This is a genomic window from Micromonospora sp. NPDC049257 (assembly GCF_040678915.1).
GTDB lineage: Bacteria > Actinomycetota > Actinomycetes > Mycobacteriales > Micromonosporaceae > Micromonospora > Micromonospora antibiotica.
The window spans coordinates 1-55,370 of the sequence record NZ_JBFAQU010000024.1; the positions used below are offsets into that span (position 1 = coordinate 1).

A 55,370-nucleotide genomic window follows, 5' to 3' on the forward strand; every position below is an offset into this window, starting at 1 on the left:
TAAATCATAATTGGCACTGGCTTATCAAGCACCCTGTTGAGTTCTCAAAGAACAACCACACACCACCCGAAAGCCCCGACCAACAGGACCCCCGAACTGGGGTATCTCATCCACCATGACCAGCGCTCCAGCGCCAGGCACTTTTACTACGTTACCCGGTGGTATCCGCCGTGTCAAATCGCTCTGTCACGATCAACACCACATCAACCACAATTCCACACACCACGAAACCCCGGCTCACACCGGAAACCCCGCGATTGTCGACAAGCCGGCCGCTGCGGTCTCCCGCACGCTCGCCCGGTGCCCTGCCGGCGTCAAACACTACCCGGTCGGTTTCGCCTCACCAAATCGACCCCCCGGGCCGATCCGGGCACCGCCCGGTCCGCGCCTCGCAGGAGCAACCCCACGAAGTCGGAACCTCACACCGCGCTCCGGCCTTCGAGGCATTCACCCCGGTTCGTCCGTTCCGCGCTGGCAGAGAGAAAGTTACGCGTCCGCCGAGTTGATCGTCAAATCCGGCGGACGCGTCGCACGTCACACCCGGCCGTCAGGGGCGCAGCTCGACCCCGGCGAAGGAGCGCTTGCCCCGACGCAGCACCAGGTAACGGCCGTGCAGCAGGTCGACCGGGTCGACGGTGGCGTCGACGTCGGTGACCCGGGTGTTGTTCACGTACGCACCGCCCTCGGTGATCACCCGACGGGCCTCCTTGAGCCCGCCGACCAGCCCCGCGTCGCGCAGCAACCCGGCCACGTCGGGCAGCTCACCGGTGAGCTGCACCAGGCCGGCCTCGCTCAGCGCCGCACGCAGCGTCTCCGGGGCGAGGTCGTCCAGCGAGCCCCGACCGAAGAGCGCCTGGCTGGCGGCGACGGCCTGCCGGGTCTCCTCCGCGCCGTGGACCAGGGTGGTGAGTTCCTCGGCGAGGGCACGTTGGGCGCTGCGGGCCGCCGGGCGTTCCGCCGTCTCCTTCTCCAGCGCCTCCAGCTCCTCGCGGGAGCGGAAGCTGAAGTACCGCAGGTAGCGGGTGACGTCCCGGTCGTCGGCGTTGACCCAGAACTGGTAGAAGGCGTACGGGCTGGTCATCTCCGGATCGAGCCAGACCGCGCCGCCCTCGGTCTTGCCGAACTTGGTGCCGTCCGAGCGGGTGACCAGCGGGGTGGTGAAGGCCTGCACCGGGCCGGCACCGCGGCGACGCACGTAGTCGACACCGGCGGTGATGTTGCCCCACTGGTCCGAGCCGCCGTACTGGAGCTGGCAGCCGTGCCGTCGGTGCAGCTCGAAGAAGTCGTTGGCCTGGAGGAGCTGGTAGCTGAACTCGGTGAAGCTGATGCCGGTCTCCAGCCGGGCCCGCACCACCTCACGGGCGAGCATCTTGTTGACCGGGAAGTGCTTGCCGACGTCGCGCAGGAACTCGACCACCGACATCTCGCCGGTCCACTCCAGGTTGTTGACCAGTTGCGCCGCGTTCTCCCCGGTGTACGACACGAAGGGCGCGAGCTGGTCGCGGATGCGCTGCACCCAACCGGCCACCACCTCGGGCGGGTTGAGGGTACGCTCGGCGCTCTCCTTCGGGTCGCCGATCTGGCCGGTGGCGCCGCCCACCAGCAGCAGCGGGCGGTGCCCGGCGAGTTGGAGCCGGCGGGCGGTGGTGACCTGCATCAGGTGGCCGACGTGGAGGCTGGGCGCGGTCGGGTCGAAGCCCACATAGAAGGTGGCCGCCCCGCCGTCGAGCAGCGCACGCAGTTCGTCGGGGCCGGTGGAGTCCTGGATCAGGCCGCGCCACCGCAGGTCGTCGGTCAGGGAGTCCCGCCCGTGCGGGAGGTTGCTGTCGGTCACGGTCACCGATTCTCCCCCATTGCCGACCTGGGGCCGTACCGGGTTTGCCGGCCCGCGGCGCGGCTAGGCTGGCCGGGCCGGTGCGACGAGGAGGAAAGCCGTGGAAATCCCGGAGATGACGGATGGTCTGGTCGGCCTGCTGGGGCTGACGTTCGACGAGGCCAGCGGCGACCGGGTGGTGATCCGCTGGAAGGTGCGGCCGGAGCTGCACCAGCCCGCCGGCATCATGCACGGCGGCGTCTACTGCACGGTGGTGGAGACCGTCGGCAGCGTGGGCGGCACGCTGTGGCTCGGCGACCGGGGCAGCGTGGTCGGGGTGTCCAACCAGACGGACTTCCTGCGGGCGGTACGCGAGGGTGAGCTGGTCGCGGTCGGCACCCCGGTGCACCGGGGACGCAGCCAGCAGCTCTGGCAGGTGGAGATCACCGACGCCGAGGGCCGGTTGGTCTCCCGGGGCCAGGTCCGGTTGCAGAACCTCACCCGGGACTGACGCCGCGACGCCCTGGCCCGGCTGCTCCCCCGCCTGGCCCTCCGCCCGGGCGACCGGCGGGACGTGCGGGCCGGGCGAGAAGGGCGACCGGCGGGACGTGCGGGCCGGGCGAGAAGGGCGACCGGCGGGACGTGCGGGCCGGGCGAGAAGGGCGACCAGCGGGACGTCCGGGCCGGGTAGGGCGAGCAGGGCGACCAGCGGGCATCGGGCGTCGGGCATCGGGCATCGGGCATCGGGGGCAGGTGACCCGGGAAGCCTGACCGGTTTGCCGGATGCGGTGCCTCCTGCGCCGATATCGTCGCCTCGATGACCGCCGCCGATCCCGTCCCCCCGTGAGGGCGCTCCCGGGTGCCACAACCGCGTCCCCGCGTCGGCCGGCCCGCGTGAAGCTCCTCGCCGCCACCCTCGGGGTGCTGTCGGCCATCGGCGGCTTCGTCGACATCGGCGACCTGGTGGCGGCGAGCCAGGCGGGGGCCCGGTTCGGCATGGGCCACGCCTGGGTGCTGGTGCTCGGGGTGGTCGGCATCTGCGCGTACGCGGAAATGGCCGGCCGGATCGCGGCGGTCAGCGGGCGGGCGGTGTTCGACCTGGTCCGCGAACGCCTGGGTCCCCGTATCGCGCTGCTCAACCTGGCGGCGTCCTACCTGGTCACGGTGCTGACCCTGGCCGCCGAGCTGGGCGGGGTGGCGTTGGCCCTGCAGTTGGCCTCCCGGGTGAGTTACCTGCTGTGGGTGCCGGTCGCGGCGTTCGCCGTGTGGCTGGTGCTGTGGCGGATGCGCTTCCAGCTGATGGAGCGGGTGTTCGGGCTGGCCGGGCTGACCCTGCTGGTGTTCGCCCTGGCGCTGTTCTGGTTGCCGACCGACTGGGCGGCGCTCGGCCACGGTGCCCTGCACCCCGGGACGGCCGGCCAGGGCTGGGGTGCGTACTGGTTCGTGGCGGTGGCGTTGTTCGCCTCCACCGTCAGCCCGTACGAGGTGTTCTTCTTCTCCTCCGGCGGGGTGGAGGAGAACTGGAGCACCGCCGATCTGGCCGATGCCCGGTCGAGCGTCCTGATCGGCTTCCCGGTCGGCGGGCTGCTGGCGTTGTCGCTGGTCGCCACCGCCACCGTGGTCTTCCACCCGGGCGGGGTGTCGCTGTCGACCCTCGACCAGGTCGCCCGACCGGTGGTGCTGGCGTTCGGCGGGGTGGGGCTGGCGGTCGCCGCGCTGGCGTTCTTCGCGGTGACCTTCGGGGCCGCGCTGGAGACCGGGCTGTCGGCGGCGTACGCGGCGGCGCAGTACTTCGGGTGGCAGTGGGGCAAGCGGGTCAGTCCCCGGGAGGCCGCCCGGTTCCACAGCGTGCTGCTGGTCAGCGTGCTGGCCGCGACGCTGCTGCTGTCCACCACCGTCGACCCGGTGCGGTTGACCGAGTACATGCTGGTGGCCAGCGCGGTGGTGCTGCCGTTGACGTACCTGCCGATCCTGGTCGTCGCCAACGACCGCACCTACCTGGGTGACGACGTGAACGGGCCGTGGCTCAACCTGCTCGGTGCGGTGTTCCTGCTGGTCATCGTGGCGGCGTCGGTGGCCGCGATCCCGTTGGCCGTCGGGACGGGGATGGGACGGTGAGGGTCCAGCTCGCCCGGCAACTGCTCGACCGGCAGATCGTCGACGCCGACGGGCTGCTGCTGGGCAAGGTCGACGACGTCGGGTTCGCATTCGACGCGCAGGGCGTGCCCTACGTGGCGTACCTGCTGACCGGGCAGGGGGCGCTCGGGCAGCGGATCGGCGGGCGGATGGGGCGGTTGCTGGTGGCGCTGGCCGACCGGTTCACCGAGGGGGCGTCGACGCCGCTGCGCATCCCGTTCGATCAGGTCGCCCGGATCGACAGCGCGGTCCGGCTGCGGGCCCGCGCCGACGAGCTGCCCCGCCCGCCGGTGGAGACCTGGCTGCGGCGGCACCTGATCGACCGGATACCGGGCGCCGGCCGTGCGAGCGGGTGAACTGCTCGGCCGCACCGCGTACGACCTGCACGGGCGGCGGTTGGGGCGGGTGGTGGACGTGGTGGTGCGGGGTGGTTTCCCGGACGGCCGGCTCCGGCTCACCGACGTGCTGGTGACCGCCCACTGGTGGAGCCGGATGTGGGGCCGGCTGATCGGGGCGCAGCGGCACCCGTCCGGCCCCTGGCTGATCCGGGTGAGCGCGCGGGCGTTGAGCCGGGACACCCGCCAGTTCCCCGCCGACCAGATCCAGCTGCTGCCCCCGGTGCCGGGCTTCCCGTTCGGGACGCCACCCCGGTCGGGTTGACAGCCCGGCGGGCCGGGGGCAGGCCGGACGGCACGGGACCGTGCTATCCGGCGCAGCGAGCCGGCAGGGCGGACGCGCGCAACGCCGCGGCCAGCCACTCGTACGGGAACCGCTCCGGTGGGTCGTCGTTCACGGTGGCGACCAACTCCATGTACCTGTCGAACGGTCCCTCCGCCGGCATGCGGTCCCACTCCGCGCCGGCCAGCATCCGGTCGGCCGCCTGGATCCGGAACTCGGGCGTGTCCGGCAGCCCGGGGCTGTCCGGCGTCGCGAAGATGCCTGTCAACCACCCGATCCACTGGTCGGCGATCCCCCTGCCCCGGGGCGAGTCCGGCGGTACCCGCTCGCGCGCCGCGTCCAGCACCGGTTGGCCGATCGCCGCGCCCGTCTCCAGCGTGTCCAGCATCGGCGGCGAACTCATCAGCGGCCCGGCCCCGGTGGTGCACGCCTGGTGCAGCTCATGGCGTACGGCCTGCCGGACCTCGGGGTCCCGGACCAGCTCGGCCAGCTCGATCCACGCCTCCAGCTGCGCCGCGGTGGGTTGTTCGGGCAGCTCGGGCCGGGCCGCCCGCCACCAGTCGACCATCCGCTGCGGTGGCTCCCACCCGGTGGAGACCTCGGCCCAGAACTCGTCGATCAGCCGGTCGCGTTCCTCGTCCGGCATGCCGACCAGCTTGTGCATCAGCGTGACCTGCTCGGCGGTGGAGTCCTGGCGCAGGAGGGCCGACAGCACCGCGCGACGGCTGCGCAGCCGTGTCTCCTGCCGGGCCAGCAGGGCGAGGTGGGTGGTCGCCAACTCGCGCAGGGTCGCCTCGCCGGCCAGCACCCGCCGGATCTCGTCCAGGCCGGCGTCGAGTTCCCGCAGCGTCCGGACCAGTTCCAGTCGGGCGATGGCCGACACGTCGTACAGGCGGTGGCCGGCCGGGGTGGTGGCGTCCGGCGTGACGACACCGGCGTCCGCGTAGTACCGGACGGCGCTGACGCTCAGGCCGGTCCGCCGGGCGACATCCCCGATGGCGTACAGCTCGTTCATGTTCACGACCACCACTATGCGATCTCCAGCGGCTTGAGATGCAAGCCCCACGTCGTCGTGGCGTCAGGCGTGGGCTTCGTCGTGGACGGGTTCCTGCTCGTCGGTGGCGGACGTGGTCGGGGCGTGGTGCAGCCGGATCTGGGAGATGGCGCGCTGGTCGACGCCGGTGACGGTCATCTCCCACCCGTCGATGGTGACGCTCTCCCCCGCGACGGTGGGGATGTGCCCGAGGCAGGACAGCACCATCCCGGCGACGGTGGTGTAGTCACCGGCCGGCCGGTTGGGCACCTCGACGCCGATGTCGGTCAGGTCGTGCACGGGGAAGGTGCCGGGCATCACCAGCGACCCGTCGGCCTCGGTGCGTACCGAGCGGACGTCCCGGTCGGTCTCGTCGTAGATCTCCCCGACGATCTCCTCCAGGATGTCCTCCAGGGTGACGATCCCGTCGACCGCGCCCCGCTCGTCGACCACCAGGGCGATGTGCTGCCGTTCCGCCTTGAACTGGCGCAGCGCGTCCACCACCGGCAGCGAGTCGGGCAGCAGCATCGGCGGTCGGGCGCAGTCGTCGACCGGCCGGTCGTCCGGCACCCCCACCAGGTCCCGCAGGTGGATCACGCCGACCGCGTCGTCCAGGCCGCCGTGGCGCACCACCGGGGCCCGGGAGTGGCCGGTGGCGGCCAGCAGCAGCCGGGCGGCCTCCGCGGTGGTCCCGCTGTCGAGCGTGAAGACCTGCAACCGGGGTACGAGCACCGCGCGCAGCTGCCGGTCGGCGATCTCCACCGCACCGGCGATGATGGTGCGCTGTTCCTTGGTGAAACCGTGGTTGCCGGCGACGATGTCGCGCAGCTCGTCCGGGCCGATCTCGTCGGGCTGCTGCTTGGGGTCCACCCCGGCGAACCGGACCACCAGGTCGCTGGTGGCACCGAGCAGCCACACCGCCGGCCGGGTGAAGCTGGAAAGGATGTCCAGCGGGCGGGCTACCAGCAGCGCCCACCGTTCGGCGCGCTGCATCGCGATCCGCTTGGGGGCAAGCTCACCGAAGACCAGGGTGACGAAGGTCAGCACCAGGGTCACCAGCACGATCGCCACCGTCTCGGCGGCGCCGCCGACGAAACCGAGCAGCGGGACGAGCGGCTTGGCCAGGGAGACCGCTGCGGCGGCCGAGGCCAGGAACCCGGCCAGGGTGATACCGATCTGGATGGTGGCGAGGAAGCGGTTCGGGTCCTTGGCGAGCCGGGCGAGCACCCGGCCGGCCCGACTGGTGCGTTCCAACCGCTGCACCTGGCTGTCCCGCAGCGACACCAGGGCCATCTCGCTGCCCGCGAAGATCGCGTTGAGCACCACCAAGACTCCGACCAGGGCCAACTGGCTCCAGTAGCTCTGCACGCCCGGCACTCTCCCTCAGGCGGGGGGCGTCGGCGACGGGCCGACGCCGCCGGGCGGAGGACCCGCCCGGCGTAGCCCAGTCTGTGCCCAACCGCGCGGTCGGCGAACCCTCCCCACGGCCATCGTCGGTGACCGGATGCGGCCCGCACGGCGGTCCGGCCCGGTCCGGCCGTCGGGGGACCCGACGCGAGCCCGACGGCCGGCCTGGCCCCACCGGCTGCGGCCCAGCGGCCGGCCTGGCTGCGACCGGCCGTCCGCTGACCGCCGCCGGAGGCCGACGGTCGGTGCGCTGCCCGGCGGTCGGGGGTCAGCGCCGACCGGCGGCCGGGGCCAGGTCGAGGACGTACGCGTCGCCGTCGGGGCGGAAGCCGAGCCGGTGGTAGTAGGGGGCGACCATGCCGGGTGGGCTGACCACCCGGCGGAAACCCCGGTCGGTGAACAGGCTGCTGCGGCGGTAGACGAACTCGCCGGGGGTGAAGTCCCGGAAGCGGCGGGTCACGTAGTCCAGGTCGATCTGGGCGGTCCCGTCCGCCTCGGCGTGCGACAGCACCACCCCGACCACCTCGTCGTCGCGTACCACCAGGAAGGCCGACCGGTCGGCGTCGGCCGGGGGTGGGCGGAAGTCGGGGTTGAACCGGGCGATGTCGGCGGCGTGCACCCGCAGCGTGTGGGCCAGGAACTGGTCGCCGACGCCCACCTCGACCACCTGGTAGGCGCGGTCGTCGTGCCGGGTGGCAAGCATCGACCGCAGGTACCACACGTTGATCGCGGTGAGCACCACGTTGAGGCCGACCATCGGCCAGACCTGCACGGCGGCGTTGTAGCCGATCAGGATCAGGCAGCCGACCAGGTTGAGGGCGCGCAGGCGCAGGATGCGGGTCTGCAACAGGGACCAGACCAGCAGCGCGGAGCCGGCCCAGCCGACGAGTTCGAGCCAGTTCACCCCGCGAGACTAGTGCCCGCCCTGGTCAGCGGGGACGGCGGGCAGCTCCAGCAGCCATTCCTCGACCTCGACGCCCCGGCCGTCGGCGTACCCCGAGTCCTCGCCGACGACCACGAAGCCGCACTTGCGCAGCACCGCCAGGGAGGCCCGGTTGTCCTTCGCGGCGCGGGCCCGCACCGGCCGCTGCGGCACCTCGCGCAGCAGGGCGGACAGCGCGGCGGTGGCGTGGCCGCGCCCCCACCGGCGCGAGTCGATCCAGTAGCTGACCTCGGTGTGCTCGTCCACCGGGAAGGCCGCCACGTGCCCGACCACCGCGCCGTCGACGACCACGGTGCGGTTGACGACCCGGGGGTCGGCGCGGATGCGGGCCCAGTGCGCGTCGAACACCGCCCGATCGGTCGGGTCGGCCGGGCCGAACGCCGCCATCCAGGCCGCCTCCGGGTCCTGCTCGTGGGCGAAGAAGTGCGGGAGGTCGTCGTCGCACACGGGCCGCAGGGACAGCTCGTCGGTCATCGCCGGAGGATACGCACCGGCACCGACAACCTCGGGACCTGTGGCCCGGTCGGCGTACCGTCCGGCCCTGCCGGCCGCCCCCCGACCGTTGCTACCAACGAAGGGACAGGTCCGACCGGCGAGTGGAGTGGAGGGCCGGGGCCATGACCAGGTACGTCTACGACTTCATCGAGGGTGATCGCAGCAGAGCCGACCTGCTCGGCGGTAAGGGTGCCAACCTCGGCGAGATGACCCGGCTCGGGTTGCCGGTGCCGCCGGGCTTCACGGTCAGCACCGACGCCTGCCGGGCGTACCTGAACACCGGGTCGCCGCCGGACGGCCTGTTCGAGGAGATCAACGCCCATCTGCGGGAGGTCGAGGCCCGGCTGGGCCGGCGGCTCGGCGACCGGCACGACCCGCTGCTGCTCGCCGTGCGCTCCGGCGGCCGGTACTCGATGCCGGGGATGATGGAGACGATCCTGGACATCGGGCTCAACGACGCCACCGTGGCGGGCCTGGCCGCCCGTGCCGATGACGCCCGCTTCGCCTGGGACTCCTACCGGCGGTTGATCCAGATGTTCGCCCGCACCGTGCACGGGGTGCCGGCGGACGAGTTCGACCGGGAGCTGGCAGCGCTGCGCGCCACCGCAGGCCCGGACGGACCGACCGCCGAGCAGTTGCGCGACCTCGTCGAGACGTACCAGAAGATCTTCCTGCGGCAGACGGGGCACCAGTTCCCCCAGGCGCCGCACGAGCAGTTGTACCTGGCCGTACGGTCGGTGTTCGCGTCGTGGAACTCCGAGCGGGCCCGGCTCTACCGGCGGCAGGAACACATCCCCGACGACCTGGGGACCGCGGTCAACGTGATGGCGATGGTCTTCGGCAACCTCGGCCCGGACTCCGGCACCGGGGTGGCCTTCACCCGCGACCCGGCCACCGGCGCGCCCGGCGTGTACGGCGACTACCTGCCCGACGCGCAGGGCGAGGACGTGGTGGCGGGCATCCGCAACACCGTCGCCCTGCCCGAGTTGGAGCGGATCGACCCGGCCAGCTTCCGGCAGTTGACCGGCATCATGGCGACGCTGGAACGGCACTACCGGGACCTGTGCGACGTCGAGTTCACCATCGAACGCGGCAAGCTGTGGATGTTGCAGACCCGGGTCGGCAAGCGGACCGCCGCCGCCGCTTTCGTGATCGCCGCGCAACTGGTCGACGAGGGGCTGATCACCCTGGACGAGGCGCTGTGCCGGGTGACCGGGGCGCAGTTGGGCCGGCTGATGTTCCCCGCGTTCGACCTGGCCGACGCGCCACCGCCGCTCACCGTCGGGGTGGGCGCGTCGCCGGGTGCGGCGGTGGGCCGGGTGGTGTTCGACTCGGCCGCGGCGACCGCCGCCGACGGGCCGGTGATCCTGGTCCGCCGGGAGACCACCCCGGACGACCTGCCCGGCATGATCGCCGCCGCCGGGGTGCTCACCTCCCGGGGCGGGAAGACCTCGCACGCCGCCGTGGTGGCCCGGGGCATGGGCCGGACCTGCGTCTGTGGCGCGGACGCGCTGCGGATCGACCCGGAGCGCGGCGAGCTCACCGTCGGCGACCGGGTGGTCCGGGCCGGCGAGGTGATCTCGATCGACGGGACCTCCGGCCGGGTCTACCCGGGGGCGGTGCCGGTGCAGCCCTCCCCGGTGGCCCGTTACCTCGCCGGTGAGCTGGCCCCGCAGGCCGATCCGCTGGTCGCGGCGGTGCACCGGCTGCTCGGGCACGCCGACGCGGTGCGCCGGCTCGGCGTGCGGGCCAATGCGGACACCGGTCCGGACGCCCGCCGGGCCCGCGCGCTGGGGGCCACCGGCATCGGCCTGTGCCGTACCGAGCACATGTTCCTCGGTGAACGCCGGGAACTGGTGGAACGGCTGATCCTGGCCGACGGTCCGGACGAGGTGACCGCCGCCCTGGAGGCGTTGCTGCCGTTGCAGCGGGCCGACTTCACCGAACTTCTCGCCGCGATGGACGGCCTGCCGGTGACGATCCGGCTGCTCGACCCGCCGTTGCACGAGTTCCTGCCCCCGTTGCACGAGTTGACCGCACGGGTCGCCCGTGCCGAGGCGACCGGGCGGGACCCGGGACGCGACGGGCGGCTGCTGGCGGCGGTCCGCCGGATGCACGAGGCGAACCCGATGCTGGGGCTGCGCGGGGTGCGGCTCGGGCTGGTGATCCCGGGGCTGTTCGCCATGCAGGTGCGGGCGGTGGCCGAGGCGGCGGCGCAGCGGGTGCGCGACGGGGGTGACCCCCGGCCGGAGATCATGGTGCCGCTGGTGGGTGACGTGCGGGAGTTGGCGGCCGTGCGGGCGGAGACCGACCTGGTCCTCGCCGGGGTGCCCGACGCGCCGGCCATGCCGGTCGGCACGATGATCGAGGTGCCCCGGGCCGCGCTGACCGCCGGTGACATCGCCGCGCAGGCCCGCTTCTTCTCCTTCGGCACCAACGACCTGACCCAGCTGACCTGGGCGTTCTCCCGGGACGACGTGGAGGGCTCGTTCTTCGGCACCTACCTGGAGCGGGGGATCTTCGGGGTGTCGCCGTTCGAGAGCATCGACGCCGCCGGGGTGGGTCGGCTGGTCCGGCTGGCCGTGGCGGAGGGGCGGGCCACCCGCCCGGACCTGACCGTCGGGGTCTGTGGTGAGCACGGCGGCGACCCCGACTCGGTGGCGTTCTTCGCCGACGCCGGCCTGGACTACGTCTCCTGCTCCCCGTACCGGGTGCCGATCGCCCGGCTGGCGGCGGGCCGGGCCGCCGTCGAGACCGCCACCGACACGTCCGACAGCCGCTAGGAGGCAGCGTCATGACCGCGATCTTCAATCCGACCGGGCCCGCCCCGCTGGGGCCGCCGGTGCCCCGTACCCCCGAACCGGCGGTGACACCGACGGTGACGGCGGTCGGGCCGGTGGGGCCGGTGCTGGCCCTGCCCGGCTCGCCGGCCGCCGCGCTGGTGCCGGTGACCCGCGACGGGCGGGCCGTCGGCGCGTTCGTGCTCGCCGACGGGCGGGTCCGCTACCGGGCGCTGCCCGACCCGGACCGGGTGCTCGCCGCCGCGGCCGGGGCCGCCGCCGTCGCCCTGCTCACTGCCGGGGTGGCGGTGGTGGCCCGGCGGCGGCCACCGGCGATCGGCACGGTGACCATGGGGCCGGGCGGCTGGGTCAGCCTGCGCGGCGTGCGGGGGCCCGCGCTGCGCGCGGCGACGCCCCGGCCGTGGTGGGCGCGGCTGCTGCGCGCCCAGCGGCTCGTCGTGCGGCGCTGACCGGCCGCCAGGGGTCTTTGGTCCCGGGCGGGGGTGGTCCTGCGCCTCTGCCCGGGGCGGCCCGCTCCGGCGAGGCTGAGGGTACAGGCGAAACACCCCGGCGACCCAGGCCGCCGGACCCGACCACCGCGGAAGGACCGATCATGACCGGCACCGCACCTCTGCACCCGTGGCGTGGCTTCACCGGCGACGCCTGGCGCGACACCATCGACGTGGCCGCCTTCGTCCGGGACAACCACGAGCCGTACACCGGGGACGCGTCGTTCCTCACCGGGCCCACCTGCCGCACCCTGGAGGTCTGGGGGACGCTGCGGGCGATGTTCGTGCAGGAACGCCAACGCGGCGTGTACGACATCGACGCGGCCACCCCGTCCACCATCACCGCGCACGCCCCCGGGTACATCGACCGGGAGCGGGAGCTGATCGTCGGGTTGCAGACCGACGCGCCGCTGCGCCGGGCCATCATGCCCGCCGGCGGGCTGCGGATGGTGGAGACCGCGTTGAAGGCGTACGGCTACCCCGCCGACCCGCAGGTGCACCGGATCTTCACCACCTACCGCAAGACGCACAACGACGCGGTGTTCGACGCGTACCCGGCCGACGTGCTCGCCGCGCGCCGCTCGCACGTCATCACCGGGCTGCCCGACGCGTACGGGCGGGGACGGATCATCGGCGACTACCGCCGGGTGGCGCTGTACGGGGTGGACCGGCTGGTCGCCGAGCGCAAGGCGCTCAAGGCGGCGCTGGACGACCGGCCGTCGACCGACGAGGTGATCCGGGACCGGGAGGAGCTGGCCGAGCAGATCCGGGCCCTGGGTGAGCTGGCACAGATGGCGGCGGGCTACGGCTACGACATTTCCGGGCCGGCGACCACCGGCCGGGAGGCGATCCAGTGGCTCTACTTCGCCTACCTGGCCGCCACCAAGGAGCAGAACGGCGCGGCGATGTCGCTGGGGCGTACCGCCGGGTTCGTCGACGTCTACCTGCGGCGGGACCTCGCCGAGGGGCGGCTGACCGAGATCGACGCCCAGGAGCTGGTCGACGACTTCGTGATCAAGCTGCGGATCGTCCGGTTCCTGCGCACCCCCGAGTACGACCAGCTCTTCTCGGGCGACCCGACCTGGGTCACCGAGGCGCTCGGCGGGATGGGTGCCGACGGCCGGCCGTTGGTCACCCGGACCAGCTTCCGCTACCTGCAGACCCTCTACAACCTCGGCCCCGCGCCGGAACCGAACCTGACGGTGCTCTGGTCGCCCCGGCTGCCGGTCGGGTTCAAGCGGTTCTGCGCCCAGGTGTCGCTGGACACCAGCGCCATCCAGTACGAGAACGACGACCTGATCCGGCCCGCGTACGACGACGACACGGCGATCGCCTGCTGCGTGTCGGCGATGCGGGTGGGCCGGGACATGCAGTTCTTCGGTGCCCGCGCCAACCTCGCCAAGGCCCTGCTGTACGCGATCAACGGCGGGCGCGACGAGATCACCGGTGAGCAGGTCGCCCCGGCCAGCGCCCCGGTCGGCGGGGAGACCCTCGACTACGCGGAGGTGCTGGCCGCCTACGAGCGCACCCTGGACTGGCTGGCCGAGACGTACGTGGACGCGTTGAACGTGATCCACCACCAGCACGACCGGTACGCCTACGAGCGGCTGGAGATGGCCCTGCACGACCACCCGGTGCGCCGGTTCATGGCCACCGGCATCGCCGGGCTGTCGGTGGCGGTGGACAGCCTCGCCGCGATCCGCTACGGCAAGGTGAAGGTGCTGCGCGACGACACCGGGCTCGCGATCGACTACGTGGTCGAGGGGGAACCGCCGACGTACGGCAACAACGACGAGCGGGCCGACGCGATCGCGGTGTGGCTGACCGAGACGTTCGCGGCGAAGCTGCGCCGGCAGCGCACCTACCGCGACGCGGAGCTGACCATGTCGGTGCTGACCATCACCTCGAACGTGGTCTACGGCAAGCACACCGGCAACACCCCGGACGGCCGGCGGGCCGGTGAGCCGTTCGCCCCGGGCGCGAACCCGATGAACGGCCGGGACACCCACGGGCTGGTGGCCGCCGCGCTGTCGGTGGCGAAGCTGCCGTACGACGCGGCCCGCGACGGCATCTCGCTGACCTCGACGGTGACCCCGGACGGGTTGGGTCACACCCGCGACGAGCGGATCGACAACCTGGCCGGGGTGCTGGACGGCTACACCGACGCCGGTGGATTCCACCTCAACGTCAACGTGCTGGACCGGGCCACCCTGGTCGACGCGATGGCGCACCCGGAGCGCTACCCGCAGTTGACCGTGCGGGTCTCCGGGTACGCGGTGAACTTCGTCCGGCTCACCCGGGAGCAGCAGGAGGACGTGGTGTCCCGGACCTTCCACGGGTCGCTGTGAACGTCCGGCCGCGCGACGCCGTCGCCACCGCCACCGGGCGGGGCGACGGCGTGCCGACCGGGGCGGTGCACTCGTGGGACGTGTCGGTGGGGGTGGACGGGCCGGGGACCCGGTTCGTGGCCTTCCTCGCCGGTTGTCCGCTGCGCTGCCGGTACTGCCACAGCCCGGACACCTGGTACCGGCGCAGCGGCCGGCACCGCACTGTCGACGAGCTGATGGCGGAGATCGAGCCGTACCGCCGGTTCATCGCGGTGGCCGGGGGCGGGGTGACGATCAGCGGCGGCGAGCCGCTGATGCAACCCCGGTTCACCGGTGAGGTGCTGCGCCGCTGCCACGACCTGGGCCTGCACACCGCGCTGGACACCTCGGGTTTCCTCGGCGTCCGCGCCGACGACGCCCTGCTCGACGCCACCGACCTGGTGCTGCTGGACGTCAAGTCGTGGGACCCGGCGACCTACCGGCGGGTCACCCGCACCGGGTCCGTCGCCCCGACGCTGCGCTTCGGCCGGCGGCTCGCCGACCGGGGCACCCCGATCTGGATCAGGTTCGTGCTGGTGCCCGGTCTCACCGACGCCGAGGAGAACGTGGCCGGGGTCGCGGACTTCGCCGCCGGGCTGGACACCGTGCAGCGGGTCGAGGTGCTGCCGTTCCACCGCCTCGGCGCGCACAAGTACGCCGAGCTGGGGCTCACCTTTCCACTCGCCCGGACGGAACCGCCGTCCCCGGAGCTGGTGGCCCGGGTCCGGGCCCAGTTCGCCGCACGCGGCCTGACCGTCACCTGACGCCGGCCACCGGACGGGCAGGGCCGGTCAGACGCCGGCCATCAGACGGGCGGGGCTGCTCAGCCCTGCTCGTCCTCGTCGGCTGACGGCTTGGGCCGACGGTGGTCCCTGATGTACGCCTCCACGTCGGACCGCAGCCACACCGAGCCGCCGATCAGCTTCTGAAACGGCGCGGGGAACTTGGGCAGCAGGATGAGCTGCCGAAACCGGGACCTGCTCACGCCCAGCATCTGCTGGATCTCAGCGGCTCCGACGAGCGGACCCGGAACTTCCTCCTCGCCCATGCCCCCGAAGGTATGCACAGTGGGTCCTACCCCTCAGGGCCTGCCTTACACGGCCCGGCCTACAAGGCACTATTTTGTAGGGCCTGCCCTAGTTGACAGGGGTGCCGCTCACGGTGTGGAATCGGTGACGCGGTGCCCCCGCCCTGGTGGAGCGGGGCTCGGCGGGGCGGGGTGCCGCGACGACCCCGACACCCCCGGGAGGCGGGATGTATGGACACCGCGCGGTGCCGTATCTGATCGAATCGGCGTGGCGCTGCCTGGACCAGCACCGCGACCGGCGGTGCGACAAGTGCACCGGCAGCGGCTTCTGCCCGGTGGTGGAGGCCGCCCGCACCCGGATCAGGGCGTGGCGCAGGTACCGCAGTGTGTTCGGTCGGCGATGAACGCGCCCCTGCCGAGGGCGGGTGACCTGCTCCTGCTGACCCGGGCGGCCAGCGTCCAGTTCCTCCGGCCGGTCCGGTTCCGGGTGATCCGGGTGCTCGACTGGCCCACCTACGACGGGTGGATCTGGCTCGACGGCTACCGGCTCGACGACCGGGACGAGGCGGTGTCCCGCCGGACGGTCTTCGTCCAGCCCGCCGGACTGGTCGTCACTGCGCGCACCGCCCCGACGCCGACGCAACGGTCCGGGCCGACGCCGCCGGGGGTGTCGACGCGGGCACGGGTGTCGCCGCCCGTCCGGGTCAGCTCGCCGCCGAGGTCGGGTAGCCGTACAGGTCGAGCAGCCGCCCCCGGGACGCCTGGAGCCGGTCCACGACCACGCTCATGAACCGGGTGGTGAGCTGCCGACCCAGGGCGTCGTCGGACTCCATCAGCCGGCGTACCCCCTCCGCGGTGAACTCCACGGTGGTGGTCCGCCGGACGGCGACCGCGCCGAACTGCCAGCGGTAGGGCGGGAACAGCCACGACCAGCCCAGCACCCCACCCGGCCCGATCGACTCGATGCCCACGTCCCCGCGCCCCGGCACCGGGAAGTCCAGCGCCACCTCCCCGCCCCTGACCAGCCAGAACCGCTCCGCCGGCTGGCCGGCGTAGAACAGCCGGTGACCGGGGTGCCAGACCACCGGCCGGGCGTACCCGGTCAACCGGGGCAACCACTGCGGCGGCAGGCCGGCGAGGAAGGGGTGCTCGGTGAGCATCTCCAGAGGGGTCATCGGGGTGCCCTTCGCCGTGATGTCGTCCCCTCCATGGCACCCCCGAAGACGCCGACGCGGCAGGGCCAATGGTCCCGTGACCTGCGGGAAGATCGCCTCTGCCCGACCGGCCGCCGCCGCGCGAGGGTGGAACGGGACGGCGTGCCCGGGACACGCCGCACGAGGCGGGGAGGTCACCGGTGACGACATCCGGTGCGGGAGCGGTGCTGGTGGACGACGACCTCGACCCGGGACGGGCCACCGGCGGCCTGACCACCGCCGAGGCGGCGGCGCGACTGCGTACCGACGGCCCGAACAGCGTCGCCGCGCCGACCCGGCGGCGGCTCCCCGGCCGGGTGCTGCGCCAGCTCACCGACCCGCTCGTCGCCCTGCTGCTCGCCGCCGCGACGGTCACCACCCTGCTCGGCGACTGGCCGGACACGGCGGTGATCGTGCTGGTGGTGGCGGTGAACACGATCATCGGGGTGGTGCAGGAGGTCCGCGCCGACCGGGCCATCGCCGCGCTGGACCAGCTCTCCGCCCCCACCGCCCGGGTGGTACGCGACGGCCGCGACGTGGTGTTGCCGGCCGCCGACCTGGTCCGCGACGACCTGGTCCGGGTGGAGGCCGGTGACGTCGTCCCGGCGGACCTGCGGCTGGTCGAGGCGAGCCGGTTCCAGGTGGACGAGTCGGCGCTGACCGGCGAGTCGGTGCCGGTGGCCCGCGACGACGACGAGGAGGTGCGGGCCGGGACGGTGGTGACCACCGGCCGGGCCACCGGCATGGTGCTGCGCACCGGGGCCGCGTCGGCGCTGGGCCGGATCAGCGCCCTGGTCGCCGGCACCCGACCGGCCCCGACGCCGTTGCAGCGCCGGCTGGCCGGTCTCGGCCGGATCCTCGCCCTGGCCGTGGTGGCCCTGTCCGGCCTGGTCTTCGCCATCGGGGTGGCCGGTGGCCGGCCGGTGGTGGAGATGGCCGTGACGGCGGTGAGCCTGGTGGTGGCGGCCGTCCCGGAGTCGTTGCCTGCGGTGGTGACCCTGGCGCTGGCGCTGGGCGCGCGCCGGATGGCCGGGGCCCGCGCCATCCCCCGCCGGCTGCACGCGGTGGAGACCCTCGGCTCGGTGACGGTCATCGCCTCCGACAAGACCGGCACCCTCACCGAAGGACGGATGGTGGTGCGGACGGCGGTCACCCCCGACGGCGTCCGGTACACCGTCGACGGCGTCGGGTACGCCCCGCACGGGCAGGTCAGTCGCGACGGCACGACGGTGACCGCGCCGCAGGAACTGCGCCGGCTGGCACGCGCCGGGCTGCTCTGCAACGACGCCACCGTGTCGCCACCACAGGACGACCAGCCCGACTGGACCCCGGTCGGCGATCCGCTGGAGGCCGCCCTGACCGCCTTCGCCGGCCGGTGCGGACTGGAGCCCGAGGCCACCCGCCGCGCCTGGCCCCGGATCGCCGAACGCCCCTTCGAGCAGGCCACCCGCCGGATGGTCACCGTGCACCGGGGCTGCGACGGGCGGCAGTTGGTGGTCTGCAAGGGCGCACCGGAGAACGTGCTGACCAGCACCCTGCTCGACGCCACCGCCGAGGAGATCGAGGCGCTGACCGCCGCCGCCCGCCAGTTGGCCGCCGAGGGGCTGCGGGTGCTCGCGGTGGCGTCCGCACCTGTCGACACGGTGCCCGACCTGGCCGCACCGGTCGGCCTGCGCCCGGTGGGGCTGGTCGGCGTCGGCGACCCGCTGCGGGCCGGCGCGGCCGGGATCGCCGCCGGTCTCGACACCGCCGGGGTACGACTGCTGCTGGTCACCGGCGACCACCCGGCCACCGCCGCCGCGATCGGTGGACAGCTCGGCCTGTGGCGGGCCGGTGACCCGGTGGTCCGGGGCGACACCGACGACGCCACCCAGGCGGAACCGCACGCCCGGGTGTTCGCCCGGACCCAGCCGGAGCAGAAGCTGGACATCATCGCCGGGCTCCAGGCCCGGGGGCACGTGGTCGCGATGACCGGGGACGGGGTGAACGACGCCCCGGCGCTGCGCCGCGCCGACATCGGGGTGGCGATGGGCGGCGGCACCGAGGTCGCCCGGCAGGCCGCCGACCTGGTGCTGGTCGACGACGACCTGGCCACCGTCGCCGTGGCGATCGGCGAGGGCCGGCGGATCTACGACAACATCCGCCGGTTCCTGCGCTACGCCCTCTCCGGCGGGGTGGCCGAGATCGTGGTGATGCTGCTGGGCCCGCTGTTCGGCCTGCCCGTACCGCTGCTGCCGGCACAGATCCTCTGGATCAACCTGCTCACCCACGGCCTGCCGGGGGTGGCGCTCGGCGCGGAACCCGCCGAACCGGGCACCCTGCGGCGGGCCCCCCGCTCGCCCCGCGAGTCGGTGCTCGGCGCAGGGCTGGGCCGCGACGTGCTGGTGACCGGGGCGCTGATCTCGACGGTGGTGCTGGCCGCCGGGGTGACCGCCGCCCACGCCGGGCTGCCCTGGCAGTCGGTGGTCTTCGTGGTGCTGGGCCTGGCCCAGCTCGGGGTGGCACTCGCCGTCCGGGCGCCCCGAACAGCCGGGGCGGGTCAGGCCAACCCGGGGCTGCTCGTCGCCGTGGCCGGGTCGGCGCTGCTCCAGGTCGGTGGCGTGCTGCTGCCACCGCTGCGGACGCTGCTCGGCACCGAACCCCTCGGCCCCACCGTCCTGCTGGCCTGCCTGGCGGTCAGCGTCCTGCCCGGCCTGGTGCTGCGGCTGGCCCACCGCCGCCCCGCCACCGCCACCGGCACCCCGATCCCGCCCGACCTTCGGCTGCCGGCCGGGGCCGTCGCCGACGCGGTGACCGACGTCCCGACGGCCGCCGTCACCGACCCCGGCCGGGACGCGGTCACCGACCCCAGCCGGGACGCGGTCACCGATCCGGCGGTCGACGGTACGGGCCGGGAACGTCCGGTGCGGGACCAAGGGCCCACCGGTCGGGCCGGACGCCCCTGACCGGGCGGGCCGCGCACGACCAGGCTGGAGACGGATGAAGGAGGACATGATGACGAACAGATCCGGCGCCCCCGTCGTGGTCGGTGTGGACGGTTCCCGCTCGGCGCTGGACGCGGTCCGGGTCGCCGCCCGGGAGGCCGCCGACCGGCACCGCCCGCTGCGGGTGGTGCACGCGTTCATCTGGCCGCTGTTCGGCATCCCGTTGGGCCCCGGGCCCGCTGGACCGCCCCAGGCGGGGCTGCGGCACGAGGCCGAACGGATCATCGCCGACGCCGTCACCGAAGCTCGCAAGGTCGCCCCCGACCTGGTCGTCACCGGCTGGTTGTCCGACGGCGCACCGACCCCGGTGCTGCTACGCGAGGCCCAGGACGCGGCGCTGCTGGTGCTCGGCACCCGGGGGCTTGGCGGTTTCGCCGGGCTGCTGATCGGCTCGACGGCGGTGCAGGTCTCCGCCCGCGCCGACTGCCCGGTGCTGGTGGTACGCGGTGAGGCCAGGGCGGACGGCCCGGTGCTGGTCGGGGTGGACGGCTCCGCGCTGTCCACCGAGGCGCTCGGGTTCGCCTTCGCCGCAGCGGCCCAGCGCGACACCGGGTTGCTGGCCGTACACGCCTGGCTGACCCCCGCGCCGCTCGGCCCGGGCGACGTGCTGCCGCTGGTCTATGACGTGGAGGCGCTCGCCGCCGAGGAGGAGCGGATGCTCGCCGAGGCGCTGGCCGGCTGGTCGGACCGCTATCCGGACGTCCCGGTGACCCGACGGCTGGTGCCCGGCGCGGCGGCCCGGGTGCTGGTCGAGGAGTCGGCGGCGGCCCAGCTCACCGTCGTCGGCGCGCACGGCCGCAGCGCGCTGGGCGGGATGCTGCTCGGCTCGGTCAGCCACGCGGTGCTGCACCACGCGCACAGCCCACTGGTGATCGTCCGCAACCACGCCGTCTGACCGCCGCAGGCGGCGGCACGCCCGGCCGGAGCAGGTGGCCGGCATCGCCGGTCCGCGACGGATGGGCGGCACCCCGGCCGGAGCAGATGGGGACCGCCCACCCGGCCGGAGCAGGTGGCGGCGGCACGCCCGGCCTGGTCAGCTGCCGGCGTTTGACGGGCCGGCACGTCGACAATGGGCGCAACCGACCCTGGGAGAGCTGATGAACCGACCGGTAGTGGTGGGCGTGGACGGCTCGCCGACCAGCCTGGCCGCCGCGGAGCAGGCCGCGCACGCGGCGGTGCTGCGTTCCGCGCCGCTGCACCTGGTGCACGGTTACCTGCACCCGCTCGGCTACGGCGTGCCGCTCAACCCGTACGACCTGGGGGTGCCGGCGCCGTCGGACGAGGCGCAGCAGATGTTGGAGCGGACCGCCGCCGAGCTGGCCGACCGGTGGTCGGGGCTGACGGTGCAGGTGCGTCAGGTCGCCGGTGGGGCGGGCGCGACACTGGTCGAGGAGTCCCGCCGCGCCGACCTGGTGGTGGTGGGCAGCCGGGGGCTGGGTGGTTTCGCCGGGCTGCTGCTCGGCTCGGTCGGCGCTCAGGTCGCCGCGCACGCGCACTGCCCGGTGCTGGTCGTCCGGCCGGAGACGTTGCCGATCGGCGTGGACGGGCCGGTGCTGGTGGGCGTGGACGGGTCGCCGGCCGCCGGGGTCGCCGCCGACCAGGCCGCCGCCGAGGCGGTCCGGCGGGGGGTGCCGCTGGTGCTGGTGCACGTCGGCCCCGCCCCGCAGGACCAGGAGGTGCCCGACGAGGTCGCCGAGTCCGAGGCGGCGTACCAGGCGCACGCGGTCCGGTTGCTCGCCGAAGCGTCCGCTGCGGTCCGCGCCGACCACCCGGACGTGGTGCTGCGGGAGCATCCGGTCCGGGCGGTCGGGGTGGCGCAGGGTCTGATCGAGGCCAGCGGCACGGCGTCGGTGCTGGCCGTCGGCACCCGGGGCCGGGGCGGTTTCACCGGTATGCTGCTGGGCTCGGTCAGCCAGGCGGTGGTACAGCATGCCCACTGCCCGGTGCTGGTGGCCCACCCGTACCGGTGAGCTCGCCCGGCCGGCCGCCGCAGGACCGCCGAGCCGGCGCGGGCCAGCCCGACAGCCGCTGCTGCGGGTCAGCCCTCCCGGCTGCCCAGGAGCTGGGCGAAGTCGGTGGTGAGGGCGAACGGGTCGGCCGGGCCGGTCGCCGGTGGCCGCCGGTCGACCTGGTCGGCCAGCTCCCGGCCGGCACGGTCGATGCGGGTCCGCAACGCCCCCTCGGCGGTGCCGCCGGACCAGTCCTCCGGGGCGGCGAAGACCGACGTCGGCAGCACCACCGCGCGCAGGTAGCCGAACATCGGCCGGACGGCGTGCTCCAGGGCCAGCGAGTGCCGGGCGGTGCCGCCGGTCGCGCCGATCAGCACCGGTCGGTCGACCAGCGCCTGGGCGTCCACCACGTCGAAGAAGGACTTGAACAGCCCGTTGTACGAGGCGTTGAAGATCGGCGTGACGGCCACGATGCCGTCGGCTCCGGTGACCGCGTCGAGGGCGGCCCGCAGCTCCGTCGACGGGAAGCCGGTGAGCAGGTTGTTCACCACGTCGTGGGCGTGGTCGCGCAGCTCCACCACCCGCAGCTCCACCTCGTCGCCGCGCCGGACCAGCTCGTCGCGGGCGGCGGCGGCGAGCTGGTCGGCGAGCAGCCGGGTCGACGACGGCTGGCTCAGCCCCGCCGACACCACGGCCAGGGTGCGGCGGGTCATCGGACCCCCTCCGCCCCGGCGGCAGCCAGGTCACCGGCGTCACCCGCACCGGCCGGGTCACCGGCGTCACCCGTCCCGGCCAGTGCGGCGTCGCGGGCGGCGACCAACGAGGCGTGGGTGGGCGCGACCGGCACGTGCGCCGGGCGCAGCGCGTCGAACTCCTTGCGCAGCACGGGTACGACCTCCTCGCCGAGCAGATCGAGCTGCTCCAGCACCGTCTTCAGGGGCAGCCCCGCGTGGTCGAGCAGGAACAGCTGCCGCTGGTAGTCGCCGACGTACTCCCGGAAGCCGAGGGTGCGGTCGATGACCTGCTGCGGGCTGCCCACGGTCAGCGGGGTCTGGCGGGTGAACTCCTCCAGCGACGGCCCGTGCCCGTAGACCGGCGCGTTGTCGAAGTACGGCCGGAACTCGCGCACGGCGTCCTGCGAGTTACGTCGCATGAACACCTGGCCGCCGAGCCCGACGATGGCCTGCTCGGGCGAGCCGTGGCCGTAGTGGGCGAAGCGCTGCCGGTAGAGGCCGACCATCCGCTGGGTGTGCTCCTTGGGCCAGAAGATGTGGTTGGCGAAGAAACCGTCACCGTAGTAGGCGGCCTGCTCGGCGATCTCGGGGCTGCGGATCGAGCCGTGCCAGACGAACGGCGGGACGTCGTCGAGCGGGCGCGGGGTCGAGGTGAACGACTGCAACGGGGTGCGGAACTTGCCCTGCCAGTCGACGACGTCCTCGCGCCACAGCCGGTGCAGCAGCTCGTAGTTCTCGACGGCGAGCCGGATGCCGTTGCGGATGTCCTGCCCGAACCACGGGTAGACCGGCCCGGTGTTGCCGCGCCCCATCATCAGGTCCACCCGGCCGTCGGCCAGGTGCTGGAGCATGGCGTAGTCCTCGGCGATCTTCACCGGGTCGTTGGTGGTGATCAGCGTGGTCGCGGTGGACAGCAGCAGCCGCTCGGTGCGGGCGGCGATGTGCCCCAGCATGGTGGTGGGCGAGGAAGGGACGAACGGGCGGTTGTGGTGCTCGCCGGTGGCGAAGACGTCGAGACCGACCTCTTCGGCCTTGAGGGCGATGGTCACCATCGCCTTGATCCGCTCGTGCTCGGTCGGCTCCCGTCCGGTGGTCGGGTCGACCGTGACGTCGCCGACGGTGAAGACTCCGAACTGCATGACCAGCTCCTCGCGTCTGAGATACCGGGCCGTTCGTGGTACCCGGACGTCGCGCACAACCTATTTGACGCGTCAACTATTCCGGCGTCGGCCATTCCCGGGGTGGCACCGGTCACCCCGCCGACGACGGTCCCGCCGGCTCCTCCCCCTGCCTCGGGGTACCCGGATCGCCCTGGTCCGACGCGTCCGACGACGGGTCGCCGGGGGCACTGGCGGCCGACGGCGCCCGATCGGCCGGTCGGACGTCCGACGGCGAACCGTCGGGCGGGCCGGCGGTCGTGGACTGGCCGGCGGTCCAGGACTGGCCGGCAGTCGAGGGCTGGCCGGCAGTCGAGGGCTGGCCGGTGGTCGAGGGCTGGCCGGCATGCGGGTGGGCGGGATGTGGCGCGGGGTGGGGCGGGCCGGCGGGTGGGGCGTACCCGGTCGAGCCGGTCGGGGGCCACGACGGCGGCGGCCCTGGTGGCGGCGGGCGGCGGCGGCCGAGCTGCACCGCCACCACGACGACGACCGCCAGCACCATCATCAGCACCAGCGGGACGGCCACGCAGGCCAGCCTGCCGACCAGCACTCCGGCGTCGTTTGCGTCCATCCGAACCACCTCCGGTCACGATTGCGCGCGAATGCTAGCGAACTTCGCCGGAGACGGACGCCCCGTCGGTCCCCGGCCCACCGTCGGCGGTCGGCCCACCGTCGGCGGTCGGCATGGTGGTCCGGGTCAGCCGCGCCGGCGGGGCACGTGCCGGCGGTAGGCGCTGACCGTCGGGTCGCCGGTGATCCAGAAACGCCACGGCACGTCGTGGGCGGCGGCCACCCCGACCCGGGGACCGGCGGTGACCTCGGCGCGGGCGACCGGGCAGGTCGGCGGGCTCAGCAGCAGGGGACCGCTCCCGTCGAGCACGCAGGTGCCGTTGGCAGACGCGGTGACGTCGAGCGCGACGGCCAGCCGGGCCGGCCCCCGGGCCAGGTCCCGGTCGGCGACGTCCCCCCGGCGGGTGCGGGCCGCGGGTAGCCCGTCGACCACCTCCCCGGCCCGCAGTAGTACGGCCGCCGCCTCACCGTCGCGACCGCAGACGATGTTGAGACACCAGTGCATGCCGAACACGAAGTACGTGTAGGCGTGCCCGGCCGGCCCGAACATCACCCTGGTCCGGGGGGTGGGTCCCCGGTGGGCGTGCGACGCCGGGTCCTCGCCGGTGCCGGCGTACGCCTCGACCTCGGTCAGCCTGATCCGGACGCCACCGGCGGCGAGTTCCCAGCCGAGCAGCGTGCGCGCCGTCTCGGCCACCTCGGCGGCGGGGGCGTGCAGCCACGGGTAGTTCACCGCTCCAGGTAACGGCACCTGCGGAAGATCGGCAAACCGAGGACCGTATTCCCGTCGGCATCCGGGGCAGGCAGACGTCGTCATGCCGGCCGGTCGTCACGGTGGGCAGCCCGACGGATTGCTTAAACATTTTGTTGACAACGGATCGTTGTCAGCATGGAATGGGTGCCATGACCGACACCTTCAGCGCACCTGACGCGGCCCGCGCCCGAGCCGAGCGGACCTACGCCGCGCTGCACCGGATCAGCACCCGGCACGCCGACACCGACGCACGACGACGCCGGTACACCAACCCGTACCTGGCCGACCCATGGGAGGCCGTCTCGGTGGTCACCGCGCTTGCCGCCGGCGGGGCGACCCGGGAGGCCGACGAGGAGCCCGTCGACGACGCGGACCTCACCGCCGCGCTGACCCTGTTGCCACACCTGCGCGCCGAACTCGACGCGCTGGAGGTGGGCCTGCTGACGATGGCCCGGGCCCGCGGACTGACCTGGCAGGCGATCGCGTTCGGGCTCGGACTGGGCAGCGCACAGGCGGCCAAGCAACGCCACGAACGCCTGGCCGCCCGCACCGCCTGACCCGCTGGAACCGCCTGGTCCTCTGCGGCCCCACCACTCCCAGACTCGCCGATCGACACTGAGAGTAGTCAAGGCGCAACCACCCACTACCCTACTGTCGCCCCTTTGCTCTGCTGACCTCGACGCGACAGACACTCAGCCTCATAGCCTCCCGCGCCGAACCGTCAGCCAGCTCCAACAATTCACCTGGTCAGCGGCGTGGCGCGGAATGGGCAGCAGAGCAAAGGGCGAGAAGGTGTCATGGTGTTCGCCGGAGAAAAGTCGCTCTCCGTAGCGGGAGTTGCCCGCTCACGCACCGCAACCGACAGCGCGACGAAGACGGCACGGCACGACGGCCACAGCCGCCACGACGACGGCGAGCCAGCGTCGCGGGCAGCCCGCCCGCGACGACCGGCCGCAACTATGGCCCGGGCGGTACGTCGACCGGCCCGGGTGGAACGCGCTGGACCTGGGCGGCGGCCAGCCGGCCCAGGTCCGGTCGTCCGCCTTCCGAGTTGCGGGGCGCGGACGACCGGCACGCGTCAGATCAGCGGGGTACGACCCGCTCGGCGGCCCACTCCCGCCAGCCGGTGAGCTGGTCGGACGCGGCGGCGAGCTGGTCGGCGACCGGGCCGGGGCCGGTCGAGCCGGGGGTGATCCGGGCGGCCAGCGCCGAACGGACCGACAGCACGTCACGCACCGACGGGTCGAGGTGCTCGCTGACCGCCGCCAGGTCGGCGTCGGAGACCTCGTCGAGGGCACAGTCGCGGGCCGCGCAGAGCGCCACCAGTTTTCCGGTGATCTCGTGCGCGTCGCGGAACGGCACGTTGCGCCGGACCAGCCAGTCGGCGACCTCGGTGGCGAGCGAGAAGCCCACCGGCGCGGCGGCGACCAGGCGGTCCACCCGGACGGTCATCGTGGAGATCATCCCGGCCAGCGCCGGGAGCAGCAGCTCCAGGGTGTCGACCGCGTCGAACGCGGGCTCCTTGTCCTCCTGCATGTCCCGGTCGTAGGCCAACGGCAGGCCCTTGAGCATCGTGAGCACGCTCATCAGACCGCCGACCAGCCGACCGGACTTGCCCCGGGCCAGCTCGGCGATGTCAGCGTTCTTCTTCTGCGGCATGATCGACGACCCGGTGGCGAACGCGTCGTCCAGCTCGACCCAACCGAACTCGTGCGACGTCCAGAGCACCACCTCCTCGCCGAGGCGGGACAGGTGCACCCCGACGAGCGCGGTGACGAAGAGGAACTCGGCGACGAAATCCCGGTCGGCGACCGCGTCCATGGAGTTGGCGAAGGATGTCCGGAAACCCAACTCCTTGGAGACGGCCACCGGGTCCAGGGGCAGGCCCGAGCCGGCCAGCGCGCCCGCGCCGAGCGGGCTGATCGCCGTACGGTGGTCCCAGTCGCGCAGCCGCTCCAGGTCCCGCAGCAGCGGCTGGACGTGGGCCAGCAGCCAGTGCCCGAAGGTGACCGGCTGGGCGTGCTGGAGGTGGGTCATCCCCGGCGCGGCCGTGTCGACGTGCCGTTCCGCCTGCTCCACCAGAGCCTCGGCCAGCTCCACCAGCCGGGCGGCCACCCCCCGGGCGTGGTCGCGCAGATAGAGCCGAAGGTCGGTGGCGACCTGGTCGTTGCGGGACCGGCCGGCGCGCAGCTTGCCGCCGAGGCTGCCGAGCCGCTCCAGCAGGCCCCGCTCCAGCGCGGTGTGCACGTCCTCGTCGTCGATCGTCGGACGGAACTGCCCGGACGCGCAGGCCGCCTCCAGGTCGTCCAACGCCGCCAGGATCCGCCCCAGCTCGTCGGGGTCGAGCAACCCCGCGCCCGCCAGCACCCGGGCGTGCGCGCGGGAACCCGCGATGTCGTACGGGGCGAGACGCCAGTCGAACTGGACGCTCACCGACAGCCGCGCCAGGGCCTCGGCGGGGCCACCGGCGAACCGGCCACCCCACAGGCTCGTCCGGTTCGTCGCGGCGCTGTTCTCGGTCAGGCTCTTGTCGTCCACGCCGCTCATTCTGGCAGTGCTCACCTTTCGCTCACCGACTGCGGGGTTCACTCCCGGCGCCGGCTCGTCCGTCGTACGCAAACCCGTGACCGACCCGGTCACGGGGTGTTTCCTTCCCCGGCCTCGTCGCGGCGGGCCCACCCGGCGAGCTTGTCGCCGAGCGCGGCCCCACCGTCGGCCTCGCGGGCCACCACCAGGATGGTGTCGTCACCGGCGATGGTGCCGACGACCTCGGTCAGACCCGCCCGGTCCACGGCGCTGGCCAGGTAGTGCGCCGCACCCGGCGGGGTACGCAGCACGGCGATGTTGCCGCTGGAGTCGACCCCGTTGAGCAGCTCGCGCAGCAGCCGGATCAGCCGGGCGGGGGCCGCCTCGGCGTCGCGCAGCGGCCGGTGGCCGTCCTCGGGGATCAGGTAGCCGGCCCGCCCGTCCCCGCCCCGGGCCTTCACCGCGCCCAACTCCTCCAGATCCCGGGAGAGGGTGGCCTGGGTGACCTGCACCCCGTCGGCGGCGAGCAGGTCGGCCAGCTCGGTCTGGGAACGGATCGCCCTGGCCCGGATCAACTCGACGATGCGGGCGTGCCGGGCGGCGCGGGTCGGGGCGGTCATGATGAGGATGCCTCCAGGAGAAAGGTCAGCAGCGCCTTCTGGGCGTGCAGCCGATTCTCCGCCTGGTCGAAGACCACGCTGTGCGGGCCGTCGAGCACCTCGCTGGTGATCTCCTCGTCCCGGTGGGCGGGCAGGCAGTGCAGCACCTTCACGTCCGGCCCGGCGTGACCGAGCAGCGCGGCGTTGACCTGGTAGGGCAGGAACGGGGTGATCCGGTCCAGCCCGTCGTCCTCCTGGCCCATCGAGGTCCAGGTGTCGGTGGCGACCACGTCGGCGTCCCGGACCGCCTCGACCGGGTCGATAAGTGCCCGTACCGACCCGCCGGTGCCCTTGGCGATCTTCCCGGCCCGGTCCAGCACCCCCGGATCGGGTTGGAACCCGGCCGGCCCGGCGACCCGTACGTGCATCCCGGCGGTAGCCCCGGCCAGCAGGTACGAGTGCGACAGGTTGTTCGCCGCGTCCCCCACGTACGCCAGGGTCCGCCCGGCGGTGCCGCCGCAGTGCTCGCGGACGGTGAGCAGGTCGGCGAGGAGCTGGCACGGGTGGTAGCCGTCGGTGAGCGCGTTGATCACCGGCACGCCAGCGTGCGAGGCGACCTCGGCGATCCGGTCGTCGCCGTGGGTACGCAGCACGATCGCGGCGACGTAGCGGGACAGCACCCGGCCGGCGTCGGCGAGTGTCTCGCCCCGACCGAAGTGGGTGACCTGGGTGTCCACCACGAGCGGGTGACCGCCGAGTTCGGCGATGCCGGCGTCGAAGGAGATCCGGGTCCGCAGGCTCTGCTTGTCGAACAGCACCGCCACCGAACGCGGCCCGGCCAGCGGGGTGAACCCGAACCGGTCGGCCTTCATCCGGGCGGCCAGGTCGAGCACGGCCGACTGTTCGGCCGGGGTGAGGTCGTCGTCGGCCAGCAGGTGCCGGATCATGTGCGGGTCTCCGTCGGGGTCGGGGTGGGGATGGACGGCGGCGCGGTGCGGGTCTGCGCAGCCGGCGTGCCGTGGGTGGCCGGCGTGCTGTCAGCGGCCGGAAGGTCGACGGCCGTGTCGAGGGCGGCGGGGAGGGCGGCCAGGAACGCGTCGACCTGCTCGCCGGTGAGGATCAGCGGCGGGGCGAGCCGGATCACCCCCGGCTGGACCGGGTTGACCAGGAACCCCGCCGTGCGCAGCGCGCCGGCCACCGGGCCGGCGACCGGTGCGGCGAGCACGATGCCGAGCAGCAGACCGGCTCCGCGTACCTCGGCGACGAGCGGGTGGCCCAGCGCCTCGACGCCCCGACGCAGCCGTTCACCGGTGCGCTTGACGTGGTCGAGCAGGCCCTCGCCGGCGATGGTGGAGACCACCGCGAGGGCGGCGGCGCAGCTGACCGGGTTGCCGCCGAAGGTGGTGCCGTGCGAACCGGCCCGGAGCAGCTCGGCGGCCCGACCGAAGGCCAGGCACGCGCCGATGGGCAACCCGCCGCCCAGCCCCTTGGCCAGGGTGATGACGTCCGGCTCCACCCCGTCGGCCTGGTGGGCGAACCAGTGACCGGTGCGCCCGATGCCGGTCTGCACCTCGTCGAGCACCAGCAGGGCCCCGTGCCGGGCGGTGATCCGCCGCGCCTCGGCCAGGTAGCCGGGCGGCGGGACGACCACCCCGTTCTCGCCCTGGACCGGCTCCAGGATCACCATCGCGGTGGCGTCGGTGACGGCCGCCGCCAGCGCCGCCACGTCGCCGTACGGGACGTGGTCGACGTCGCCGGGCAGCGGGCGGAACGGGTCGGCCTTCGCCGGTTGGCCGGTCAACGCCAGCGCCCCCATGGTGCGGCCGTGGAAACCGCCGACGGTGGCCACGACGTGCGACCGGCCGGTGAGCCGGGACAGCTTGAACGCGGCCTCGTTGACCTCGGCGCCGGAGTTGGCGAAGAACACCCGACCGGGCCGGCCGGCCAACGCCAGCAGCAACTCCGCGAGGGCCACCGGGGGTTCCGCGACGAACAGGTTGGAGACGTGGCCGAGGGTGGCGATCTGTTTGGAGACGGCGGCCACCACGGCGGGGTGGGCGTGCCCGAGCGCGTTGACCGCGATACCGCCGAGCAGGTCGACGTACTCCCGGCCGGCCTCGTCGACGACGACCGCGCCGGAGCCGGAGACCAGCGCCAGCGGCGGGGTGCCGTAGTTGTCCATCATGGACTCGCCCCAGCGTTGCACCAGCGTGCTCATGCGCCGACCGTGCCTTCCTCATGGGTGGACCCGGACGGGGTGTCGACGACCATCGTGCCGAACCCCTCCGAGGTGAAGACCTCCAGCAGGGTGGAGTGCGCGACCCGACCGTCGACGACGTGCGCGGCGGGCACTCCCCCGCGCACCGCCCGCAGGCAGGCCTCCATCTTGGGCACCATCCCCGATTCCAGGGACGGCAACAGCGCCGCCAACGCCTCGGCGTCGATCTCGCTGACCAGGCTGGTGGTGTCCGGCCAGTCGGCGTACAAACCGGCGACGTCGGTGAGGACGACCAGCTTGCGGGCGTGCAGGGCGATCGCCAACGCGGCGGCGGCGGTGTCGGCGTTGAGGTTGTGCAGCACGCCGTCGGCGTCCGGGGCGACGGTGGAGATGACCGGGATCCGACCGGCCGCGATCAGGTCGGTCACCGCCGACCCGTCCACCGACTCCACGTCACCGACCTGACCGACGTCGACCGCCTCACCGTCGACCCAGGCGGGCCGCCGCACGGCGGTGAACAGGCCGGCGTCCTCCCCGGACAGGCCGACGGCGAACGGACCGTGCGCGTTGATCAGGCCGACCAGTTCCCGGCCGACCTGGCCGACCAGCACCATCCGGACGACGTCCATCGCCTCGGGGGTGGTGACCCGCAGGCCACCCTTGAACTCGCTGGCGATGCCGAGCCGCCCCAGCATCGCCGAGATCTGCGGCCCGCCGCCGTGCACCACGACCGGCTTGAGCCCGGCATAGCGCAGGAAGACCATGTCGGCGGCGAAGGCCCGTTGCAGGGCCGGGTCGACCATCGCGTTGCCGCCGTACTTGACCACCACGGTGGCCCCGGAGAACCGGGCCAGCCAGGGCAGCGCCTCGATCAGCGTCTCGGCCTTCACCTGGGCCCGGGTGAGATCCGCGGACAGGCTCATGTCGAGTACGCCGAGTTCTCGTGCACGTACGCGTGCGACAGGTCGTTGGTCCAGATCGTCGCCGCCGCCGCACCCGCGTGCAGGTCGATGCGGATGGTGACGTCCCGCCCGGTCAGGTCGACCTTGGACCGGTCCTCGGCGGCGGCACCGCCACGGCACACCCAGATCCCGTTGACCGCCACGTCCACCGCGTCCGGGTCGAACGCGGCGGCGGTGGTGCCGACCGCCGCGAGAATCCGACCCCAGTTCGGGTCGTTGCCGAACAGCGCGGTCTTGACCAGGTTGTTGCGGGCCACCGACCGGCCCACCTCGACCGCGTCGTCCTCGTCGGCGGCACCGACCACCTCGATGGCGACCTGCTTGGTCGCCCCCTCGGCGTCGGCGACCAACTGCTGGGCCAGGTCGTGGCAGGCGGCGGTGACGGCGGCGGTCAGCTCGGCCTCGTCGGGCTCCACCCCGGACGCCCCGCTGGACAGCAGCAGCACCGTGTCGTTGGTGGACATGCACCCGTCGGAGTCGACCCGGTCGAAGGTGACCCGGGTGGCGGCCCGCAACGCGGCGTCCAGCAGCTCCGGCCCGGCCACCGCGTCGGTGGTCAGCACGCACAGCATGGTGGCCATGCCGGGGGCGAGCATCCCGGCGCCCTTGGCCATCCCGCCCACCGTCCAGCCGGCCCCCCGCACGACGGTGGTCTTCGGCCGGGTGTCCGTCGTCATGATCGCCTCGGCGGCGGCCGGGCCGCCGTCGCGGGCCAGCGCCCGGATCGCGGCACGCACCCCGGGCAGCAGCCGGTCCATCGGCAGCCGCTCACCGATCAGGCCGGTCGAGCAGACCGCCACGTCACCGGCACCGAGCCGCAGCCGAGGGCTGGACGCGGTGAGCGCGGCGGCGGTGTGCTCGGCCGTGGCGTGGGTGTCCTGGAAGCCCGCCGGACCGGTGCAGGCGTTCGCCCCGCCGGAGTTGAGCACCACGGCGCGGACCACACCGCCCCGGACGACCTGCTGGGTCCACCGCACCGGCGCGGCCCTGACCCGGTTGGTGGTGAAGACGCCGGCGACGCCGGCGTCCGGGCCGTCGTTGACGACCAGGGCCACGTCGGTGGCCCCGCCGCTCTTCAACCCGGCCGCGACTCCGGCCGCACGAAACCCCCGAGGGGCGGTGACACTCACGGTGCAGGCCTTTCGTTCGCGACTGCGGGGCTCCGCTGCGCTGCGCTCCTCGCGCTCACGGTGCAGGCCTTTCGTTCGCGACTGCGGGGCTCCGCTGCGCTGCGCTCCTCGCGCTCACGGTGCAACTCCAAAGAGGGGCAGGCCGGTGGTTTCGGGCAGGCCGAGCATCAGGTTGGCGTTCTGCACCGCCTGACCGGCGGCGCCCTTGCCGAGGTTGTCGATGGCGCTGACCACGATCACCCGACCGGAGTCGACGTCGACGGTGGCCTGGAGGTGGCAGGAGTTCGCCCCGGCGGTGGCGGCGGTGTGCGGCCACGCCCCCTCGGGCAGCAGGTGCACGAACGGCGCGTCGGCGTACGCCTCGGCCAGCACCGCGCGCGGGTCGGCGTCGCCGGTGGGCACGGCGGTGACGGTGGCGAGGATGCCGCGCGGCATCGGGGCCAGCACCGGGGTCAGCGACAGCCCGGTCGCGCCGGTGGCCTGTTTGATCTCCGGGACGTGCTGGTGGGCACCCACCTTGTAGGGCGACAGGTCCCCCATCACCTCGCTGCCGAGCAGGTGTGTCTTGGCGGCCCGCCCGGCCCCGGAGGTGCCGGAGGCGGCGACCACGACCACGTCGGCCGGCGAGACCGCACCGGCGGCGACCAGCGGCGCGAGGGCCAGGGTGATGGCCACGGCGTAGCAGCCGGTGTTGGCGACCCGGGTCGCCCCGGCGATCGCGGCCCGCTGGCCGGGCAGCTCCGGCAGGCCGTACGTCCACGCCCCGGCGTGCGGGCCGCCGTAGTAGCGGGACCAGGCGTCGGCGTCGCGCAGCCGGTGGTCGGCACCGAGGTCGACCACCCGCACCGACTCGGGCAGTTCGGCGGCGAGCGCCGCTGACTCGCCGTGCGGCAGGGCCAGGAAGACCAGGTCCGCGTCGGCCAGCGTGGCCGCATCGGTCGCCGCGAACACCAGGTCCAACCCCACGAGCTGCGGGTGCACGGCGGTGACCGGCGCTCCGGCCTGACGGTGGGCGGTGGCGGTGACCAGGTCGAACTCGGGATGACCGGCGATCAGGCGCAGCAGCTCGCCCCCGGCGTAACCACTCGCCCCGGCGACCGCAACTCGGATACCCATTCCTACCTCCGCATGACTATGCAGAGAAGGCTAGTCCGCGCCTGCGCCGGATGCAAGTTAATACACCTGTCCGCATGTAAATGATAAGCCTGACCACCGGTCACGCCCCGACCACCCTGGGCGAACCCGCTGCCCTGGCTACGTCGACCGACCCAGAGGTGGCCGGGTCCCGGCTTGCCGGCCCGGGACCCGACCACCGGCTCAGTTCGCCCGCTCGGCCAACCCGTGCTGCCGCTGGTAGGTCCGCAGCGCCACGTCCCAGGCCTCGGTGTACTCCGACGGGCCCAGGTTGAGGTCGTGGTGTCCCCGGACCGCCTCCCGCAGCAGGGCCACCAGCTCCGGCACCGTTCCCCGACGCTCGTCGACATAACGGCGGAAGACGTCGGCGAACTGCTCCCCGGTCAACCGGGCCGCGTGCGCGGTCACCGGATCGGCCTCCAACGCCTGGAGCACCGCACACCACCGGCGGGTCAGGTCGTCGACGTGCCGGGCCCGGATCTTCTGCAACTCGTGGTCACACTCCAGCCGGATCCGCTCCTCCCAGTACGGCCGCAGCCGGTCACGCACCCGCTCGTCGGGGCTGACCCGCACGTGGGCGGTGAACTGCGGCAGCGACTCGTTCGCCGGCCACCGCTGCCCGGCGAGCCGTTCGTTGAGCACCCGCTCCAGCTCGTGGGAGCGGTGCGGCTCGAACTCCCGGGACACGTCCACGATCCGCTCCCGGACGATCCCACCGGCCCAGTCGAGATACCGCTCGGCACGGAACTTCAACTCGTCGAACGTCATCCGCCGGCCGGTCCACAGATACACGGGGTGCACCCGGAAATCGAACGCGTCCCCCTTCGCCGGCACCAGCAGCGGATGCGGGACGTCCTGGCGGAACGACACCGTGACGGGCGGCGGCGGTGGCAGCGGCGGCACCGGCTCCAGCGGAGCCGGCGAGCCGAACAGGCCCTGCCACCAGTGGCGGCGCTGCGGCATCGGAAGTTGGCTGCCCATGGCGGTGCTGGGGTGCGGGTTCATCGGTGATCCTCGTCGGTGAGTCGGCGTACGGCGGCGAGCAGGGAGTTGTGGGGCATCAGGGGTCCCCAGACGTGGCTCAGCTGGTGGTCCAGCCGGTGCCGCAGGGGTGCCCGGCCCGCCACCACCAGAGCGAGCAGTTCCAGGCAGTGGGCGGCGACCTCGGGGTGCCCGTCGGCCCGGTTGAGCCAGAAACCGAGCGTGCGCCACGCGCGGTAGGCGGTCGTGGGAAGGCTGAGCGCGTTCGCCCAGCAGTCGGCCAGGTCGGTCGTCGACACGGTGCCGACCCGCGCCAGATCGAGCAGCTCCGGCCAGTGCTCCCGAGGGGCGGGCGCCCACCGGTCGGCGAGCACCCGCAACGCCCGTCCGGCGTGCAGCCACACCTCCGGGTCCGGCGACCGCGTCCACTGCGCGAGGGCCGGCAACACGGTCGCCTGGTGACCGGCCGTGTGCACCTCGACCAGGCCCCGCACCACCGAGTGGTGCCAGCGTTGCATCCGCGCCCCGGCGATCTGGCGCAGATGCAGCAGGGCGGTGTCGGGCCAGAGCCGGGCGAGCCCCAACGCGTAGGCGCGGGCAACCGTGTCCCGCAGGTGGGCCGGCCCTACGGACGCCCACCGGTCCAGTTCCGTGCGTACGCGCTGGCGTAGCTCCGGTTGCATGGCCATGGCGACCAACGCGATGGCGGCGGCCTGCCGGACGCCGGCCCGGCGTTCCCGGGCCAACTGGTCCACGGTCTCCAGGGCGACCCGCACCCCGTGCCGGGCGGACCAGCCCACCGCTCCCGCAGCGGCCTCCCGGACCCCGGGCGACCCCGTGCGCACCAGGGTGGCGAGCCAACCGAGCAGATGCTCCGGCAGCCACCAGTCCGACCAGGCGACCTCCAGGAGGCTGGTCCGCAACTGGTCGTTGCCGGGCGAGAACTCGATCCGCCGCCCACCGCTGAGCCGGTCGTCGTCGACCAGGACGACGGCCTGCCGCAGCACCGGTCCGAGCAGCAGGTCGACCACCCCACCGAGGAACCCCACCGGTGGCGTGGTCGCGCCGTCGGTGTCCGGTGCCGGCCCCGTGAGCAACCGTCCGGCCGCCGCCTGGACCTCCACCACCGACTGTCCCGCCAGCACCGCGCAGGACAGCCGGAACGCCCGTCGCTGGTCGACGTCCCACCGGGACGACCCGTCGACACCGTCTTCCTCGGCGCAGAGCACCCGTCGGGCACGCTCGCGCAACTGCCGGGGCAGCAGTCGCTCCAGCCGTTCGGTGAGGTCGCCGCCGCGCGGCGGCGCCTGGGCGATCAGCTCCGCCAGCCGGACGACCTCACCGGCGCGCGGACCGCCGGCCAGGTGGGCGGCGAGCAGCGGATGCGGGACGCACTCCTCCTCGACGTACGCGTCGACGCAGTCACCGGTGCAGTGGTCGGCGCACCAGCCGACGCACTGCCCACGCAGCAGCCGGCGCAGTTGCGCCCGGAACACCTCCACCGAGGCCGCCGGGCGGTGGGGCACCAGCTGCCCGGTGAACTCCTGCTCCCGGTGCGCGAAGTCCCCGACCAGCACCAGGCTGCTCCCGAGGGTCTCCAACCTCGCCGCGAGTCCCACCAGGGTCAGGCCGTCCAACTCCCGGACCGCCTCGTCGCCGAGCGCCAGGGTGTAGCCGTGGCCGGGCCGAACGGGTGCGTCGGCGCCCAACAGGTCCGACAGGTGTTCCGCGTCGAGCACGCCGACCCGGTCGTAGCCGTAGCGGCGGGCCGAGGCCAGGCAGCCGGCGGTGTGTCGCCCCGTTCCGTCGGGGCCGGTCAGACAGACCAGGTGGCGCAGTTTGAGCTGCCGGTCCAGCCGCTGGTCGCTCGGCGCGGGGGCGTAGCCGTCGGCCAACTGCCGCACCCAGGTGCCGCTGAGCGTCTCCGACCAGGTCCGGCCGCCCGCCCCCACGGTCGCCGTGGTGATGTTCACGGTGCCGATCGCGGTAGCCCCCGGACCGGTCGCGTTCTGGCCGCGGACCCGTACGTCACCGACCCCGATGCTCGACGGGGCACCGAGCAGTGCGGTGAGCCGGGCGAGGACGGCAGCCGGGTCCGGTGCCTCCTCCGGTTCGTCCTGCGGTTCGTCCTCGGCGGCCGACCCCGGCGGGGGCGCATCCGTCGGCGCGGGCCGCCCGGCCACGGTCTCGCCCGACCCCCGTTCGTCGGAGCGGGCGGAGTCCGGCGCGGCGTCGACCGGTGCGGGGGCTCCGACGTCGTCCGGGGCCGGCGGGTCCCACGAATCCGCCGTCCCGTTCATCGGCCGCCGCCATCGCCGCCGAAGACGGCGTCGCGGCCGACCGATCCGATGGCCGTCGCGTTCGGGCCGATCGCGTTCTGCCCCTGCACCCAGATGTCGCCGGTGCGGATGCCCGACCCGGCCGCGCCGGCCCCGGTATCCTTCCCGGCCGTGCCGGCCCCGGTGTCCGGCCGGGGAGGTGGCGGTCCCCCGGTGGGCGACGACGGCTCCTGCGGCGGTGGCCACGACGACATGTCCTCGTCGACCACGTAGAGCCAGGCGGGCTCCCGGAACTCCTTCGCCGGGTGCTCGACCTCGATCCGGCGAAACCGTTCCGGCCGCATCTCCTCCGGATACTCGCAGACCACGTCGCGGTACATCTCCGTCGAGACGACCAGCGCGACCCCCGCGTCGGGGAACGCGGCGAGCGCCTGCCGCACCGGGGTGGCGTCGCAGAGCCGGCAGACGTGCACGACCGCGTGGCCGGGGAAACCGTTGGCCCCGTCCAGGTGCACCAGACCCTGGTGTACGGCCACCCGCAACCGGATCTGCGCGGGAGCGGTCCGGCTGCTGTTGAACGCCCGCAGTCGCCGGTTGAGTTCCGGTACGAACCGGCCGATGACCCGGGACTCCGGGACGTCGCGGGGCAGGATCGCCAGCTCGCCGTCACCGGCCTGCTGGGTGGTCCAGGCGACCCGGTCCAGGCCCACCTCGGTCGCCGCCGCGTGCAGCAGGGTGTGGAAGTTCTCCTGTGCCTCGTACTGCTGAAGATTGCTGCGTCGGCTGTACCGCTCCATGTCCACGGAAACCAGCAGACGCCGTTCGGGATGTCGCATCCGGCACACCCTTCGTCGCCGGCCCGCTCGGCGAGCGGGCACCACCGGGCACATCGAACCCGGCCCGATGCCCGCAGACCCCTCAGAAGTACGGCATCGGCGGGACTGTCGGCATCCGGTCATCCCACCGTGGACAGATGTCGTGGTAGCCGGTATCCGGTCTGCTGCCAGCATGTGGACGAACCTGACCGAACTGCTCCTGGCGCTCGGGGTGTCCCCCGCCGCGATCCTCGCCCTGCTGGTCGTCGAGGCCCTCGCGGTCCGCAGCGGGGCGGTGCGACGCGTGTCCACACGGATACGCTTCGACACTTCTCGTCTGCTGAGGAAGGTGCTGATGCTGATGCGGCTACCACACGACCGGCCCGACGGCGACTGGCCGTACGGGACCTTCCTGCAACGGCTCGACGACCCGGTGCGGACCGCGTTGCTGGCGTCCGGAGTCCGGCGTCAGGTGCCGGCCGGGCAGATCCTCATCCACGAGGGTCACCGGGAGGCGCACCTGGTGCTACTGGAGGACGGCCTGACAAAGGTCACGGCGTCCCTGCCCGACGGGCGGACCGCCCTGCTGGCACTGCGGGTCGGCGGCGACCTGGTGGGCGAGATGTCGGCCCTTAACGACCGCCCCCGATCGGCGACCGTGACCACCTGCGGGCCCACCAGCTACAGCGTCATCCAGCCCGAGCAGTTCAAGACCTTCCTGCGGGGCCACCCCAACGCCGCCCTGGAACTGGCCGCCATGGTCTCCGACCGGCTGCGCTGGTCCAACCGCCGCCGGATCGACTTCTCCTCGTACTCGGTGAAGATCCGGGTGGCCCGGGTGGTGGCGGACCTGTGCCGCTCACACGGTCGACAGGACCGCGACGCGGTGGTCATCGACGTCCGGCTGACCCAACCGGAACTCGCCACCATCTGCGGGGCCGCCGAGACCTCGATCCAGAAGGCGCTACGGGAGCTGCGCGCCGACGGGCTGGTGGAGACCGACTACCGGCGGATCACCGTGCGCGACCTGGCCGCCCTGCGGGCCTGCGGGGAGATCACCGACGAGACGTGACGGCGACGGCCCCGACCCGGTGAACGGATCGGGGCCGTCGTCAGGCCGGTGCGCCTCAGGCGCCGCGCAGGGTCGCCCCGAACCGCCGGGCGGCGACGGCCACGGCGGCGTCCCGGGCGGCCACCGCCTCCTCCACGGTCAGCGTCCGGTCCGGCGCCCGGAAGGTGAGCTTGTACGCCAGCGACCGGCGACCCGCGCCGAGCGACTCCGAGGCGTACACGTCGAAGAGCCGGACGTGCTCCAGCAGCTCACCGGCCCCCTCGACCAGTGCGGCCCGGACGTCGGCGGCCGGCACCGACTCGTCCAGCACCAACGCCACGTCGATCAACGCGGGGGGGAACCCCGACACGGTCGGCGCGGACACCACCGGGGCGGCCGGCAGGGCGTCCAGGTCCAGTTCCATGGCGCTGGTGCGGCGGGGCAGCTCCAACGCCGCCACCACCGTCGGGTGCAGCTCACCGGCGTGGCCGACCACCACCCCGTCGACCAGCAGCGCGGCACAGCGACCCGGGTGCCAGGGGGCGTGCTCGGCGGCCCGTACCTCTATCCGGTCCGCCGGCAGGTCGGCGGCGGCGAGCACCGCCCGGCCGGCCTCCACGGCGTCGGCCCAGCCGGCGGCGCGGCCAGCGCCCCACCAGCCGGCCGGTTCCACGTCACCGGTGAGCACCACCGCGACGTGCCGGGGCTGGGCCGGCACCACCGCGTCGGCGGCGGCGAACTCGGCGTCGGTGGGGCGACGGTCCACCCCCATGACCGGCGGCGCACCCACCCCGGCCCGCGGGTGGAACACCGTGCCGATCTCATAGAGCGCGAGGTCACGGTGGCCCCGGCCCAGGTTGCGCTTGAGGATGCCCAGCAGCGGGCCGAGCAGCGTGGTGCGCAGCAGCGGCTCCTCCTCCGACAGCGGGTTGGCCAGCCGCACCGCCGGCCGACGCGGATCGTCGGCGGGCAGCCCCAGCTGGTCGGCCAGCTCCGGGGCGACGAACGGCAGGCCCAGCACCTCGACGTAGCCGCGTTCGGCCAGTGAGCGGGCCACCGCCCGGCGGCGACGCTGCTGCCAGGTCAGACCCCGGCCGGGCGGCGCGGTCGGCAGCACCGACGGCACCCGGTCGTAACCGTCGAGGCGGACCACCTCCTCGACCAGGTCCGCCGGGTCGGTGAGGTCGGGCCGCCAGGTCGGCGGGGTGACGGTGAGCACGTCGCCGGCATCGGCGGCCGTCCCGACCGTCCCCGGGTCCTCGGCCAGCCGGTCGCCGCCCCGGATCACCGTGCAACCCACCTGCTCCAGCAGGTCGACCACCCGCTGCGGGGAGTAGTCCACCCCGATCCGGCGCGACGGCAGGTCGGCCGGGAGGGTGACCGGGCGCATCGGCCGGACGTGGTCGAGGTCGAGGACCTCCGCGCCGGCCTCGCCACCGCCGTGCGTGGTGAGCAGCTCGACGGCGCGCTGGAGGGCCACCAGCGGCAGCGCCGGGTCGACCCCCCGCTCCCACCGCTTGGCCGCCTCGCTGAACAGCTTGTGCCGGCGGGCGGTACGGCCCACCATCACCGGGTCCCAGTGGGCGGCCTCCAGCAGCACGTCGGTGGTGCCGCCGACCACCTCACTGGTCTCGCCGCCCATCACCGCGGCCAGCGAGATCGGGACGCCGTCGCCCTCGCCCGCGAGGGAGTTGGGCAGCCCGGCATCGCAGATCACCATGTCCTCGGTGGTGAGCGCGCGGACCACACCGTCCAGGGTGGTCACCTTCTCGCCCGCCTCGGCCCGGCGCACCACCAGCGGACCGGTGATCCGGTCGGCGTCGAAGGCGTGCATCGGCTGACCCAACTCGAGCATCACGTAGTTGGTGATGTCGACCGGCAGCGAGATGCTGCGGATGCCGGCCACGGTCAGCCGCTGCCGCATCCAGCCGGGCGTGGCCGCCGTCGGGTCGACACCCCGGACCATCCGGGCGGTGAACCGGTCACAGCCCACCGTGTCGCGCAGCTGCACCGGGTACGCCGGCTCGGCCGTCCCGGCCGGCGCGGGCACCAGGCCCGGGTCACGGAAGGACAACCCCAGGGCGTACGCCAGCTCCCGGGCGATGCCGCGCACGCTCAACGCGTACCCCCGGTCGGGGGTGATCTCCAGCTCGACCACGACGTCGTCGAGGCCCACCACCGGGCGGGCGTCGTCGCCGGGTCGGGCGGCGGTGTCCGGCGGCAGCACGATGATGCCGGAGTGGTCGTCACCCAGGCCCAGCTCCTGCGCCGAGCAGATCATGCCGGCCGACATCCGGCCGTACGTCTTGCGCGCGCCGATGGTGAAGTCGCCGGGCAGGACCCCGCCGGGCAGGATCACCACGACCCGGTCGCCGGGGGCGAAGTTCCGCGCCCCGCAGACGATCTGCTGGAGTTCGCCGGTGCCGTTGGCGGCGCCGACGTCGACCAGGCAGTGCCGGATCGGCTTCTTGAACCCGGTCAGCTCCTCGATCTCGCGGACCTCACCGACGACCAGCGGACCGGTGACCGTGCGGCGCAGGTCCACCACTGACTCGACCTCGATGCCGAGGTCCACCAGGGCCTGTTCCAGATCCTCGGTGGGCAGGTCGACGGGGAGATCGACATACTCCCGCAGCCAACTGACAGAAACTCGCATGACTCAGACCACCGTCTCCGTGACTCGTACCCGCATCGCCCTACGCCCCGGCCCCGAACGCGCGGGTGAACCGCACGTCGCCCTCGGCCATGTCCCGCATGTCGCTGACCCCGTGCCGGAACATCACCGTCCGGTCGATGCCCATGCCGAACGCGAACCCGGAGTAGACCTCCGGGTCGATGCCGCAGGCCCGCAGCACCCTCGGGTTGACCATGCCGCAGCCGCCCCACTCGACCCAGCGCGGGCCGTCGCGGTGCTCGGGGAACCACACGTCGAACTCCCCCGACGGCTCGGTGAACGGGAAGTAGTGCGGACGCCACCGGGTCTTCGCCCCCGCGCCGAACATGGCCCGGGCGAAGTGGTCGAGGGTGCCGCGCAGGTGCGCCATCGTGATGCCCCGGTCCACCACCAGGCCCTCGACCTGGTGGAAGACGGGCGCGTGGGTGGCGTCCAACTCGTCGGTGCGGTAGACCCGGCCGGGCACCACCACGTAGATGGGGGGCTTGCGGGTGAGCATGGTGCGCGCCTGCACCGGCGAGGTGTGGGTGCGCAGCACCAGGCCGGAGGTGTCCGCGCCGGCCGGCGGTGCGATGTGGAAGGTGTCCATCAGCCCGCGTGCCGGATGGTCGGCGGGGATGTTCAACGCGTCGAAGTTGGTCCACTCCAACTCGACCTCGGGACCCTCGGCCACCTCGTAGCCCATCCCGACGAACAGGTCGCTGATCTGCTCCATCAGGGTCGACAGCGGGTGGCGTGCACCCCGGGGCCGCCGGTCGTACGGCAGGGTCACGTCGACCCGCTCCTCGACCAGCACCCGGGCGGCCTGCTCCCGGTCGAGCACCTCGGCGCGGGCCGCGTACGCGGACTCGATCGCCCGGCGGGCCTCGTTGACCCGCTTGCCGGCGTCGGACTTCGCGGCCGGCGGCAGCGCGCCGATCTCCCGGCGGGCCAGCGACACCGGGGACCGGTCACCGAGGTGCGCGGGGCGCAGCGCGGTCAACGCGTCGGGGTCGGTGGCGGCGGTGAACGCCTGCTCGGCGGTGGCCACCGCCTCGGCCAGGGCGGCCGGGTCGAGCAGGGCGACCTGCTTCGGGTCGTACGGATCGTTGCGGTAGCTCATGGCGTACGGGCACTCCCTCACGGCGGCGCCGACCCTCCCGGGCGGCTAGGCGAGTCTACGGACGCGCGGCTTCGCCGCAGCCCGCCGGTGGGAGTTGCGCGCGGGGAAGGGTCAGGCCCGCCGCCCGCCGACACCGGCGGGCTGGGTAAACGAACGCCGTGGCGCGTTCCGCACGTGACCGACTCCCCTGCTGGGTGTGCGCCGACCGGGGTCAGCGCAGTGCTCGGGCTGAAGCGTACAGGCAGACGGCGGCAGCCGCAGCCAGGTTCAGGCTCTCGGCCCGCCCGTGCAGCGGCACCCGGACCCGGGCGTCGGCGACGGCGGTCAACTCCTCGGGCAGACCGTGCGCCTCGGCCCCGAACAGCCAGGCGGTGGGGGCGGCGAGCCGGCCGTGGTCGACGAGGTCGTCGAGGTCGCTGTCGCCGTACCCGGTGGTGGCGAGAATCGTGAGCCCGGCGGCGCGGAGCCCGGCGACCGCCGCGCCGGGGGCGGCGGCGCGGACCACGTCGACGTGGAAGAGGCTGCCGGCGGAGGCCCGCACGCACTTGCCGTTGTAGGGGTCGACGGTGTCACCGGCGAAGACCACCGCGCCCGCGCCGGCCGCGTCGGCGGTGCGCAGCACGGTGCCGGCGTTGCCCGGGTCACGGATGCCGGCGAGCACCGCGACCAGGCGCGGTCCGCGCGCCAGGGCGGTCCGCAACGGCACGTCGAGGTGCCGGCAGACGGCGACCAGCCCCTGCGGGGCGACGGTCTCGGTCAACGCGGCCAGGGCCTCGTCGGTGATCTCGGAGACCGGCAGGTCGGCGCGGGCGGCGCGGGCCGCCAGGTCGGCGTGCCGGTCCAGGGCGGTCGGGGTGCCGAAGAGTTCCACCACCGTGTCGGTGCGGTCGAGGGCCTCGCGGACCGCCTGCGGGCCCTCGGCGAGGAACCGGCCGGCCGTGTCGCGGTCCCGACGCCGGTGCAGCCGGCGGGCGGCGACCACCCTGGGGGTACGCGGGGTGAACGGGCCGGTGACGGCGTCGAGGCGTCTCCCGTGCGCTGGTGACTGCATGGGAGACGCCTCGATCCGTTGTTGCGGGTGGTCAGGCAGCCTGGGCTGCGGCGCCACCGGTGCCCTCGGCCGTCACGGCGGCGCGGGCCAGCTCGACGATCGCGGCGAACGACGCGGCGTCGTGGACGGCCATGTCGGCGAGGATCTTGCGGTCGACCTCGATGCCGGCCAGGCGCAGGCCCTGGATGAGCCGGTTGTAGGTCATGCCGTTGGCCCGGGCGCCAGCGTTGATGCGCTGGATCCAGAGCTGCCGGAAGTCGCCCTTGCGGTCACGACGGTCCCGGTAGGCGTACTGCATCGAGTGCAGCACCTGCTCCTTGGCCTTGCGGTACAGCCGGGAGCGCTGACCGCGGTAACCACTCGCGGTCTCCAGCAGGGTACGACGCTTCTTCTGGGCGTTCACAGCCCGCTTGACGCGTGCCATCTCAACTCCTTGTTAGGTAAAGGTGGCGCGCGTCAGCGGCCGAGCAGCTTCTTGATGCGCTTGACGTCGGACTTGGCCAGCTCGACCGTGCCGGTCAGCCGCCGGGTCTGGGTGGACGGCTTCTTCTCCAGGTTGTGGCGAAGGCCGGCCTGCTGGGCGACGATCTTGCCCTTGCCGGTCACCTTGACCCGCTTGCCCATACCCGTGTGGCTCTTCATCTTCGGCATGTGGAACGTCTTCTCCCTGTTACTGGCCGCTGGTGTCAGCGGTCGGGCCGGTCTCGCCGGCTGCTGCGGTCTCGCCGGCCACCGGGGCCTCGCCGTCTGCCGGCGGCGCGGACTCGTCCGCGGTCCGGTCCCGGGGGCCGGTGCGGGACGCCGTGGCGGCGACCGCGGAGGCCTTCACGGCCCGGTGCGGCGCGAGGACCATGATCATGTTCCGACCGTCCTGCTTCGGAGCGGCCTCGACGTATCCCAGGTCCGTGATCTCGGACTCGAGCCGGCGCAGGAGCCGGTAACCCAGCTCCGGGCGGCTCTGCTCCCGACCACGGAACATGATCGTCACCTTGACCTTGTCGCCCGCCTTGAGGAACCGCACCACGTGACCCTTCTTGGTCTCGTAGTCGTGCGGGTCGATCTTCGGCCGGAGCTTCATCTCCTTGATGACGGTCTGCTGCTGGTTACGCCGCGCTTCGCGCGCCTTGAGTGCGCTCTCGTACTTGAACTTGCCGAAGTCCATGAGCTTGCACACCGGCGGGCGCGCCATCGGCGCAACCTCGACCAGGTCCAGGTCGACGTCCGCGGCCAGCTGCAGGGCGCGCTCCAGCGGGACGATGCCCACCTGCTCACCCTCAGGGCCGACCAGTCGGACCTCACGTGCCCGGATCTGCTCGTTCACGCGTGGTTCGACGCTGATGGGGCCTCCTCGAGTCGAGTCTGCTGTGTGGCCGACTCCGCGCGGCCCCCGGGTGGGGACGACTCGGAAAGCAGAAGGCCCCGGCACATGCCAGGGCCCGCTCGACCGGTCGGCACGATCACATGATCGCGCATCCGGCACCGGGACATGCCCGGAACCGGTGACCGGACCCGGCCACCGACTGGGGCGACTCGGGTGGGAGCAGGCGCTCCGCTTCGGGACCGCCTGACCGCCGGAGGCGGAGGCAGTCTGGTCGACTCCGAAACACTACACCCCCGCCCCAGCCATCCCCAAACCGGGCCCGCAGGTCAACACGGCCCGAGAAGCCCGGCGGCGGGCCCGGACCGGCCGGCACGGCCAGCCTGGTAGCCGACCGGCTGCCGGTCGGCTACCCCCGTCGCCGGTCGGTCGGCGCGGTCAGCGGATGGTGGAGGCGCCGCCCAGGCGGGCCAGGTGGGCCTGGTGCAACCGGCGCAACGCGCGCACCCCGTCGACCGCGATCTCCTTGTCGGCAGCCTGGAGCGCCACCATCGGCAGCAGGTCGTCGTCGTGCAGCTCCAGGCTGGCCCACGGCGCACCCCGGTCGAAGCGCACCCCCCGGACCACCTCCCAGGGCAACTCGTACGAGCCGAGGATGTTGCGCACCCGCACCCCCCGGGCGTCCGCCTCGACCCGGGGCCGGGTGAACAGCAGGATGCCCAGCGCGCCGAACACCCCGAGGCCGATCATGGCGAACTGGTCACCCCGCTGGAAGGTGCCGTAGCCCTCGCCGGTCGCCCCGGTCAACGAGGTGGCCACCAGGCTGAAGACCACCAGCAGGGCGATCGCCGAGGCCCAACAGACGACCCGGATACGGCGCGGCTTCAGGCGGATCAACTCGGTGTCGCTCACCGCTCCAGTCTGCCACCCGCCGCAGCCCACCCCCGCGCCGCCACCCGGTGGCGGGATCAGAGGCGGCAGGCGTGGATGTTGGTGACCAGGATGGCGCGGGCGCCCAACTCGTACAGCTCGTCCATGATCCGGTGCACGTCGTCGCGGAGCACCATCGCCTGCACGGCGACCCAGCCCTCCCGGTGCAGCGGGGAGACCGTCGGCGACTCGATGCCCGGGGTGAGGGCGCTGGCCCGGTCGAGCAGGCCGGCCGGCACGTCGTAGGCGAGCATCACGTACCGGCGGGCCACCAGCACCCCGTGCAGGCGACGCAGCAACTGCTCCGCCTGCGGGTGCGCCGGCGCACCGGCCCGGCGGACCAGCACCGCCGAGGAGCGCAGCAGCGGGTCCCCGAAGACCACCAGCCCGGCCTGGCGCAGCGTCGCGCCGGTCTCCACCACGTCGGCGACGACGTCGGCGACCCCGAGCCGGATGGCGTTCTCCACCGCGCCGTCGAGCCGGATCACGTCGGCCTTGACGCCCAGGTCGGCCAGGTAGCGCTCGACCAGCCCCGGGTACGCGGTGGCGATCCGGTGCCCGCCCAGCTCCTGCACGTCACCGACGTCCTGGGGGCGGGCGGCGAAGCGGAAGGTGGCCCGACCGAACGCCAGGTCGACCACCTCCTCGGCGGGGGCGCCGGAGTCGATCAGCAGGTCCCGGCCGGTGATCCCGACGTCGAGGTCACCCGAGCCGACGTAGGTGGCGATGTCCTTCGGGCGCAGGTAGAAGAACTCGATGTCGTTGGCCTCGTCCGGGCAGACCAGGTCCTTGGGGTCGGTGCGCTGGCGGTAGCCCGCCTCGCGCAGCATCTGGGCGGCCTTCTCGGCCAGGGCGCCCTTGTTGGGTACGGCGACACGCAGCATGACGGAGTGCTCCTTCGATCGGATCAGATCAACGACGCGGGCGCACTCACAGATGTCGGTAGACGTCCTTCAGCTCCAGACCGCTGGCCAGCATCAGCACCTGCACCTGGTAGAGCAGTTGCGAGATCTCCTCGGCGGTGCGTTCCGGCCCCTCGTGCTCGGCGGCCATCCACGACTCGGCCGCCTCCTCGACGACCTTCTTGCCGACGAAGTGCACCCCCTTGGACAGGGCGGCGACCGTGCCCGAGCCCGGCGTGCCGGCGGCGGCCTTGGCCTGGAGCTCGGCGAACAACTCCTCGAACGTCTTCACGGGACCGGATTCTTCCAGCCGCCCCCCGACGCCGTGCGCTCCGGGGTCCGGCCGAGTCGTCCGGCCACGCCGGGTTCCCGCAGGCTGGGACGCGCCCGCCAGCCCGGTGGCGTGCCGGCCCAGCCGGGACGACCGGACGGCACGCCGGCAACGGACCGGACACGTTTGGACATCGATCTCTCATCTACCTGATGGGACACCCTTCGAGGGATCGGCGCTCTTCTCTATCCTGGCGGCCATGGTCAGCAGTAGCTCACGTGCCCGCGCCGCCGCCACCGCCGCCGTTCTCCTCGTCGCGGTGGCCGGATGCGCACCCCAGGAAGTGACCCCCACCCCCGACGCCGTCCCCACCGCGGCCACCTGCGCCAAGGACAGCCTGAAGACCCGGACGCCGGGCAAGCTCACCGTCGCCACCGACGAACCCGCGTACGAACCATGGTTCAAGGGCAACAAACCGGACACCGGCGAGGGCTTCGAGGCCGCCGTCGCGTACGCGGTGGCGGAGAAGCTCGGCTACGCCCGGGGGGACGTCACCTGGACCCGGGTCAAGTTCGACACCGCCATCGCCCCCGGCCCGAAGACCTTCGACTTCGACATCAACCAGTTCTCCATCACCGAGGAGCGCAAGCAGGCGGTCGACTTCTCCGCCCCGTACTACCTGGTGCGGCAGACGGTCATCGCGCTCAAGTCCTCGAAGATCGCCGGGAAGAAGTCGGTGGCGGACCTCAAGAACGCCAAGCTCGGCGCCCAGGTGGGCACCACCAGCTACCAGGCGATCACCGCGCTGATCAAGCCGACGGTGAAGCCGCAGGTCTACAACAGCAACGACGACGCCAAGAAGGCCCTGCAGAACGGTCAGCTCGACGGTCTGGTGGTCGACCTGCCGACCGCGTTCTACATCACCGGGTCGGAGCTGCCCGAAGCCACCATCGTCGGCCAGCTGCCGCAGGTGGGTGCGCCGGAGGCGTTCGGGCTGCTGCTGGACAAGGACTCCCCGATCACCCTGTGCGTCAGCAAGACCGTCGGTGAACTCTCCGGGGACGGCACGCTCAAGCAACTGGAGCAGAAGTGGCTCGCCCAGGTGGCGGGGGCGACCGAACTCCAGTGAGCCGGGTGTCACCACACCACGACAGCCCGGCCGCGCCCCGGCGACACGTCCCGTCGACGGCGCAGCGGCGGCGGGCCGCGTACCGGCGTCGGCAGACGACCCGCAGCGTGCTGGTCGCCGCCGCCTCCACGGCGGTGCTCGGCACGCTGCTGGTCGTCGCGGTCACCGGCGCGCCCGGCTGGGACCGGGTCCGCCGGTCGTTCCTCGACCGGCAGATCGCCCTGGAAGCCCTGCCGGACGTGCTCGCCGGGCTGTGGCTCAACGTCCGGCTGCTGGCCTGCTGCGCCGTCGGGGCGCTGCTGCTCGGCCTGCTGATCGCGCTGCTGCGGACCCTGCGCGGGCCGGTCTTCTTCCCGGTCCGCGCGCTCGCGGCGGGCTACACGTACACCTTCCGGGGTCTGCCGCTGATCATCGTGCTGTACGTGCTCACCCTCGGCGTGCCCGGCCTGCGGTTGCAGGGGATGCCCCCGGTGCTGGTGCTCGGCGGGCTGGCGCTGGTGCTCACCTACGGCGGTTACCTGGCGGAGGTGTTCCGGGCCGGCATCGAGTCGGTCCACCCGAGCCAGCTCGCGGCGGCCCGCTCGCTGGGGCTGACCTACCGGCAGACCATGCGGCACGTGGTGCTGCCGCAGGCCGTCCGACGGGTCGCGCCGCCGCTGCTCAACGACGTGGTGGCGTTGCAGAAGGACGTCGGCCTGGTCTCCCTGGCCGGCCCGATCGACGCCGTCCGGGCGGCGCAGATCGCCACCGCGCAGACCTTCAACTACACCCCCTACATCCTGGCCGGGGTGCTGTTCGTGCTGCTCGCCATCCCGCTGATCGCGGTCACCGACTGGGTGACGCTGCGCTCGGCCCGACGCCAGTCCGGAGGCTGAGATGGCCGTGCTGACCTGCCGGGGGCTGCGCAAGGAGTTCGGCGGTCAGGTGGTCCTCGACGGGCTCGACCTGACCGTCGAGGAACACCAGGTGGTCGCCCTGATCGGCGCGTCCGGGTCGGGCAAGTCGACCCTGCTGCGCTGCGTCAACCTGCTGGAGGAGCTGGACGACGGGACCATCGAGCTGGACGGCGTGGAGATCTCCGACCCCCGGGTCGACCCCGACCGGGTCCGCCGGCGCATCGGCATGGTCTTCCAGTCGTACAACCTGTTTCCGCACCTGAGCGTGCTGGACAACGTCACCCTCGCGCCGCGCCGGGTGCACCGGCGGGAGCGGGCCGAGGCCGAGGCGCAGGCCCGGGAACTGCTCGACCGGGTGGGCCTGGGCGGGAAGGCCGACGCCTACCCGGACCGGCTCTCCGGCGGCCAGCAGCAGCGGGTGGCGATCGTCCGGGCGCTGGCCAACTCGCCCCGGCTGATGCTGCTCGACGAGGTCACCTCGGCGCTCGACCCGGAGCTGGTCGGGGAGGTGCTGGCGATGATCCGGGACCTGAAGTCCGCCGGGATGACCATGGTGCTGGCCACCCACGAGATGGGCTTCGCCCGGGAGGTCGCCGACCAGGTCTGTTTCCTCGACGCCGGTCGGGTGGTCGAGGCCGGGCCACCCGCCCAGGTGCTCGGTGAGCCGACCCACCCGAGGACCCGCCAGTTCCTCAAGCGGATCATCGACGCCGGCCGCCTGTAAGGAAGGGCCCCTCACCAGCGCCTTCCGTATAGGAAGGGGCCCTTCCCGACCAGCGCGACAGCGGGACCCGGGATCAGCCGAGGGTGCGGTCCAGGAACGCCCGTACTGCGGCGTGGAACTCGGCCGGTCGATGGATGTGCGGGGCGTGTCCCGCGTCAATGGTGCGCAACTCACCGGCGGGCAGCGGGTGGTCAGTGGGCGAAGCCGACGCGGTGGGGGTTGGTGGTGGCGGTACGAATCGCCAGGGCGGCGTCGAGGGCGGCGACGGTGGCCGACCAGCCCTTGTCCTCGGCCGAGCCGGGCAGCCCGGCCCGGTCCCGGGCCTGGTCGAGGGTCTCCACGGTCAGCACCCCGTGCGCCACCGGCTTGCCTTCGTCCAGGGCGACCCGGGTCAGCCCGTCGGTCACCGACCGGCAGACGTAGTCGAAGTGGGCGGTCGCACCGCGCACCACCACGCCCAGGGCCACCACCACGTCGCAGCGCCGGGCCAGGGCCTGCGCCACCACCGGCAGCTCCACCGAGCCGGCCACCCGGGCCGTCACGGCCCGCGCACCGCACGCCTGCGCGGCGGCCACCGCCCGGTCGAGCATGTGGTCGGTCAGCTCGCCGTGCCAACGCGCGGCCACCACCCCGACCGTCAACCCGGTGGCGTCCACCGGGGTCACTCCCGGTTCACCGAAACCCGCCATGGTCATGCTCCGATCTCGTCGCCGGGGACCGGCCGGCCCATCGGGGCCTCGGTCACCTCGTCCAGCTCGTCCAACAGATGGCCCATCCGGTCCCGCTTGGTCCGCAGGTAGCGGACGTTCTCCGGGTGCGGCCGGACCGGCAGCCCCTCCCGGCCGGTGACGGTCAGCCCGTACCCCTCCAGGCCGGCACGCTTGGCCGGGTTGTTGGTGAGCAGCCGCATCGACCGCACGCCCAGGTCGTAGAGGATCTGCGCGCCGGTGCCGTAGTCCCGGGCGTCGGCGGGCAACCCCAGGTCGAGGTTCGCGTCCACGGTGTCGCGGCCCTGGTCCTGGAGCTGGTACGCCTGGAGTTTGTGCAGCAGACCGATGCCCCGCCCCTCGTGGCCGCGCACATAGAGCACCACGCCCCGCCCCTCCCGGACGACCCGGGCCAGCGACGCCTGCAACTGCGGCCCGCAGTCGCAGCGCAGCGACCCGAAGACGTCCCCGGTGAGACACTCGGAGTGCACCCGGACCAGCACGTCGTCGCCCTCGCCCAACTCGCCGAAGACCAGCGCGACGTGTTCGGCCGGGTCGTGTTCGGCCCGGTAGCCCAGCGCCCGGAACACCCCGTACGGGGTGGGCATCCGGGCCTCGGCGACCTGCTCGACCTGCTTCTCGTGCCGCCGCCGGTAGGCGACCAGGTCGGCGATGGTGACCAGGGTGAGCGAGTGCTCGACGCAGAACTTTTCCAGATCCGGCAGCCGCATCATGGTGCCGTCGTCGTTGACCAGCTCGCAGAGCACCCCGGCGGGCCGCAGCCCGGCCAGCCGGGTCAGGTCGACCGCCGCCTCGGTGTGCCCGGGTCGGCGCAGCACCCCGCCGGCACGGGCGCGCAGCGGCACCACGTGGCCGGGGCGGGCCAAATCCGTCGGGTCGGTGCCGGGGTCGGCGAGCAGCCGGATGGTGTGCGCCCGGTCGGCTGCGGAGATGCCGGTGCTGACCCCCTCCCGGGCGTCCACGGTCACCGTGTACGCGGTGCCGCGCCGGTCCTGGTTGGTGTGGTGCATCGGCGGCAGGTCCAACCGGTCGCACTCCGCCTCGGTCAGCGGTACGCAGACGTAACCGGAGGTCCAGCGGACCATGAAGGCGAGCAGCTCCGGGGTGGCCAGCTCGGCGGCGAAGATCAGGTCGCCCTCGTTCTCCCGGTCCTCGTCGTCGACCACCACGACGGGCCGGCCGGCGGCGATGTCGGCCACCGCCTCCTCGATGCGGGCAAAGGTGACACCGTGCGTGCTCATGCCACGACCTCCGAGTAGGTGGGCGGGATCGGCGCGGACGCCGTACGGGCGGCCCGCGAGGTGCGCCACCAGGCGGCGAAGCCCCAGCCGCAGAGTGCGCCGTAGACCAGGTACATCGCCGCCGAGGGATAGAAACCGCCGCGCAGCAGCAGCGGTACGCCGACCGCGTCCACGGCGATCCAGACCAGCCAGAACTCCACCCAGCCCCGGGCCATCCCGTAGGTGGCCAGCAGGCTGCCGGTGAGGATCCAGGCGTCCGGCAGCGGCCCCCAGGAGCCGAGCGCGGCCAGCAGCGGATAGCCCAGCGCGGTGCCGACGACGGCGGCGAGCAGCAGGCCCAGCCGTTCCCGGCCGGTGGCCCAGCGGGGGGTGACCGCCGGGGCGTCCCCACCCTGGCGGCGGTTGCTCGACCAGCGCCACCAGCCGTAGACGCTGACCGCGAAGAAGAAGACCTGCCGGCCGGCCTGGCCGTAGAGGTCGTGCGCCTGCGGGGTGGCGAACACGCCGCCGAGGAAGACCGTGAACAGCAACCCGTTGCCGATCATGCCGACCGGCCAGGCCCAGACCAGCCGGCGCAACCCGAGCAGCGCCGAGACCAGCCCGAAGGCGTTGCCGACGATCTCCCGGACGAGCACCGGGGAACCGACGACCTGCACCTGGGCGTCGAGCAGCCAACCTATCGGGCCGGTCACCGCGCACCCCCGCCGACCGACGGGAGCACCGGGCCACCGGCGTTCCCGGCCACCGGCCCGTGGGGGCCTGCGGACGGCGGTGCGCCGTCGCCGGGCAGGCGGGTGCCGAGGAGACGTTCGACGTACTTGGCCAACACGTCCACCTCCAGGTTGACCGGGGCACCGACGCCCCGACCGCCGAGCGTGGTGAGCTTGAGGGTGGTGGGGATCAGCCCGACGGTGAACCAGTCGTCGCCCACCGCCGCCACGGTCAGCGACACCCCGTCGACGGTGATCGAGCCCTTCTCCACCACGTACCGGGCCAGGGCGGCGGGGAGCCGGAACCGCAGGGTCTCCCACTGCGCGGCCGGCTCCCGGGAGAGCACCTCGCCGACCCCGTCGACGTGGCCCTGCACCAGGTGTCCGCCGAGCCGACTGTTCAACGCGGCGGCCCGCTCCAGGTTGACCGGGTCACCGGGGTGCAGCCCGCCGAGCGCCGAACGCCGCAGGGTCTCCCCCATCACGTCGGCGGTGAACACCCCGCCGTCGACCTCGACCACGGTCAGGCAGACCCCGTTGACCGCGATGGAGTCGCCGTGCCGGGCGTCGGAGGTGACCAGCGGGCCGCGGATCGCGACCAGCGCCGAGTCACCCCCCGTGTCGGCGATCCGGACGACCTCGCCCAACTCCTCGACGATGCCGGTGAACATGTCAGGCCTCCCTCTTCCGGGGCAGCGCGGTGATCCGCAGGTCGGATCCGACCCGGGTAACGTCGGTGAGTTCCAGATCGATGGCGTCGGCGATGGTCGTCACACCGGCGTCGATCAATGCGGTGGGGCCACCCCCGAGCAGCTTCGGCGCGACGTAACCGACGACCCGGTCGACCAGGCCGGCGGCGAGGAACGCCCCGGCCAGCCGGGGGCCGCCCTCCAGCAGCGCGGCGCGTACCCCCCGGTGGTGCAGTTCGGCCAGCAGGGCCGGCAGGTCGACCCGGCCGTCCGGGCCGGCCCCGACCTCCGCGACGGTGGCGATCCAGGTGCGGGCGGCACCGTCGCGGACCCGGGCGTCGGCCGGGGTACGCCCCGCGCTGTCCACCACCACCCGCAGCGGCTGCCGGATGGCCAGGGTGCCGTCGCGCAGGTTACGGGCGGTCAGCCGGGGATCGTCGGTGAGCACGGTGCCGACCCCGGCGATCACCGCGTCCACGGTGCCGCGCAGCGCGTGCACGTCCATCCGGGCGGCCTCGGAGGTGATCCACATGCTGCTGCCGTCGACCGCCGCCGACCGGCCGTCGAGGGTGGCGGCGTACTTCCAGATGAGGTACGGCCAGCCGCGCCGCATCGAGGTCAGCCAGGCGACGTTGCCGGCCTCGGCCTCGTCGGCGCGTACCCCGAACTCGACCCGCACCCCGGCGGCGCGCAGGGTGGCGGCACCACCCGAGGCGACCGGGTTGGGGTCGGGCACGGCGACGACGACCCGGGCGATGCCGGCGCGGATCAGCGCGTGACTGCACGGGCCGGTACGACCGGTGTGGTCGCAGGGTTCCAGGGTGACCACGGCGGTGCCGCCCCGGGCCCGCTCACCGGCCTGGGCGAGCGCGACGATCTCGGCGTGCGGCCCGCCGGTGTAGGCATGGAAGCCCTCCCCGACGACCGTGCCGTCCGCGTCGAGCAGCACACAGCCGACGACCGGGTTGGGGCTGGTGGTGCCGAGGCCCCGGGCACCCAGCTCGATGGCACGACGCATCGCCTCGTCCACAGAGACGCCGCCCATGCCCTGCCCTCTCCCTCGCCGGTCCGCGCGCGGGCGGTACGGGAGGAACGGGCAGGCGGCGGCGGAACCGGGAACGGCAGGGCCGCCCCCGGGGGAGCCCACGCGCGGCCGGATGACGCCCGCGCAGGCCCGCCCCGCCCGCGCGCTGTCTCCCATCCGGACTGTCGGGGGTGCGGACGGACCGCTCCCCCACCGTCGGCCCCGGATTCTCACCAGGTCCACCGGGCGGCACAGCCGTCCGGGTCGCGGGCTTACCACTGTTACGTGGATCACCGCCGGTTCGGAATTTCACCGAGCCCCGCCAGCGCGTGGTGGGTACATGCGAAGTCTTACACGTCACCCCGGGAGGTCCGCCACCTCCAGCGTGCTACTTCACACCCCGTCGGCGCGGCGGCGGTCCACCGCGACGTATGACCCCGGTTGGCTCTTGGCGACCGTTTTCATCTCACTGGCCACGGCGATCGCGTCCAGGGGGTCGGTGAAGCGTTTGCGGGCGTCCGAGAGCGAAACGCCGATCGACAGCGTGACCAGGGCGGCCCGCCGGATGTTGCCCCGGCGGTCCTTCAGCTCGACGAAGCCGCGCTCCCGGTCCGTCGGGTCGTAGAGGGTGTCGGCGGACTTCTCGAAGTCGACCACGGCCCGGGAGGTCAGCGGGCGGATCTGCTCGGGGGCGCAGACGATCACGAAGTCGTCGCCGCCGACGTGACCGAGGAAGGCCGGCGGCAGCCCGATCGCCACCACCGCCCGGTGCAGGCTGCGGGCCAGCGCGGAGATGAACTCGTCGCCCCGGACGAAGCCGTACCGGTCGTTGACGCTCTTGAACCGGTCGATGTCGATGTAGCCGACGGCGTAGTCGACGCCGCTGCGGACCCGGTCGCTGATCTCCCGGCGGATGCGGCTGTTGCCGGGCAGGCCGGTCAGCGGGGAGACCTCGCGGAACTCCTTGTTGCGGCGCAGCGTGGAACTGACCCGGGCCACCAGCTCGGCGGTGTCGAACGGTTTCACCAGATAGTCGTCGGCACCGGCGCTGAGCCCGTGCACCTTGTCCACGGTCATGCCCTTGGCGGTCAACATGATCACCGGCAGCGCCGAGGTGATCGGGTTGGCCCGCAGTCTCCGGGTCAGTTCCAGGCCGTCGATGCGCGGCATCATCAGGTCCACCACGGCCAGGTCCGGCCGGTGCCGCTCGACCATGTCGAGGGCCTCCTGACCGTCACCGGCATGCAGCACCTCGAAGCCGTGCAGCCGCAGGTTGAACTCGACGAAGCGGGCGATGTCCTCGTCGTCGTCGACGACCAGGATCACGTCGGGACGGTCGCCTGCGGGTTCCACCTCAGGCCCCGGGGGCAGCGCGCTCCGCGAGCCCGCGCAGGCGGCGGACCGCCTCGGCCGGGTCGGCCGCCCCGTACACGGCGGTGCCGGCCACGAAGGCGTCCGCGCCGGCCGCCGCGGCCTGCTCGATGGTGTCGGCGGCGATCCCGCCGTCGACCTCGATGCGCAGCTCCAGGTGGCCGCTGTCGACGTGCCGCCGGGCCACCCGCACCTTGTCGAGCAGCTGCGGGATGAACCGTTGCCCGCCGAAACCGGCCTTGATCGTCATGATCAGCAGGGTGTCGAAGCTGGGCAGCAGGTCGAGGTACGGCTCGATCGGGGTGTCCCGGTCGATGGCCAGCCCGGCCCTGGCGCCGGCCGAGCGCAGGTCCTTGGCCAGGGCCACCGGGTCGTCGCACGCCTCGG

54 protein-coding genes, 1 pseudogene and 1 riboswitch (1 of these 56 running past the window's edge) are annotated in these 55,370 nt (G+C 73.4%); of the genes and pseudogenes, 18 read left to right on the forward strand and 37 right to left on the reverse strand.

Annotation, left to right across the window (positions count from 1 at the left end):
• Positions 1-547: 547 nt before the first annotated feature.
• Positions 548-1,834 (reverse strand): tyrosine--tRNA ligase, encoded by a 1,287-nt coding sequence (tyrS, locus tag AB0K25_RS25725; protein WP_208570224.1) that lies wholly within the window; start codon positions 1,832-1,834, stop codon positions 548-550.
• Positions 1,835-1,949: 115 nt separating this feature from the next.
• Here tyrS and AB0K25_RS25730 point away from each other — a divergent pair, with 115 nt between their 5' ends.
• From AB0K25_RS25730 to AB0K25_RS25745, 4 genes are all read left to right on the forward strand, one after another.
• Positions 1,950-2,324 (forward strand): PaaI family thioesterase, encoded by a 375-nt coding sequence (locus AB0K25_RS25730; RefSeq protein WP_208570223.1) that lies wholly within the window; start codon positions 1,950-1,952, stop codon positions 2,322-2,324.
• Positions 2,325-2,707: 383 nt separating this feature from the next.
• Positions 2,708-3,931 carry a divalent metal cation transporter gene (locus AB0K25_RS25735; RefSeq protein WP_308291089.1) on the forward strand — a complete coding sequence of 408 codons (1,224 nt, stop codon included), beginning with the start codon at positions 2,708-2,710 and terminating at the stop codon, positions 3,929-3,931.
• A complete protein-coding gene (locus tag AB0K25_RS25740) occupies positions 3,928-4,305 on the forward strand; it encodes a hypothetical protein (RefSeq protein ID WP_219469835.1) in 378 nt (125 codons plus the stop codon). Before AB0K25_RS25735 ends, AB0K25_RS25740 begins: the two co-directional genes overlap by 4 nt.
• Complete coding sequence (locus tag AB0K25_RS25745; RefSeq protein WP_219469832.1) at positions 4,292-4,609, forward strand: PRC-barrel domain containing protein; 318 nt, start codon at positions 4,292-4,294, stop codon at positions 4,607-4,609. Before AB0K25_RS25740 ends, AB0K25_RS25745 begins: the two co-directional genes overlap by 14 nt.
• A gap of 43 nt (positions 4,610-4,652) precedes the next feature.
• On the opposite strand, the gene AB0K25_RS25750 is transcribed toward AB0K25_RS25745, so the two are convergent.
• The 4 genes from AB0K25_RS25750 to AB0K25_RS25765 all read right to left on the reverse strand — a co-directional run bounded on the left by AB0K25_RS25750 (position 4,653) and on the right by AB0K25_RS25765 (position 8,484).
• Positions 4,653-5,648 (reverse strand): MerR family transcriptional regulator, encoded by a 996-nt coding sequence (locus AB0K25_RS25750; protein WP_219469830.1) that lies wholly within the window; start codon positions 5,646-5,648, stop codon positions 4,653-4,655.
• A gap of 57 nt (positions 5,649-5,705) precedes the next feature.
• A complete protein-coding gene (locus AB0K25_RS25755; protein ID WP_357535779.1) occupies positions 5,706-7,028 on the reverse strand; it encodes a hemolysin family protein in 1,323 nt (440 codons plus the stop codon).
• A 307-nt stretch (positions 7,029-7,335) separates the two neighbouring features.
• Positions 7,336-7,971 (reverse strand): YgjV family protein, encoded by a 636-nt coding sequence (locus AB0K25_RS25760; RefSeq protein ID WP_219469827.1) that lies wholly within the window; start codon positions 7,969-7,971, stop codon positions 7,336-7,338.
• A 9-nt stretch (positions 7,972-7,980) separates the two neighbouring features.
• Positions 7,981-8,484, reverse strand: coding sequence for a GNAT family N-acetyltransferase (locus AB0K25_RS25765; RefSeq protein ID WP_363823187.1), 504 nt, complete (start codon positions 8,482-8,484; stop codon positions 7,981-7,983).
• Between the two features lie 143 nt (positions 8,485-8,627).
• Between AB0K25_RS25765 and ppdK the strand changes: the two genes are divergently transcribed.
• The 4 genes from ppdK (at position 8,628) to pflA (ending at position 14,924) form a co-directional block, all read left to right on the forward strand.
• Entirely contained in the window at positions 8,628-11,288 is a 2,661-nt protein-coding gene (gene ppdK, locus AB0K25_RS25770) for a pyruvate, phosphate dikinase (RefSeq protein WP_363823190.1), read from the forward strand.
• Positions 11,289-11,299: 11 nt separating this feature from the next.
• Positions 11,300-11,755, forward strand: coding sequence for a hypothetical protein (locus AB0K25_RS25775; protein ID WP_357535785.1), 456 nt, complete (start codon positions 11,300-11,302; stop codon positions 11,753-11,755).
• Positions 11,756-11,898: 143 nt separating this feature from the next.
• Positions 11,899-14,142, forward strand: a complete 2,244-nt coding sequence (pflB, locus tag AB0K25_RS25780) for a formate C-acetyltransferase (RefSeq protein ID WP_219469822.1) — start codon at positions 11,899-11,901, stop codon at positions 14,140-14,142.
• Positions 14,139-14,924, forward strand: a complete 786-nt coding sequence (pflA, locus tag AB0K25_RS25785; RefSeq protein ID WP_363823193.1) for a pyruvate formate-lyase-activating protein — start codon at positions 14,139-14,141, stop codon at positions 14,922-14,924. Before pflB ends, pflA begins: the two co-directional genes overlap by 4 nt.
• Before the next feature lie 59 nt (positions 14,925-14,983).
• On the opposite strand, the gene AB0K25_RS25790 is transcribed toward pflA, so the two are convergent.
• Positions 14,984-15,208: a hypothetical protein gene (locus tag AB0K25_RS25790; protein WP_219469819.1), complete on the reverse strand. Its 225-nt coding sequence runs from the start codon at positions 15,206-15,208 to the stop codon at positions 14,984-14,986.
• A gap of 206 nt (positions 15,209-15,414) precedes the next feature.
• Between AB0K25_RS25790 and AB0K25_RS25795 the strand changes: the two genes are divergently transcribed.
• Both AB0K25_RS25795 and AB0K25_RS25800 read left to right on the forward strand, forming a co-directional pair.
• The gene (locus tag AB0K25_RS25795) at positions 15,415-15,591 is read left to right on the forward strand and encodes a hypothetical protein (protein WP_219469817.1); all 177 of its coding nucleotides are present in this window, start codon (positions 15,415-15,417) and stop codon (positions 15,589-15,591) included.
• Positions 15,588-15,782, forward strand: a pseudogene (locus tag AB0K25_RS25800) (hypothetical protein); the annotation flags it as partial. The gene AB0K25_RS25795 and the pseudogene AB0K25_RS25800, both read left to right, overlap by 4 nt.
• Before the next feature lie 109 nt (positions 15,783-15,891).
• On the opposite strand, the gene AB0K25_RS25805 reads toward AB0K25_RS25800, so the two are convergent.
• Positions 15,892-16,362 carry a cyclic nucleotide-binding domain-containing protein gene (locus AB0K25_RS25805; protein ID WP_219469814.1) on the reverse strand — a complete coding sequence of 157 codons (471 nt, stop codon included), beginning with the start codon at positions 16,360-16,362 and terminating at the stop codon, positions 15,892-15,894.
• Positions 16,363-16,541: 179 nt separating this feature from the next.
• Here AB0K25_RS25805 and AB0K25_RS25810 point away from each other — a divergent pair, with 179 nt between their 5' ends.
• From AB0K25_RS25810 to AB0K25_RS25820, 3 genes are all read left to right on the forward strand, one after another.
• The gene (locus tag AB0K25_RS25810; protein ID WP_219469812.1) at positions 16,542-19,325 is read left to right on the forward strand and encodes a cation-transporting P-type ATPase; all 2,784 of its coding nucleotides are present in this window, start codon (positions 16,542-16,544) and stop codon (positions 19,323-19,325) included.
• A 49-nt stretch (positions 19,326-19,374) separates the two neighbouring features.
• Positions 19,375-20,259, forward strand: a complete 885-nt coding sequence (locus tag AB0K25_RS25815) for a universal stress protein (protein ID WP_219469808.1) — start codon at positions 19,375-19,377, stop codon at positions 20,257-20,259.
• A gap of 202 nt (positions 20,260-20,461) precedes the next feature.
• The gene (locus AB0K25_RS25820) at positions 20,462-21,334 is read left to right on the forward strand and encodes a universal stress protein (protein WP_219469804.1); all 873 of its coding nucleotides are present in this window, start codon (positions 20,462-20,464) and stop codon (positions 21,332-21,334) included.
• Between the two features lie 68 nt (positions 21,335-21,402).
• Here the strand turns inward: AB0K25_RS25820 and AB0K25_RS25825 are convergent, their stop codons facing one another.
• From AB0K25_RS25825 to AB0K25_RS25840, 4 genes are all read right to left on the reverse strand, one after another.
• Entirely contained in the window at positions 21,403-22,026 is a 624-nt protein-coding gene (locus AB0K25_RS25825) for an FMN reductase (protein ID WP_219469800.1), read from the reverse strand.
• Positions 22,023-23,186: an LLM class flavin-dependent oxidoreductase gene (locus AB0K25_RS25830; RefSeq protein ID WP_255597960.1), complete on the reverse strand. Its 1,164-nt coding sequence runs from the start codon at positions 23,184-23,186 to the stop codon at positions 22,023-22,025. Before AB0K25_RS25830 ends, AB0K25_RS25825 begins: the two co-directional genes overlap by 4 nt.
• 112 nt (positions 23,187-23,298) lie before the next feature.
• Positions 23,299-23,775, reverse strand: coding sequence for a hypothetical protein (locus AB0K25_RS25835; protein ID WP_219469797.1), 477 nt, complete (start codon positions 23,773-23,775; stop codon positions 23,299-23,301).
• A 126-nt stretch (positions 23,776-23,901) separates the two neighbouring features.
• Positions 23,902-24,507: a DNA-3-methyladenine glycosylase gene (locus tag AB0K25_RS25840; RefSeq protein WP_308291086.1), complete on the reverse strand. Its 606-nt coding sequence runs from the start codon at positions 24,505-24,507 to the stop codon at positions 23,902-23,904.
• 170 nt (positions 24,508-24,677) lie between these two features.
• Between AB0K25_RS25840 and AB0K25_RS25845 the strand changes: the two genes are divergently transcribed.
• The gene (locus AB0K25_RS25845) at positions 24,678-25,085 is read left to right on the forward strand and encodes a DNA-binding protein (RefSeq protein ID WP_357535800.1); all 408 of its coding nucleotides are present in this window, start codon (positions 24,678-24,680) and stop codon (positions 25,083-25,085) included.
• A gap of 526 nt (positions 25,086-25,611) precedes the next feature.
• Here the strand turns inward: AB0K25_RS25845 and argH are convergent.
• From argH to AB0K25_RS25895, 10 genes are all read right to left on the reverse strand, one after another.
• Positions 25,612-27,075 carry an argininosuccinate lyase gene (gene argH, locus AB0K25_RS25850; protein ID WP_219469788.1) on the reverse strand — a complete coding sequence of 488 codons (1,464 nt, stop codon included), beginning with the start codon at positions 27,073-27,075 and terminating at the stop codon, positions 25,612-25,614.
• A gap of 89 nt (positions 27,076-27,164) precedes the next feature.
• Positions 27,165-27,674 carry an arginine repressor gene (locus tag AB0K25_RS25855; protein WP_208570193.1) on the reverse strand — a complete coding sequence of 170 codons (510 nt, stop codon included), beginning with the start codon at positions 27,672-27,674 and terminating at the stop codon, positions 27,165-27,167.
• Positions 27,671-28,600 (reverse strand): ornithine carbamoyltransferase, encoded by a 930-nt coding sequence (gene argF, locus AB0K25_RS25860; RefSeq protein ID WP_363823201.1) that lies wholly within the window; start codon positions 28,598-28,600, stop codon positions 27,671-27,673. Before argF ends, AB0K25_RS25855 begins: the two co-directional genes overlap by 4 nt.
• Positions 28,597-29,871 carry an acetylornithine transaminase gene (locus tag AB0K25_RS25865; RefSeq protein ID WP_219469786.1) on the reverse strand — a complete coding sequence of 425 codons (1,275 nt, stop codon included), beginning with the start codon at positions 29,869-29,871 and terminating at the stop codon, positions 28,597-28,599. Before AB0K25_RS25865 ends, argF begins: the two co-directional genes overlap by 4 nt.
• On the reverse strand, positions 29,868-30,794 hold the full coding sequence (gene argB, locus AB0K25_RS25870) for an acetylglutamate kinase (RefSeq protein ID WP_219469784.1): 927 nt from the start codon (positions 30,792-30,794) through the stop codon (positions 29,868-29,870). The genes AB0K25_RS25865 and argB overlap by 4 nt, the downstream gene beginning before the upstream one ends.
• On the reverse strand, positions 30,791-31,963 hold the full coding sequence (gene argJ / locus AB0K25_RS25875) for a bifunctional glutamate N-acetyltransferase/amino-acid acetyltransferase ArgJ (RefSeq protein WP_219469780.1): 1,173 nt from the start codon (positions 31,961-31,963) through the stop codon (positions 30,791-30,793). Before argJ ends, argB begins: the two co-directional genes overlap by 4 nt.
• Before the next feature lie 114 nt (positions 31,964-32,077).
• Positions 32,078-33,079 (reverse strand): N-acetyl-gamma-glutamyl-phosphate reductase, encoded by a 1,002-nt coding sequence (gene argC / locus AB0K25_RS25880; protein ID WP_219469777.1) that lies wholly within the window; start codon positions 33,077-33,079, stop codon positions 32,078-32,080.
• Positions 33,080-33,280: 201 nt separating this feature from the next.
• Complete coding sequence (locus tag AB0K25_RS25885) at positions 33,281-34,102, reverse strand: hypothetical protein (protein ID WP_255597959.1); 822 nt, start codon at positions 34,100-34,102, stop codon at positions 33,281-33,283.
• Positions 34,099-36,378, reverse strand: a complete 2,280-nt coding sequence (locus AB0K25_RS25890) for a hypothetical protein (RefSeq protein ID WP_219469774.1) — start codon at positions 36,376-36,378, stop codon at positions 34,099-34,101. The genes AB0K25_RS25885 and AB0K25_RS25890 overlap by 4 nt, the downstream gene beginning before the upstream one ends.
• A complete protein-coding gene (locus AB0K25_RS25895) occupies positions 36,375-37,193 on the reverse strand; it encodes a hypothetical protein (RefSeq protein ID WP_219469770.1) in 819 nt (272 codons plus the stop codon). The genes AB0K25_RS25890 and AB0K25_RS25895 overlap by 4 nt, the downstream gene beginning before the upstream one ends.
• Before the next feature lie 172 nt (positions 37,194-37,365).
• Between AB0K25_RS25895 and AB0K25_RS25900 the strand changes: the two genes are divergently transcribed.
• Positions 37,366-38,244 (forward strand): Crp/Fnr family transcriptional regulator, encoded by an 879-nt coding sequence (locus tag AB0K25_RS25900; protein ID WP_244253374.1) that lies wholly within the window; start codon positions 37,366-37,368, stop codon positions 38,242-38,244.
• A 55-nt stretch (positions 38,245-38,299) separates the two neighbouring features.
• Here the strand turns inward: AB0K25_RS25900 and pheT are convergent, their stop codons facing one another.
• The 9 genes from pheT to AB0K25_RS25945 form a co-directional block, all read right to left on the reverse strand.
• Positions 38,300-40,879, reverse strand: a complete 2,580-nt coding sequence (gene pheT, locus AB0K25_RS25905) for a phenylalanine--tRNA ligase subunit beta (RefSeq protein ID WP_219469767.1) — start codon at positions 40,877-40,879, stop codon at positions 38,300-38,302.
• A gap of 40 nt (positions 40,880-40,919) precedes the next feature.
• The gene (gene pheS / locus AB0K25_RS25910; RefSeq protein WP_219469765.1) at positions 40,920-41,999 is read right to left on the reverse strand and encodes a phenylalanine--tRNA ligase subunit alpha; all 1,080 of its coding nucleotides are present in this window, start codon (positions 41,997-41,999) and stop codon (positions 40,920-40,922) included.
• A gap of 211 nt (positions 42,000-42,210) precedes the next feature.
• Positions 42,211-43,050 (reverse strand): RNA methyltransferase, encoded by an 840-nt coding sequence (locus AB0K25_RS25915; protein ID WP_363823208.1) that lies wholly within the window; start codon positions 43,048-43,050, stop codon positions 42,211-42,213.
• A 31-nt stretch (positions 43,051-43,081) separates the two neighbouring features.
• Positions 43,082-43,474, reverse strand: a complete 393-nt coding sequence (gene rplT, locus AB0K25_RS25920) for a 50S ribosomal protein L20 (RefSeq protein ID WP_219469761.1) — start codon at positions 43,472-43,474, stop codon at positions 43,082-43,084.
• Between the two features lie 32 nt (positions 43,475-43,506).
• Positions 43,507-43,701, reverse strand: coding sequence for a 50S ribosomal protein L35 (gene rpmI, locus AB0K25_RS25925; protein ID WP_088645193.1), 195 nt, complete (start codon positions 43,699-43,701; stop codon positions 43,507-43,509).
• A gap of 19 nt (positions 43,702-43,720) precedes the next feature.
• The gene (gene infC / locus AB0K25_RS25930; RefSeq protein WP_219469758.1) at positions 43,721-44,371 is read right to left on the reverse strand and encodes a translation initiation factor IF-3; all 651 of its coding nucleotides are present in this window, start codon (positions 44,369-44,371) and stop codon (positions 43,721-43,723) included.
• A 435-nt stretch (positions 44,372-44,806) separates the two neighbouring features.
• Positions 44,807-45,280: a PH domain-containing protein gene (locus AB0K25_RS25935; RefSeq protein WP_219469755.1), complete on the reverse strand. Its 474-nt coding sequence runs from the start codon at positions 45,278-45,280 to the stop codon at positions 44,807-44,809.
• 56 nt (positions 45,281-45,336) lie between these two features.
• Positions 45,337-46,182: an ATP phosphoribosyltransferase gene (gene hisG, locus AB0K25_RS25940; RefSeq protein ID WP_208570180.1), complete on the reverse strand. Its 846-nt coding sequence runs from the start codon at positions 46,180-46,182 to the stop codon at positions 45,337-45,339.
• Positions 46,183-46,228: 46 nt separating this feature from the next.
• Positions 46,229-46,492, reverse strand: a complete 264-nt coding sequence (locus AB0K25_RS25945) for a phosphoribosyl-ATP diphosphatase (protein WP_132265090.1) — start codon at positions 46,490-46,492, stop codon at positions 46,229-46,231.
• Positions 46,493-46,730: 238 nt separating this feature from the next.
• Between AB0K25_RS25945 and AB0K25_RS25950 the strand changes: the two genes are divergently transcribed.
• Genes AB0K25_RS25950 through AB0K25_RS25960 form a run of 3 tightly spaced genes read left to right on the forward strand, consistent with a single transcriptional unit; the run spans position 46,731 to position 49,220 of the window.
• Positions 46,731-47,600, forward strand: coding sequence for a transporter substrate-binding domain-containing protein (locus tag AB0K25_RS25950; protein WP_208570179.1), 870 nt, complete (start codon positions 46,731-46,733; stop codon positions 47,598-47,600).
• Positions 47,601-47,605: 5 nt separating this feature from the next.
• Positions 47,606-48,475 (forward strand): amino acid ABC transporter permease, encoded by an 870-nt coding sequence (locus AB0K25_RS25955; RefSeq protein WP_219469753.1) that lies wholly within the window; start codon positions 47,606-47,608, stop codon positions 48,473-48,475.
• A gap of 1 nt (position 48,476) precedes the next feature.
• Entirely contained in the window at positions 48,477-49,220 is a 744-nt protein-coding gene (locus AB0K25_RS25960; protein WP_219469749.1) for an amino acid ABC transporter ATP-binding protein, read from the forward strand.
• 191 nt (positions 49,221-49,411) lie between these two features.
• Here AB0K25_RS25960 and ribH read toward each other — a convergent pair whose 3' ends face one another.
• The 7 genes from ribH to rpe form a co-directional block, all read right to left on the reverse strand.
• Positions 49,412-49,909, reverse strand: coding sequence for a 6,7-dimethyl-8-ribityllumazine synthase (ribH, locus tag AB0K25_RS25965; RefSeq protein ID WP_219470879.1), 498 nt, complete (start codon positions 49,907-49,909; stop codon positions 49,412-49,414).
• 2 nt (positions 49,910-49,911) lie between these two features.
• On the reverse strand, positions 49,912-51,189 hold the full coding sequence (locus AB0K25_RS25970) for a bifunctional 3,4-dihydroxy-2-butanone-4-phosphate synthase/GTP cyclohydrolase II (protein ID WP_363823216.1): 1,278 nt from the start codon (positions 51,187-51,189) through the stop codon (positions 49,912-49,914).
• Complete coding sequence (gene pnuC / locus AB0K25_RS25975; protein WP_208570175.1) at positions 51,186-51,881, reverse strand: nicotinamide riboside transporter PnuC; 696 nt, start codon at positions 51,879-51,881, stop codon at positions 51,186-51,188. The genes AB0K25_RS25970 and pnuC overlap by 4 nt, the downstream gene beginning before the upstream one ends.
• Positions 51,878-52,570, reverse strand: coding sequence for a riboflavin synthase (locus AB0K25_RS25980; protein WP_255597958.1), 693 nt, complete (start codon positions 52,568-52,570; stop codon positions 51,878-51,880). Before AB0K25_RS25980 ends, pnuC begins: the two co-directional genes overlap by 4 nt.
• 1 nt (position 52,571) lies before the next feature.
• Positions 52,572-53,633: a bifunctional diaminohydroxyphosphoribosylaminopyrimidine deaminase/5-amino-6-(5-phosphoribosylamino)uracil reductase RibD gene (ribD, locus tag AB0K25_RS25985; RefSeq protein WP_219469743.1), complete on the reverse strand. Its 1,062-nt coding sequence runs from the start codon at positions 53,631-53,633 to the stop codon at positions 52,572-52,574.
• A 140-nt stretch (positions 53,634-53,773) separates the two neighbouring features.
• Positions 53,774-53,943, reverse strand: a riboswitch (FMN riboswitch).
• A gap of 62 nt (positions 53,944-54,005) precedes the next feature.
• On the reverse strand, positions 54,006-54,965 hold the full coding sequence (locus tag AB0K25_RS25990) for a response regulator (protein WP_308291085.1): 960 nt from the start codon (positions 54,963-54,965) through the stop codon (positions 54,006-54,008).
• Between the two features lies 1 nt (position 54,966).
• Positions 54,967-55,370, reverse strand: the 3' portion of a protein-coding gene (gene rpe, locus AB0K25_RS25995) for a ribulose-phosphate 3-epimerase (protein ID WP_219469740.1). The gene runs 277 nt beyond the window's last position; 404 of the gene's 681 nt are visible here — the last part of the coding sequence; the start codon falls outside the window, past its right edge; its stop codon occupies positions 54,967-54,969.

What these genes read in the sequence shown, in the direction of transcription:
- AB0K25_RS25895 (WP_219469770.1), bottom strand. Translation starts at nt 37,193, where the DNA reads ATGCGACATCCCGAACGGCGTCTGCTGGTTTCCGTGGACATGGAGCGG.
- argF (WP_363823201.1), bottom strand. Translation starts at nt 28,600, where the DNA reads ATGATCCGGCACCTGCTGGCCGACGACGACCTCACCCCGGCCGAACAG.
- ribD (WP_219469743.1), bottom strand. Translation starts at nt 53,633, where the DNA reads ATGGGCGGCGTCTCTGTGGACGAGGCGATGCGTCGTGCCATCGAGCTG.
- AB0K25_RS25900 (WP_244253374.1), top strand. Translation starts at nt 37,366, where the DNA reads ATGTGGACGAACCTGACCGAACTGCTCCTGGCGCTCGGGGTGTCCCCC.
- AB0K25_RS25855 (WP_208570193.1), bottom strand. Translation starts at nt 27,674, where the DNA reads ATGACCGCCCCGACCCGCGCCGCCCGGCACGCCCGCATCGTCGAGTTG.
- AB0K25_RS25830 (WP_255597960.1), bottom strand. Translation starts at nt 23,186, where the DNA reads ATGCAGTTCGGAGTCTTCACCGTCGGCGACGTCACGGTCGACCCGACC.
- AB0K25_RS25865 (WP_219469786.1), bottom strand. Translation starts at nt 29,871, where the DNA reads ATGAGCACGCTGGTGCAACGCTGGGGCGAGTCCATGATGGACAACTAC.
- pflB (WP_219469822.1), top strand. Translation starts at nt 11,899, where the DNA reads ATGACCGGCACCGCACCTCTGCACCCGTGGCGTGGCTTCACCGGCGAC.
- AB0K25_RS25765 (WP_363823187.1), bottom strand. Translation starts at nt 8,484, where the DNA reads ATGACCGACGAGCTGTCCCTGCGGCCCGTGTGCGACGACGACCTCCCG.
- AB0K25_RS25950 (WP_208570179.1), top strand. Translation starts at nt 46,731, where the DNA reads ATGGTCAGCAGTAGCTCACGTGCCCGCGCCGCCGCCACCGCCGCCGTT.
- rpmI (WP_088645193.1), bottom strand. Translation starts at nt 43,701, where the DNA reads ATGCCGAAGATGAAGAGCCACACGGGTATGGGCAAGCGGGTCAAGGTG.
- argB (WP_219469784.1), bottom strand. Translation starts at nt 30,794, where the DNA reads ATGAGCCTGTCCGCGGATCTCACCCGGGCCCAGGTGAAGGCCGAGACG.
- AB0K25_RS25825 (WP_219469800.1), bottom strand. Translation starts at nt 22,026, where the DNA reads ATGACCCGCCGCACCCTGGCCGTGGTGTCGGCGGGGCTGAGCCAGCCG.
- rplT (WP_219469761.1), bottom strand. Translation starts at nt 43,474, where the DNA reads ATGGCACGCGTCAAGCGGGCTGTGAACGCCCAGAAGAAGCGTCGTACC.
- argC (WP_219469777.1), bottom strand. Translation starts at nt 33,079, where the DNA reads ATGGGTATCCGAGTTGCGGTCGCCGGGGCGAGTGGTTACGCCGGGGGC.
- AB0K25_RS25835 (WP_219469797.1), bottom strand. Translation starts at nt 23,775, where the DNA reads ATGGACGCAAACGACGCCGGAGTGCTGGTCGGCAGGCTGGCCTGCGTG.
- AB0K25_RS25790 (WP_219469819.1), bottom strand. Translation starts at nt 15,208, where the DNA reads ATGGGCGAGGAGGAAGTTCCGGGTCCGCTCGTCGGAGCCGCTGAGATC.
- ppdK (WP_363823190.1), top strand. Translation starts at nt 8,628, where the DNA reads ATGACCAGGTACGTCTACGACTTCATCGAGGGTGATCGCAGCAGAGCC.
- AB0K25_RS25730 (WP_208570223.1), top strand. Translation starts at nt 1,950, where the DNA reads ATGACGGATGGTCTGGTCGGCCTGCTGGGGCTGACGTTCGACGAGGCC.
- ribH (WP_219470879.1), bottom strand. Translation starts at nt 49,909, where the DNA reads ATGGCGGGTTTCGGTGAACCGGGAGTGACCCCGGTGGACGCCACCGGG.
- AB0K25_RS25970 (WP_363823216.1), bottom strand. Translation starts at nt 51,189, where the DNA reads ATGAGCACGCACGGTGTCACCTTTGCCCGCATCGAGGAGGCGGTGGCC.
- AB0K25_RS25775 (WP_357535785.1), top strand. Translation starts at nt 11,300, where the DNA reads ATGACCGCGATCTTCAATCCGACCGGGCCCGCCCCGCTGGGGCCGCCG.
- AB0K25_RS25815 (WP_219469808.1), top strand. Translation starts at nt 19,375, where the DNA reads ATGACGAACAGATCCGGCGCCCCCGTCGTGGTCGGTGTGGACGGTTCC.
- AB0K25_RS25820 (WP_219469804.1), top strand. Translation starts at nt 20,462, where the DNA reads ATGAACCGACCGGTAGTGGTGGGCGTGGACGGCTCGCCGACCAGCCTG.
- AB0K25_RS25845 (WP_357535800.1), top strand. Translation starts at nt 24,678, where the DNA reads ATGACCGACACCTTCAGCGCACCTGACGCGGCCCGCGCCCGAGCCGAG.
- pheS (WP_219469765.1), bottom strand. Translation starts at nt 41,999, where the DNA reads ATGAGCTACCGCAACGATCCGTACGACCCGAAGCAGGTCGCCCTGCTC.
- AB0K25_RS25885 (WP_255597959.1), bottom strand. Translation starts at nt 34,102, where the DNA reads ATGAACCCGCACCCCAGCACCGCCATGGGCAGCCAACTTCCGATGCCG.
- argH (WP_219469788.1), bottom strand. Translation starts at nt 27,075, where the DNA reads ATGAGCGGCGTGGACGACAAGAGCCTGACCGAGAACAGCGCCGCGACG.
- AB0K25_RS25980 (WP_255597958.1), bottom strand. Translation starts at nt 52,570, where the DNA reads ATGTTCACCGGCATCGTCGAGGAGTTGGGCGAGGTCGTCCGGATCGCC.
- AB0K25_RS25890 (WP_219469774.1), bottom strand. Translation starts at nt 36,378, where the DNA reads ATGAACGGGACGGCGGATTCGTGGGACCCGCCGGCCCCGGACGACGTC.
- AB0K25_RS25915 (WP_363823208.1), bottom strand. Translation starts at nt 43,050, where the DNA reads ATGCAGTCACCAGCGCACGGGAGACGCCTCGACGCCGTCACCGGCCCG.
- AB0K25_RS25795 (WP_219469817.1), top strand. Translation starts at nt 15,415, where the DNA reads ATGTATGGACACCGCGCGGTGCCGTATCTGATCGAATCGGCGTGGCGC.
- AB0K25_RS25960 (WP_219469749.1), top strand. Translation starts at nt 48,477, where the DNA reads ATGGCCGTGCTGACCTGCCGGGGGCTGCGCAAGGAGTTCGGCGGTCAG.
- hisG (WP_208570180.1), bottom strand. Translation starts at nt 46,182, where the DNA reads ATGCTGCGTGTCGCCGTACCCAACAAGGGCGCCCTGGCCGAGAAGGCC.
- AB0K25_RS25805 (WP_219469814.1), bottom strand. Translation starts at nt 16,362, where the DNA reads ATGACCCCTCTGGAGATGCTCACCGAGCACCCCTTCCTCGCCGGCCTG.
- pheT (WP_219469767.1), bottom strand. Translation starts at nt 40,879, where the DNA reads ATGCGAGTTTCTGTCAGTTGGCTGCGGGAGTATGTCGATCTCCCCGTC.